Here is a 56,685-nt window from a genome sequence, read left to right as displayed (position 1 = left end):
GTGGACCGAGTACGCAACTGTTCCTTCAGAACGCCGAAGATCCTGAATCGGCACTGCTCGATGCCAAGGCCGTGCTGGTTCTGGCGGCCGGGGCAGCGATGTTTTCGAGTCTGATAGCGGTCGAGGACGATACAGATGCGCTACGCGAAAGAATCCTCGAGCTCTTACTCCCGGCGGCATCGCCGCGCTGACCGTCGACGTCAGCCGATGTTCTTGACCGACAACGTATTCGGATTCCCGTCGCTGCAGTTGATGCCGACAGTCAGTGCAGTGATCTGACGCGGCTGCGATCCCGTGAAGAGTAGGACTATCGCCGGCGCCCCGTCGATGCGAATCTCGCCGGAACCGAGCAAAGGCCGGCCCTCGTCGATGCCGTTGGCGCGTAGGCATCCGGCAAGTTTGGATGGATCATCCAGTGGTCCAAGGTTTTTGGATCCGACGAGTGAGAGCAGAGACGCCGAATCCGGATCGTCGACAGCAGACGTCGCCGGTGTGCTCGGTTGAGCGACAACACTTTCGGCGGGTTCGGAATCTCGGGTTCCGATAACAACGATCACGAAGGCCGCCAACACGGCTGCTGCGGCACCGAGAACCCACGCTTGTGGGCGCCGCCGGAACGGCACGACAGCTGCCTCAGCTGGCGGCTCCAGCTGTTCTGACTGTCGATCCAGTGCCGAATTGATTCGCTCGGCAAGCGAATTCGGAATCCGTTCGTGAGTGGCCTTGCTCGAGTTCAGTGTCGCGAGTGATGCCGTGACGCCGTCAAGGGCGGTGACAAATGCATGGGCGTCAGGATCTGCGCGTACCACCGGCCACAGAGCCGCACTGGTTTCGGAATCGAGAACCCCGGCGTGAAGATCTGCGAGTAGGTCTTCTGAAAACGGAGGCGACGGAACGCGAACAGACGGATCTGTCATGAACCCTCCCTCGGCAGTCGATGCGGACCCTTACAAGATAGGACGCGGCCGGTTCACGAATGGTTCCCGCCTTCGCGAAAGTCCTCCAACTGGGCGGCAAGACGCTTGCGCGCGCGGGCGCAGCGACTCTTCACGGTCCCTACGGGCACTCCCAACCTCTCGGCGGCCTCGGCTACCGGATACCCCTCGACATCGACGGCGACGACGGCAGCACGCTGCTCAGGCGGCAGCGATGCCAGTGCCTGTTCGACGGTCAGGCTCATGTCCACTGTCGCCGCATAGTCGCGGTGATCGCGGGGTTCCTCCGCGTTCTCCGAAGACAGAGAGAACGCCGCCCGTGATTTGTTGCGTCGGATCCGGTCGAGGCAGGCATTGACCACGATGGTGTGGAGCCAACTACGCACCGCCGCGTCGCCGCGGAACTTCGCCGCCTTGCGATGCGCGGACAGCAGACCCTCCTGGAGAGCGTCTGCCGCATCCTCGTCCGAGTAGCTCGTACGCCGGGCAACGTGCCATAGATGATCCTGATGCCTGGTCAGTAGTTCACGGAACGCATGCCGATCGCCCTCGACATGAGCAGTCAACAATTCGAAATCTGTCGCCTCGAGATTCTTGTTCTCGAAACTTCTGGATTCGAATTTTCCGGCTCCGCCCCCGGTGCCCCCCCGATAACTGTGCACGGGCGGATATTAGCCCAGTCGGTAGGTTTCAGAAGGGCCAAGGGCGATCACTTTGCAGCAGTGAATGCAATCTCCGAGATGGATGTCTGGTTTTGTCCGGATTCGGTGCTGAGCTGCGTAATCCAAACCAGGACATACTGACCCGAGCCGTCCGACGTGACTGGAATGTCGGTCACGCCGTTCTTCAGGACACCCGATCCGATTTCCTTGGTCTGATCCAGCGAAGTATTCGCAGAAGGGGCAGAACGGATTTCAACGACGGTTCCCGGCGAATCAGACGTGATCGCAACGTTCTTCAGGTTGGCGGCATCGGCAAGCGTCACCATCAGGCCGACGCCGTTCTTCAGGGACGGGAAGGGCTGGAAGTACGAGTCCGACGACCATGCGGTGGCCGGATTGCCGTCGATGGCGTTCTTCGCTGTTGCCGGCTGATCCGGCGTTCCCTGGGGTGAGAACACCGTTACGGCCGAGGAAGCTACCGGAACGGTTGCTGCCGCCGGTGCGGGCGCCGGTGAATTGTTCTCGGGCGCAGTGGCTTCGGTGGTCAGTCCGAAACTCTGCTCGCTGAGCGGGGTGTCGTTACTGCCACCCGAGAGGAAGCTCGCTACCCACACCACAAGGAGAATCAGGACGATCACGGTGAAGACACCGAGCGCCGTCAGTGCCGCGAGCATCCGCGTCGACTTCTTCTTCTCGGCCTCGATGGCTTCGGGGTCGTTCAGTGCATGACCCGACGCACCCTGTTCGCGGTGGCCGAGACGAAGTGCCGGAATCATTTCCGTCTTGTCGTTGACGACGGACGCCTGATCGAGGATGTGCTGCACGGTGGCAGCAGTGCGGATTCCACTCTCCGACTGCAACGCTCGAACCGCAACGGCCGAGATGTCGAACGGAACCTCCGGACGGACGACCCGAGGCTCGACGATGTTCCCGTCGGCGCCGCGACCGGCGGGAAGCAAACCACCGACGGGACCGGCGGACGGATCGGCGAGCGGCCAGCGCGCCGTGATGAGCGAGTACAGCATGGCGCCGAGACCGCGGACGTCGCTGGTGGAATCGGCGTCGGCAAGCGTCGCCGGGAACGCCAGTACGGCGTCACCGTTGATGCTGATGCGAACGCGGTCCGGGTGATCGATGGACAGCGCACCGCCGGTGCGGTGAGCAGCTTCGGCAGCCGCCGCGAGGGCGCGGATGGCGCGGGCTGCACCGATCGGCGACGGCGTCGTCTCGGCCATCTCACGCAGCGAGCGGCCGGGAGTCCATTCGGCGACGACGATGCCGCCCGAGCTTCCGCGGACGACGTCGAGGACGCGAGCCAGACCGGGCGAGTTGATTCGTCCCAGGCGCAGAGTGCGTGAGAGAACTGCCTGCGGTCCGGACTGGCTGTCGTCGTCACCGCGCTGATCGGCGTCGACGAACGTCAGGGCTACTTCACGGTCGAGCTTGACGTCGAGAGCTTCCCAGAACTGCAGTCCGCGGGTTCCGCCGTGCGGCGCGAGCAGACGGTAGCGTCCGCCGGCGACAGATGCGCCCGGGATGAGCTTCGGTCCACGTGGCATCGGTCGCTGGGCCGGTCGTGATGCGGATCCGGCGGAAGGTGTGCGAGGTGCAGCGGGCGGTGGTGTCTGAGCGGCAGCCGTCTTCTGAGATTCGGGTGCCTTCTTGTCCGGAGCAGGCGTCTTCGGCGCGGGTGTCTTCGAGACAGGCACTGAAGGTGTCTTCGACACGGGCGCCGAAGGTGTCTTGGACACACTGACCGGAGGTACCGGCGGAGCGGCCTTCTGCACCGGCGGCTGCGGCTTCTGACCCTGCGGGCTTTGGCCCTGCTGCGGTCGCTGTGCGGGCTGCTGTGGCTTCTGACCCTGCTGTGGCTTCTGGCCGGCAGATGCGGAGGAACTCGTGGATGCAGGTGTGCCCGACGATGCCGTTGACTTCTGTTCGGACGCTTTCACGGCAGAAGTCCCGGCACTCTTGTTGCCGGAAACGTTGTCGTCGCTCACCCTCGCTCCTTCTCCATCGATAGCCCGTCCCCGAATACGCGCGGGTTGCGATCCTGTACGCCCACGACCAGGGTACGGGAGCGCACCCGGTCGTTCTTGCTCGTTTGATTCCGTTCTGATTGCAGGAATTAGCTCGGTGACGTCGTCGTCGGTGTTGTTACGTGTGTCCGGTTCGGCGCGACCTGTCAGTGAACGAATCTTGCGGGAGACCGCAACCGTTACCGACAGGACTTCCGGAACCTTCTTGAAGTAGAGAATCGTGAAGGTGATCGCGAGCATCAGGATGCCGCCGACGGCGACGCGAACCATCGAGCCAGGTCCGCCGAAACGCTCGGTGAGTTGATCGAATCCGAGGACCCGGTCGACCGCGAGCATGGTCAACGACCCGGCCAGCGAGGCGAGTACGACGGACCAGACTGTCTTGCCCACGTTGGCCATCTGCAGGTTTCCGAGGCTGCGGTGCAGGAGGTACCCGCCGATGACGGCGCCGGTGATGTATCCGAGACCGTTGGCCGCACCGAGCAGGATCACGACCTGATCGCTGTTGGATGCGAAGACCGGAGCGAGCGCCGAGAAAGCGATTTTCACTGCAGTGATGCCGAGAACGATCCACGTCGGCGTCCAGGCTTGTTCGCGGGCGTAGAACACACGAAGTTGGATCAGGACCAGCGCGTACGGAATCAACGTGAATGCCGACCAGCTCACGGCGGTGCCGAGTCGTTCGGCCTGTTCGGGTCCGAAGCGGCCGTAACCGTAGAGCGCTTCACCGACCTGCGGACCCATGAAGGTCAGGAACATGATGATCGGAACCAGCGTGATCATGGTCAGACGCGTTGCGACCGAAAGATCGTCCACGACGGCCGGGGTGTCGTCGGCAGCAGCGTTGCGGCTCAGGCGCGGCATGATCGCCGTCAGAACCGTCACTCCGAGCACGCCGTACGGGAGCTGCAGGAGCAACCAGGCCTGGCTGTAGATGGCAGGGCCGGCTTCGTCGGCGTGGGAGGAGATCTTGGTCGCGAAGATCATGCCCATCTGGCTGATCAGGACGTACAAGACGATGGCGACGGCCATGCCGCCGAACTGGCGCAGGCGGTCGTCGAGACCCCACAGCGGCTTGAGCGAGATCTTCTCGCGGCGAAGCGCGGGGATCAGGCTGGCTGCCTGCACGATGACGCCGATGGTGATGCCGATGCCGAGGGTGAGCAGCTTTGCATCGCCAATCGAGACCGGATCAAGCGAGATCTCACCCGGAGTCAGGCGATAGACCACGAGCACCACGAGGACGACGACATTGTTGAGTACGGGAGCCCAGGCTCCGGGCTTGAAGATCTGTCTGGTGTTCAGAAACGCTGTGAACAGCGCCGACAGCCCGTAGAACAGGATTGCCGGCAGAAGCAGATAAGACAGCGCCGTGGTCAGGTCGGTGCTGACCTTGCCGTCTTCGGACAGGAAGACGTATTTGGTGAGTACGGGTGCTGCCAGGGTCGCGAGCAGCGCGGCCATGCCGAGTAGAACGAGCGACGCCGTGAAGAGGCGTCGGACAAACGCTTCGCCGTGATCGGCGTCCTCCCGCTCGGCGCGAACCAACACGGGGACGACGATGGCGGTCAGCACGGCGCCCAGAACCAGTTCCGCGATCATGTTCGGAATCTGGCTGGCCACGGTGAATGAACTGGCGATGGCCGGGCCGAGGACCATCAGGATCATCAACTGCTTGGCGAATCCCGTGATACGGCTCGTCAGCGTCGCGATCGCGATGGAACCCGTTGCCGCGAGGAGTCGAGAGTTCGTCTCCTTGCGTTCCCCGACCTGGACATGGGCGTCGGTGTCGAACTCGTCCGACGTGGTCGTCGCCCGGTCGGCAAACTCCATCTCGGCTTCGCGGTACCGGGGGTAGTCGCGGATCACCGGGATGGTCATGGTGGGTGCGTCGTCGAAACGTGCGTCCGGGTTGACCGGCTGGATCGGGTAACCGCGCTCCCACGGTGGCATCCGAGGATGCGAGCGGGTCGTGGCACTCTTGCGGGTGATCGCCGAGCGGCGACCCTCCTCGGGTGGATTCCCGGTCATGAGCGTTCGTACCCTTCATCTGCTGGGTCCGGCTGACCCTTGAATCGATGCCACAGCCGTCGCCCTGCCAGGAACAGCAGCAACCCTCCCGCTGTCGCCGTCACGGCGGCCAGGGGACGACCGTACGCATTCGACCGTACGGTCACGCTGGTCGGCGTACCCAATTGGCGGCCATCTGTCGTGGTCAGCGAGAAGTTGACTTCCAGCTTGCGAGAATCGTTCATTTCCGCGGGCACAGTCAACTGTCGGCTACCTCGCGGCGGAAGCTGTTTGGGACCGATGTCACTGATCTGCATCTCGGGTGGGGCTTCCACACGCAGGTCGACGTTGATGGCGATGGGCAGCTCGTTGCGCGCCACCAGCAGGAGCGGACTCTGCCCCGACGCGAGGGTGTAGACGCCGCCCGGAGACACCACACTGACGGCCCGGTACATCCCGTCGACGGCTTCGGTGACGTTGTCGGCGCGGATGGTCGCAGCGCGCTCCGCCCGATTGACCGAAGCGGAGTCGACGTTGCGGCGATCGGCCAAGGTCATCGAGCGGAGCAGATCTTCGCGGAGCGGCGCCGTGAATCCCCGGGGGGTGAGCGAAGCCGCCGGATCGTCCACGAGCGAAGCTTCGAGCCCGTCGATACGCGGAAGTTGGGTGGTTGCGGTCTCGACGACGGACGTTTGCGGACCGTCCTGGGTAGCCCGGTCCGGGTAGTCGAGCGTGGCGGCGTCCGTCGCGCCCGGTTGCCTGCCGAGCAGTGCCGGCAGGGCCTGAGGTGAGGCGAGCCCGGACCGGATGAGGGTCGCGAGCATCGAGAGCACCGCCGTGGCGTCGTTGCTGTCGGCGGTCCACAGTTGCGGCGGCGCGAAGATCTGATTGCGCGGCAGCGACGTCGGCGTCAGCGCGGCCCAGGCCATCGCCCCCAGCGCGTCCTGACGTCGGGCGCTGCGCGATTCGATGTCGATGGTCGGCGCGGTGTCGTCGGGGATGTACGACGGGACCTGCGGCTCCGAGCCGGTGGCGGCCAGCGCCGCTGCCGCCGAGGTGTCGAAGGCAAGCGCGTCGAGTGAGCCGGTTATCCGCGACGACAGCTGCGGAGCTGCCGAGTCGACGGAAGTGTCAGCCACCATCGCTGTGGTGGGATTCACGCTCAGCACCTCTGCGGTGGCCGAGTCGAGGACACCCGAATCCGGCCAGACGAAATCTCGCAGTGAGGTCACGCCGAGGATGTTGTCGACGATGTCCGCCGGCCGTGTGAGCGCGGTAGCCGTCAACTCCGGATTGGCCACCGAGGTGACCGCGGCGAGATCGGACTGCGCGAACGGAACCGCCGTCGTGCACATCGAGGACGCGAGCGTCTTCACCCGGCCGAGCCACTGGTTGGCGGCGTCGCTGCCGCGGCCTTCGTGCGACGGCCCGGTGGGGTCGGACGAGTTGTCGGCCACGAGGTATCCGCGAGTCATGTTCTCGACGGTGATCAGAAGGTCGGGGTCGATTGCCAGGCAGAGCGCATCCGTGACGCGGCGATCGGTATCGCTCTCGGGCTTGGTGGCGTTCTCCACCGCATCGACCAACGCGTCCAGACGGCCGCCGTCGGAAAGTTCGGTGGCAAGTTCGTCGTCGATCAGGCGTACGGGCTCGTTGACCGCGCCGGGGATTCCGCCGACGAGTCGTGGCGCGTCGGCCAGCGGCCACATGAGCGTGACGCCGATCGGGGCGGACGTGTCGGGGGGAACGACCGCCGTGGCGGACGAACTGGGGGTTCCGGCTGTGGCGTTCGATTCGGCTGCGGCCGGCACACCGAGGACGGGGAGCAGGAAGCGTGCGTCGTCGAGTCGGGCGGCACCGCCGTACTCCGGGGTGCCGTTCACGTTGACGAGCATCGGGTAGACGCCCGGTTCGGTGATGTCGAGAGACAACCCGGTAGTGCTCCGCAACGGCAAGGTGAGCGTGAACTGCTTGGACTGGCCGGTGTCGAGGGTGGTGGCAACGGTGTCGAATTCGCCGACCGTGTCGAAAACGGCCTGGTCGAAGTCGAGTGCTGCGCGCACGTCCGAACTGGAGTCGATCGCGGGAGCGCGTTGCAGCCTCACTCCGACGTCCTCGACGGGACGGTCACCGACGTTCTTCACCGTCCCCTTGACCACGACGTTGCGGTCGCTGGTGGTCGTCACCGTGGTCGGTGCGGTGGAGTCGATGGTCAGCTGCAGAAATTTGGCATCGTTGGTGTTTCGCGCCGGGGCGCGCTCACTGGGCTGGCTGGACGGCGCTGCCCATGCGACGGCCGTCGTTGCAGGCCCGAAACCGACAGCGGCCATCACCAGAGCGGCCACACCGGCCCGCCGCAGTGCCATTCTCATCCGGCGTCCGGTTCCTTCGGGCGCTGTTCTTGCCGTATTTCCGTTCGCGGCATCTCGGCGATCATCTGGGACGCGAGTTCTGCGAGTTTGCGCTCGTCGGCGTATGCGAGGCGCGAGTGCAATTCCGTCAGCGGCACCCAAGCGACTTCGGTGACCTCGATGTCCTCGTCGGAGAGTTCACCGCCGAGAAAGCGGAGGAGATAGTGGTGCACGGTCTTGTGGACGCGTCGACCTTCGGTCACGAACCAGTAGTCGATGCTGCCCAGCGGTGCCAGGACGGTTCCCTGGATACCGGTTTCTTCTTCGACCTCACGCATCGCGGTCTGCTCAGCGGTCTCACCTTGTTCGATATGGCCCTTCGGTAGCGACCAGAGCAGGCGTCCGCGGCGGTCGGTTCGGCCGATCAGTGCAGCGCAGAGGCGTTCCGGGGGTCCTCCCCAGCCGTCGACGACCAAGCCGCCCGCAGAAGTTTCACGGACGGTTCGCATCAAAGGTTTATCGGGGTTGCCGACGGCAGGTCGACGCCGCGGGTTGCGGCGACTCCTGTTTGTTCGTTCGGCACCAGACACCTCATCGATACTAGTTGGCGTTGCAGCGTTGCCCGGTAACCCGCGCAAAGCGGTCTATCGCGTTCGTATGCGCGTTCTGCTATTTGCGCACCTTAAGTAAGCTCCTTTCACGTGACTGTCCCTACCTCCGACGCTGATCGCCGCCTACGACTGCTTGCCGACGCCACTGCAACGCTCGGCACGTTGTCCGACGTGTTGAACCCGCTCGGTGAGCGTTTTGCTGCGGCCGGTCACGAGCTGTTCCTGGTGGGTGGCAGTGTTCGCGACGCGATCCTCGGCCGCTTCAGTGGCGATCTGGACTTCACGACGGACGCCAGGCCGGAGAAGGTTCAGGCTCTGCTCAAGGGCTGGGTGGACAAGCAGTGGGACACGGGCATCGAGTTCGGGACCATCAGCGCCATCAAGCACGGCCAGGAGATCGAGATCACGACCTTCCGGGCCGACGCTTACGATCGCGTCTCTCGTAATCCGATAGTCGAGTACGGCACGACGTTGGCCGACGATCTGGTGCGCCGCGATTTCACCGTCAACGCGATGGCGATGAAGATCGGCGCGGACGGTTCCTACACGTTTGTCGATCCGCTGAACGGCATGGACGCGCTGTTGGCCGGAGAGCTCGATACGCCGTCGGCGCCGGAAAACTCGTTCAACGACGATCCGCTGCGGATGCTGCGTGCTGCCCGGTTCGTCTCGCAGCTTGGTTTCACGTTGAACAATCGTGTTTTCGAGGCCATCAAGGAGATGGCGTCGCAGATCGAGCGAATCACCGCCGAGCGTGTGCAGGTGGAGCTGAACAAACTGATGCTGGGCATGTACCCGGTGGACGGCATCAACATGATGGTCGACTCCGGACTGGCTGCATACGTGCTGCCCGAGGTTCCGCAGATGAAGCTCGAGATCGACGAGCATCACCAGCACAAGGACGTCTACCAGCACTCCCTCACGGTGCTCCAGCAGGCGATCGATCTCGAAGAAGGCGATCCGGACCTTGTATTGCGTTGGGCAGCACTGCTTCACGACATCGGAAAGCCGGATACCAAGCGTAACGAGCCTGGCGGTGGGGTCAGCTTCCACCACCACGAGGTGGTCGGCGCCAAGCTGGTGCGCAAGCGCATGCGGGCACTGAAGTTCTCGAAGCAGATGGTCGACGACGTCTCACAGCTCGTGTTCCTGCACTTGCGTTTTCACGGCTACGGCAAGGGACAGTGGACCGACTCGGCGGTGCGGCGGTACGTCACCGACGCGGGCGAGCTGCTCCCCCGCTTGCACAAGCTCGTGCGGGCCGACTGCACCACACGCAACAAGCGTCGCGCCGCGCAGCTGCAGGCCACGTACGACGACATCGAAGAGCGGATCGCGCGTATCGCGGAGCAGGAAGACCTCGCTCGGGTGCGTCCGGACCTCGACGGCAACGCCATCATGGAGCTGCTGAACATCCCGGCCGGCCCGCAGGTGGGCAAGGCATGGACGTTCCTCAAGGAACTACGTCTGGATCGCGGCCCGCTCGAGCGTGACGAGGCCGAGGCCGAACTGCTGAAGTGGTGGGCTACCCAGCAGGGCTAGTTTCTCGTTTCTTGCGGTTGATCAGCACCGCTGACAATCCGGCGGCATAGACACCCGCACCGGCAACGGCCAGGCCGACGCTCTTGCCGTCGGGTGCGATCACCGTCGACGCTGCCGCGATCGCACCGATGAACGCGACGTTGAACACGGTGTCCTGCAGGGCGAATACCTGACCACGACGGTCGTCGTCGATGTCGATCTGCATGGCCGCGTCGCCGCTGAGTTTCACGGACTGGCCGGCGATGCCGAGCAGGAAAGCGGCGATCAGCAGCGACCCCTGAGTCAGCGTGGTCACGAAGACGAGCTGGACGAGAACCGCGCACACCAGGGCGTAGGTGATCGTCCGTGAGCGACCGATCCGCGGGATGAGGAACGGTGTGATCAATGCCGCGATCAGCATTCCGATTGCCGTGGCGCCGACGGCGACGCCGAATCCGGCCATCCCTCCAGGTAATTGGGAGCCGTTCGAGGTGTCGCGCAGGACCAGCACCATGATGAGGGTGTTGATGCCGAAGCAGATGCGGTGCGCTCCGATTCCGATCATCGCCGTGGTGACGCCGGGCGCCTCCCAGACAGCGGTTGCCCCGGTGCGCAGTCCGGCCGTCACCGAACGGACGGCACTGGCGCGGACCACTTCGTCGGCGACCGGACCAAGTGAGCGGGCGGTGAACCTGGCCGCGGCGAGGGCCGCGATCACCGATCCCAGTGCTGCGATGGCCACGGCGGCGCCTGACGCTCGATCCCCCGCGCCGATCATGCCGATGATCGCCACCGCTGCCGAAGCACCAAGAGCGGCTACCACCGAACCAGCCGTTGTGAGAACGGAATTGGTTGCCACCAGCCACGATTGTCGGACGACCTTCGGCAGGGCTGCGGATACGCCTGCCCCGACGAAGCGACTGACTCCGATTGCAGCAAGCGCACAGGTCAACAACAGAGTGTCACCGCCGCCGGCGACCAGCAGCACCGCAGTGGTCAGGATGAAGAGCCCGCGGAGCACGCTCGCCCACAGGAGCACCAGGCGGCGGTCCCAACGATCCAGCAGAGCGCCGGCAAAGGGGCCGATCACCGAATAAGGAAGGAGCAGTACGGCAAAGCCGGCCGCTATCGCCACCGGATCGGTTTCGCGTTCCGGGTTGAAGAGGATTGCGCCGCCGAGCGCGGCCTGGAACATTCCGTCACCGAACTGGCTGGAAAAGCGGACGAGCGCCAGCCTTCCGAGGCCGGGTGATTCACGCAGGGTGTGCAGTACGCGCTGCCAGGCCTCGCGGCGGTTCGAGGCTCGGTTCATAAGCGGAAACTGTAGTGGGTGGGTCAGGCGCCGATCTTGACGGTGGCCCGCTCGAGGATCGGCGCGACGTCCACGCCCCTCGGCAGCGTTCCGAACACACTCCCCCAGCTGTTTCCGAGCCGACTCGCGCAGAACGCGTCGGCCACCGCGGGGTGCCCGTAGCGGAGCAACAGCGAGGCCTGCAGTGCGAGCGCCATGTCGCCGACGATCTTTCGTGCCCGGTATTCGATGTCGTCGAAATCGCCGAAAGCCGCCTGGAGATCCCGCACGGCCTGATCGAAGTGGCCGTCCACTCCACTGGCTCGTTTCAGCTCGTCGAAGAACACCTGCAGTGTTTCGGGTTGCTTGGCCATCGCCCGCAGTGTGTCGAGCGCCGCGACGTTGCCGGAACCCTCCCACACCGAAAGGAGCGGAGCCTCGCGATAGAGGCGCGGCATCCGGGATTCCTCCACGTATCCGTTTCCGCCCAGACACTCGAGTGCCTCGGCAGCGTGGATCGGTCCGCGCTTGCAGACGAAGTACTTACTCACGGCCAACGAAATGCGTCGTAGTGCGCTGGCGTGGGCATCGCCTGCGGTTGCGCGGTCGGTCAGAGCGGCCAGCCACATCGCGACCGTGGTCGACGCTTCCGATTCCACCGCCAGATCTGCCAGAACGTTTCGCATCAAGGGTTGGTCGATCAGGTTGGCGCCGAAAGCACTTCGATGCGTCGCGTGGTGAACTGCCTGCATGGTGCCGACGCGCATGCCGGTGGCCGTGCCGATCGTGCAGTCCAACCGGGTCATGTTGACCATCTCGATGATGGTGCGCACGCCCCGGCCTTCTTCGCCGACCATCCACGCGAGAGCGTCGCGGTACTCGACCTCACTACTCGCGTTGGAATGATTGCCCAACTTGTCCTTCAGACGCTGCAGGTACATGTTGTTGAGCGTGCCGTCCGGCAGGACCCGAGGCAGGAAGAAGCACGACAGACCACCCGGTGCCTGGGCGAGGACGAGGAACACGTCCGACATCGGCGCGGAGGTGAACCACTTGTGGCCCGTCAGCAGGTAGCTGCCGTCGGATTGTGGCACTGCCCTTGTGGTTCCGGCACGAACATCCGAACCGCCCTGTTTTTCCGTCATCGACATACCGGCGATCAATCCGGGTTTGGTGAGGGGAGCTTTCAGCGCCGAATCGTAGTGCCGCGTGGTCAGGAGGGGTTCGTACTGCGCGGCCAGATCCGCGTTGTGCCGCAGCGCGGGGATCACGGCGTACGTCATGGAGATGGGACAGCCGTGGCCGGCATCGGTTTGACCCCACACGGCCATCTTCGCGGCGCGGACGAGGTGTGCGTGTGGATTCGGGTCAACCCACGGAGCGCCGTGCAGTCCCAATTCCACTGCGGTGCTCATGAGTTGGTGATAGGCGGGGTCGTAGCGGACCTCGTCGATACGGTTGCCGTAGCGGTCGTGGGTTCTCAGGACAGGTGGGTGCTCCTCGGCCAGATCGCCCCACTCCTGGGCCTGCGCGCTTCCGGCGCGGATTCCAACCTGATGAACCTCCTCGAGTGCGTCCGAAGCTCCTTCACGTTGCAGTGCCTCGAGAAGCGGCGCGTATTCGGCTGCGTCGTAATCGATCAGGGGCGGAACCTGATTGGTGACTTCATGCGTGGGTGTCATCGAAGCTCCCTAACGATCGAAGGGTGAAGGCGAGAATGGCGTCGATCGCAGCGGGATCGGTGGTGCCGCCGCGCAGTGGAAGGATCAGGGCCTCGCCGATTGCCCCGACGATGCACGCTGCCGTCAGAGTGGCGTCCTGTGGCGGTATCTCACCGGATTCGACTGCTGAGCGAATTGCGGTGGCCAGGCAATCGCGGAACGATTCGCGAAACATCAACCGCTGTTCGTCGACGAGAGGATCTACCGGTTCCACCAGCAGGGTATAGGCGAGAACCGGTGCACGCATGGCACGTTCGGCGAAGGTCCGAACCGACGCTGATACAGCGGAGCGGTGGTTGCCTTCCAGATGTCGGGCGCTGTCTCCGGCGTCCCGGGCCGCGGATACCTCACGGCTGCAGACTGATTGGAACACTTCGGCGAACAATTCGCCCTTGCCGTCGAAATGTCGATACAGCGTCCCGGTGCCGACGCCGGCGTGTTTGGCCACCGCGGCGATGGAACATCCCGCATAGCCGTGAGTTGCCACTGCCGTCGTGGCGGCCTCGAGCAGTCGGGCGCGTTGGGCGTCCAATCTTTCCTGTACTGCCGGAGTGCGGCGATAGGCCATGTGAAGAAGTGAACACCCGTTCCGTTCTTGCGTCAAGGCTGACTGCTGGAGAATGACGACATGGCTACCACGGCGAAAGTCGATTTCGAAGTTCCGGTTCTGGTTCTCGGTCCGCGACCTCGTGAACCGTATGTCCACACTTACGGCAAGGTCATCGGGTTGAGTCCCGTTGTCGCTCGCTTGGCGTTGAGTTCGACCGCCGGCCCGGTCCGGATCACCGTCGACACGCTGGATGTGGACCCGGGAATTCCCGCTCTCGATGATTGGGAGACCATCGAAGAAGGCACGCTCGAGAGCGTTGTCGCTGGTCTACCACCACTTCGATTGACAGGCGAACGGGTCCACGAGTTCGGATTCCTCGAGCGCCTACCGATTGGCCTCTACCGCATCCGAGCCTCGGTGCGCGGCAGGGACTTTGATCAAGCCGACCCTGAAGCTTTCATCCAGATCTGGCCCGTCGCGGAATTCGAGCCGATTCATCTCTTCAAGTCAGGCGACAAGGTCGAAGTACGGGACGTCTACGGCGATGACAGGCACCTCACGATCCCCCCACGGCCAGGAGGCGTGCAAAAGAAAGCGACTGAGGGTATCCACGCTCACAGCGTGACCGAACCAACATCAGTGCGCCGGCAATGGGAACGGATCGCCGCCTGGTTTTCCGAAAACGGATTTCCGCAAGCACTGGATGCGTTCGCGCCCGGAGCCGCGCAATCGGAAATCGACCGGGTCGAGGCACTGAGCGGAATCGCATGGCCAACCGAATTGAAAGACCTCTACTCGGTCCAGAACGGCTTCGCCCCCGGCGCCTGGATGCAGTTCCTTCCCCAACACGACATGCTCAATCTGGACGAGCTGTTGGCCAATCACCGCAGAGCCCCGGCAGCGTACGAGCTGCGAGATGTCCCGGAGAGTGTTCCCTCATTGTCGGACCGTGCTCAACCGGCAGGAACCCCGATCGGAAAGTTTCTTCCGGACTACACGACCTTCGCCTGCCGCGACGGATACGAATTATTCTGCGACACAAGGCAAGGGGAGCTGTCAGGCTGTGTGACCGAGTATGCCCGTGAGAACGCGGACGCCGCCGGACCTCAGTGGACTTCGATCAGCGCGATGCTCGCCGATCTCGTAGATTCCCTGGAAACGGGTCGGCCTTTCGGTGGTGGCTGGGTAGCGGGACTCGGTGACGGCGGACTTTCCTGGCGGTACGCACCTGCGTAGCGTGTGCAGCCACTTCACGCGGCAGCGGTGCGAGCCTGTTCCTCGCGCCACCACGCGACGGTCGCTTCGGCGGCCTGATCGAGCGGCGTCGGCGAGAGTCCGAGCAGCACTTCGCTGGCACTCGAGTCCATGACAAACGGCTTGGTGAACTGGTAGTTCATCTCCGCGAGTTCGCGGCTGTCGGTGTTGATCTTGCCGACGGCGTCGAGCACCCAGGCGGGGAGTACACCCACCTTGGCGGGGGATGCCCCGGCGGCGCGGGCGAAGGCCTCGGCGATCTTGCGCTGAGTGAGCGCGGGGCCGGTGGGTGCGTGGAGGACGGAGTTCCAAAGTTCGGGGTTGTGTGCCGCCGCGATCATCGCTGCTGCGAGATCGGGGATGTAGGTGAAGGAGTGCGGCTGATCTGCGGAACCGATGACACGAATCTTCTTACCTGCCATGACTTTCGGAACCATGCGCTCGCCGGCGTGGGCAGTGCGGACGCGGGGACCGAAGAAGTCCGAGGCCACGACGCTGACGGTGGGTGTTGCAGAGGCCTCGCGAGCACGCAGCAGCGCGGTGCGCACTCCGCGCTTGCCGCCGGTGGCGTTACGTGGATCGGATTCGGTCATCAGGGTGTCGGAGTTGTAGGCGTAGAGGCTTTCGGGGAAGACCACGACGGCACCGATGGATGCGGCCGCGTCGAGCACAACCTTCTCGGCCGCCGGGAGTTCCCGCTCCCAATCGGCTGCGTTGTAAGCAGCGTGGATGCAGTGGTAGATGGCCGTGGCGCCCTCGCTGACCGAGCGCAGGGCCTCGGCATCCGAGACGTCGACGCGTCGGCGGTCGATCAGCGGGTGCTCGGGCCCGCTGCCGGACCTGGTCAGGAGCCGGACGTTGATTCCCTGCTCGGCGAGCTGTAATGCGACGGCGGATCCGACGGGTCCTGCTCCGGTGACGATTTCGAGGTTCGACATGGTGTGCTCCTTCTTGTTTCGAGTGAACTGAGAGCACTGCTCTCGTTTTCAAGAATGCACCCGCGCCTCAGTGCTGTCAAGAGCAGTGCTCTCTTTTGTTGATAGTGCTCTCGGTCATGGGGCAAGATGGACTCATGGTTGGGACTCCCCGAGAGCGGGCGCGCGAACAGACGCTGCAGGACATCACCCGGATCGGGCGCGAGCATCTTGCTGCCGTCGGCGCCGCCGCGTTGTCCTTGAGGGCCGTCGCGCGTGATCTGGGAGTCGTGTCCTCAGCGGTGTACCGCTACGTCGCCAGTCGCGACGAACTGCTGACCTTGCTGGTGGTGGACGGGTACACGGAACTGGGCGCGGAAGTGGACTCCGCCGTGAATGCCGTTGCAGCAGAAGATTTTCGCGGACAGTTCATTGCTCTCGGACGTGCCGTCCGGAGTTGGGCGATCCGGGAGCCGGCTCGATACGGATTACTGTTCGGCAGCCCCGTCCCCGGTTACGACGCTCCGGGCGAGCAGACCACCGGCCCTGGCACCCTCGTCGTGACCCGGCTGATCGGGATCATCGACGCCGCCCATCGCGCGGGTGCACTCACGGTGCGAGAGGGCCCGGACCTGAGTGACACGCTGGCAACGGACCTCGAGGGAGTGCGGAAAGAACTGGGCACCGACCTGCCGCCGGATGCCGCGGTGCGCGCAACTCTCGTCTGGGTATCGCTGTTCGGTTCGGTGAACTTCGAGGTGTTCGGGCAGTACGGAAGCGATACGTTCACCGACGCGAGCGAGATTTTCGAGCGGCATTTGGCACTACTTGCCGATGTGGCGGGTCTGACCTGAACACGCTTGTGTCTCGTTCCTCCGCGCGCAGTTGTCGGTGAGATGATGTCCTTGTGGCGCACGCAGAAGAACCCGAGGATCGAATGGCTTGGATAGAACCGGAGGTTCGTCCGGGCAGTTTGTTGGTGTCGTCGACCGATCTCACGGAACCCGCATTTCGCCGCACCGTCATCTACATGATCGAGCACAACGACGCCGGGAGCCTGGGCGTCGTCGTCAATCGGCCGAGTGAGACGGCCGTGCAGAACGTGTTGCCGCAGTGGTCACCGCTGACCGCGCATCCTTCGGCCCTGTACATCGGTGGACCAGTCAAGCGTGACTCGGCGCTTTGCCTGGGCATCGCTCGCAACGGTGCGCGGATCGACGGCGTCGCCGGTCTGCGGCGGGTGGACGGCAAGGTAGTCATGGTGGATCTGGACTCGGACCCGGAGGTCATTGCTCCTCTGGTCGAAGGGATCCGAATTTTTGCCGGGTACTCGGGTTGGACTCTGGGCCAGCTGGATTCGGAGCTCGAGCGTGAAGACTGGATGGTGATCAGCTCGCTGCCGTCGGATGTGCTGACGCCGCCCCGAGTCGATGTCTGGGCACGGGTGCTACGACGCCAGCCGCTACCCGTGGCGATGCTGGCCAGCCACCCCATCGAGGTGGAACGAAACTGACTTGTCGGAGGTCGATGATATTCCTGTGTCATCGTTTTCGAGAGAGGTGGCAGTAATGCTCGCTGAGCGTCAGATCCAGTGCGCGTATTGTGTTTCGGATGTCGATCACTGCCACGATTCTTTGCTGCGGCATGCCGACGGATCACTCGAATGCACCGGCGCGAACTGCCTCGACTTGGCATCGGTCCGCCATGCGCTGTCCATCGATTGTGCTGAACTGCAGGGCGGTTGCGGCTGCGTCGACGCGACCCGAGGCGAGTTGCTCGCTAGCTGACGCTGACCGGATCCCGATTCGCGAAGCGTTGCGCCATCGCAGCACAGACGATCAGTTGGATCTGATGGAAGATCATCAGCGGCAACACGATCAGGCCGACGGGCTGGCCCGCGAACAGTACAGCCGCCATCGGTAGGCCCGTTGCCAAGGACTTCTTCGACCCGCAGAAGATGATGACGATCTGATCGGGAAGATCGAACCCGAGCTTGCGCCCCGCGAGAGTGGTCACGCCGAGAACCAGTGCGAGAATCAGGCAGCACACGATTGTGAGGATCACGATCTGCCAGATCGTGATGGTGCTCCAGATCCCCTCTTTCATGCTTTCGCTGAAGGCGGCGAAGACAACGAGGAGGATCGATCCGCGATCGACGTACTTGGTGGGTTCGGCGTACTTCTGCAGCCATCCGATCACCAGCGGGCGGATCAGCTGACCGACGATGAACGGGATCAGCAACTGCACGACGATGTCGAGGATCGACGAGAAGTCGACCGTCGCCTGGCCGGTGGTGTTCATCAGCAGAACCACCAGCAGCGGTGTGACGAAGACGCCGATCAGGTTGGAGAACGACGCACTGACGATCGCGCCCGCGACATTCCCCTTGGCGATCGAGGTGAACGCGATCGAAGACTGAACCGTCGACGGAACCAGGCACATGTAGAGGATGCCGGTGTAGAGCTCGTCGCTGATCAGCGTCGGCGACAGGAATCGCAGTGCTAGGCCGATCAGTGGGAACAGCACGAACGTCGCGGCGAGGACGACGGTGTGCAGTCGCCAGTGCTTGACGCCCTTCCAGGCTTCCTGCGGCGAGAGTCGTGCGCCGTAGAGCAGGAACAAGAAGCCGATGGCGATCTTGGTGGCCCAGTTCAGAATGCTCTCCGCGGTACCCGATACCGGGAACACACTTCCGAGCACGCCGGCGATGATGATGCCGAGGATGAACCCGTCGATGTAGAACCTGCTGAGAAACTTCACCTGGCTAAGGATAACGGCGAGCTTCAGCGGGCTCTCGAGCCCCACGAAGGTTGAAGCCCATCACCGCCAGGCACAGCAGCGTCCCGATGATCGACAGCTCGATGATGGCCGTCTGCATTCCCTGGAGGGTGATGGCGATACCCGCGATGATCGACGGGATCGCCAGTCCCGCGTAGCTGACGGTGAAGAACGCGGCCAGAACTCCGCCGTGGCTCTCGCGGGCGTGGGTCCGGGCGGCGGCGTTGACGCGCTTCATGCCGCCGGCAAACGCCAGACCGTGCCCGGCGCCGACCACGACGGTGATGACGCCCAGCAGTGCCAGGCTCGGGACGAGGTCGACCACGAGGAGGCCGATCATTCCCAGAGCGAGGATTCCCAGGCCGGCGGTGACGGACGTGCGCGGGTCCATGCGGCTTCCGCCGAGTTGCGCGACCACCGAGCAGATCATCACCAGTGCGGCCGCCCCGCCGCCGAGTAGAAGGTTGTCGATGTTCAGCAGGCTGGTCATCCACGACGGGACCACCGACTGGAAGAGCCCGACCGCGCCCCACGACAGCGCGACGGCGAGCGAGCTGAGCCAGAAAGTCTCGCGAATGGCGGCGGGAACATGTGGCATCTGGAAGAACCGCTTCGGGCGTGTGACGTCCCCGATCCGCGGAAGTAGCAGCAACACGATCAGTGCCGGGATGAACGCGACGAGGAAGATCAGATACGGCAACCGCAGCGGTTGTGGAAGGTACTGGGCGATTGCACCGGACACGAGTGGTCCGAGCGCACCGCCCAACGCGCCCGTCACCGTCGATACGAGCGCTGCTCGTCGGTGATCGAACTTCGGTTCCTGCTCCACCAATGCGGCGCTGCCCGCCGCACTGGCCGCGCCCACCGCGATTCCCTGGGCAATCCGGCCGACGAACAACCACACCGTCGCGTCGGCAAATGCCAGAACGAGCGTGCCGACGACGCTCAGAGCGAGTGCAGTAAGGAGCACGGTGCGTCGGCCGAGGGCGTCGGACAGCGGTCCGAAGAACAGCAATGCCGGAACGAGGCCGGCGACGTAGACGCCGTAGATCAGCGTCTGGATGGTGGGCGTGAATCCGAACTCGGTCCGGTAGAGCCCGTAGACGGAGGTGGGCATGTTCGCGCCCAAGAGGATCACGGTGAGGACGTAGCCCACGCCGTAGAAGTGTCGATTGGTGCGGCGTGTGCGTTCTTCGGTGGCGACAGCTGTGGCGGACGTGGGAAGCCCCTCCTGAAGACAGAGTGCGAAAATACATGGGTCGTCCTACGTATCGTAGGTGAGTGGAATGATCGCCGCTAATGCTGTGAGGATGAGCTGATGACCGTTGTTCGCAAAGAGTCCGCGTACGAGCAATCCCTCGACTGGATGCGCGCGCAGATCTCCGACGGCGTCTGGACAGTGGGCAATCGTGTTCCGACCGAGCCGGAGCTGATGAGTGTTCTCGGCGTCGGCCGGAACACCGTGCGCGAAGCGATCAAGACATTGACCTCGACGGGAGTCCTGGAGATCCGTCGCGGATCAGGGACCTTCGTGCGCGCTCGGACCGACATCGGCGGACTGCTCGGCAGACACGCGTCCGTCGACGAGATGAAATACGTCTTCGAAGTGCGTCGTGCGCTCGAGATGGAAGCGGTCCGGTTGGCGTGTGAGCGTCGCAGCGACGACGACGTCCGGATACTTCGTGAGCTGGCCACCAAGCGTGACGTCCCGGCCGAGAACTTCGTCGACGTCGATCTCGCGTTTCACATTGCCGTTGTCGATGCCGCCCACAATCCCGTGCTGAAAGATCTGTTTGCCGGAATCCTCGAAACAGTTCGAGCCACCTACGAGGTGACCGAAGGGGTGCATCCGCCGTCGCTGACGTCTTCGCATCATCAGGGAGTTGCCGAAGCCATCGCCGAACGCGATGTCACCAAAGCCAGGGCTGCGGCGTGTGGGTATCTCGAGAAGACTCAGGAAGCGATCGGTTCAGGCTCGGCGGTTACCGAGTCCGGGCGTCGGCCAATCGATTGAGTGACCCGGCGATGTCTTCGGCTCCGGGTGTCGTGATCGTGAGTCGGTCGCCACAAGCGAACGTGATGACCACCGCTGGCCCGGTGCGGGTGACGACGCCGTAGTTACGACGACCCTTGGTCTTGAGTCCCCAGCCGCCGAAGTCCGCGAACGGTTTGATCTCCGCGACGTCGGCTCCGACAACTTCCTCGATGCCGTAGGTCATCGCAGCCATCCCCATGTTGATCACCCGGATTTCCCGTTCGTCGACGATCACCCGGAAGCGAACCAGGCTGACGACGAGCAGTCCGAGTGCCCCGAAGATGAACAGCGGCCAGAGTGACCGCATCGCCAACGCCATGATGACTCCGGGCGCCAGAGTGATCGCAGTGAGGATCACCGACCCCTTGGTGCTGAATCCGACGTCGTCGGAGATGGGGAGAGCGCAGCGGCTTCGCGGCAACCCGGCCGAGGGTTCGATCGTGGCAAGAGTGCGGACGCGGTAGTCACGCAGGAACGAGGCGCCGATCCACCCCAGCACCCCGCCGATGACAAAGCCGACACCGATAGACCACAGCGGGAGTGACGTCGTGGATGGATCGGTGACATCGAGTTGGGTGTAGAGCAAAGCGAAGTTCACTGTCGTGATGAGCCCGACCACGCTCAGCCCGACAACCAACATGAATCGGCGCATCATCAGCATCGCGGGAGCAAGAGCAGCAATCGCACTCAGGCCGCCACCGAAGAGCAGCGTCAGAAGTGCAATGGTCCAGGCGTTGGCCGACGGGGTGGAGAATCCGTCCGGCGAGGTGGTGGTCCAGTGAGTCGCGATCTGTTCCGGGAGGCGGGGCTCCCAAATTTTTGTCAGGACGAAGCCGAAGACCGCACACAACAGCGGAACGACTAGCCCGAATACGACCCCGGCCGGGTCGACCACGCGATGTTTCACGTGAATCAATGAGCCGGCTGGCAAGCATCCTTGAGCGCGCAGGCACCGCAGGAAGCGGTACCGCAAGCGGCAGCGTTCGCCTTGGCCTCGGAGGTCTCCGCCACCGGCTCGTCTGCGGCAGGCTCGGAGTGTCCGCCGCAGTTGCAGTCGTTACCGCATCCGCTCTGCTGCGGGAGTGCGGCGGCAGCACGGGCACCGATGCCTCCACCGAAACCGGCGGTGAGGACGGCGACGACGACGGCGATGATCGCGACTGCGACGCCGAAGACTCCGCCGATGGTCAGTGCTGCGACTCCGCCGATGACCAACATTCCGGCGGCCGCGAGCATGGTCGGACCGGCCACCTTGTTGGCGAGGGCGAACGACTCCTCGCTCCGCAGGGAATCCTCGGTGCGGACACCGGCCCAGCGGTTGCGCGGGAGTTTGCCGATCAGTCCGGCGACAGCAACTCCACCGACGGCGACAGCGAGCACGAATAGCACCACAGCGACAACGATCACCCATACAGGATAGGCGCGAGTGGAGTTGATGGTATGCCCGGGTCGTGCAGGCTCTACCCTGGTTATCGGTATTTCCGTCAGCCAAGTAGATAGCGACCACAGTGACCGAGTCTCCGCAGTCCCCCGATTCACCAGCCGACGCAACTCCGCAGCACCGCTACACCGCGGAGCTCGCCGGCCAGATCGAGCAGCACTGGCAGGACCGCTGGAGTGAGGAAGGCACGTTCAACGCGCCCAATCCGGTCGGTCCGCTCTCCTCGCCCGACGGTGTTCCCGCCGACAAGCTCTTCGTGCAGGACATGTTCCCGTACCCCTCGGGTTCGGGCCTGCACGTCGGTCACCCGCTCGGATACATCGCTACGGACGTCTTCGCGCGCTTCCATCGCATGCAGGGGCGCAATGTCCTGCACACCCTCGGCTACGACGCGTTCGGTCTCCCGGCCGAGCAGTACGCCGTGCAGACGGGTACCCACCCGCGGACGACCACCGAGTCCAACATCGCCAACATGAAGCGCCAGCTGCGACGCCTGGGTCTGGGGCACGACGAGCGTCGTAGCCTCGCGACGACGGACGTCGACTTCTACCACTGGACGCAGTGGATCTTCCTGCAGATCCACGGCGCCTGGTACGACAAGGCTGCAGGCAAGGCCCGTCGTATCTCCGAGCTGGAAGCCGAGTTCGATTCCGGTGAGCGCGCTCTGGAAGACGGACGCGAGTGGGCGTCGCTGACAGTCGCCGAGAAGGCAAAGGTCGTCGACTCGTACCGCCTTGTCTACCAGTCGGATTCGATGGTCAACTGGTGCCCCGGTTTGGGTACCGTCCTGGCCAACGAGGAAGTCACCGCCGACGGTCGTAGTGACCGCGGAAACTTCCCAGTCTTCCGTAAGCATCTCCAGCAGTGGATGATGCGCATCACCGCGTACTCCGATCGCCTGGTCGACGACCTCGAGTACTTGGATTGGCCGGACAAGGTCAAGGCCATGCAGCGCAACTGGATCGGACGCTCGTACGGTGCCGAAGTTACCTTTGCTGCAGGCGAGTACGGCGTCGATGTGTTCACCACCCGTCCGGACACGCTGTTCGGCGCCACCTATGTGACGCTGGCTCCTGAGCATGACTTGGTGGACAAGCTCGTCGCGGACGAGTGGCCCGAAGGTGTCGACGCACGCTGGACTGGCGGTGCCACGACGCCGGCGGAAGCTGTTGCTGCATACCGTAAGTCGATTGCCGCCAAGACCGACCTGGAGCGTCAGGAAAACAAGGAGAAGACGGGCGTCTTCCTCGGTTCCTACGCCGTCAATCCGGTCAACGGCCACAAGGTCCCGATCTTCATCGCCGACTACGTTCTGACGGGTTACGGCACCGGTGCGATCATGGCAGTTCCGGGACACGATCACCGTGACTGGGAGTTCGCGAACGCGTTCGGTCTGGATATTCTCGAAGTTATTGCCGGTGGCAATGTTTCGGAGGCTGCGTACTCCGGTGACGGCCCGCTGGTGAACTCCGACTACCTCGACGGGCTGGACGTTGCGGAGGCCAAGGCGACCGTCATCAGTCGCCTCGAGGAGAGCGGCCAGGGCAAGGGCACCATCCAGTACAAGCTGCGCGACTGGCTTTTCGCGCGTCAGCGTTACTGGGGCGAGCCCTTCCCGATCGTCTACGACGCGGACGGCAACGCACACGCTCTGCCGGATTCGGCTCTGCCCGTGGTGCTTCCGGAGGTCGAGGACTACGCACCCGTGTCCTTCGATCCGGACGACGCCAACTCCGAGCCCTCTCCCCCGCTGAACAAGGCGACCGACTGGGTCAACGTCGAGCTCGATCTCGGTGACGGTCTGCAGACCTACCACCGCGACACCAACGTCATGCCGCAGTGGGCAGGTAGCTCGTGGTACCAGCTGCGCTACATCGACCCCACCAACCAGGACGCCTTCTGCGACCCGCAGAACGAGGCGTACTGGACGGGCCCGCGTCCGGAACTGCACGGCCCCAACGATCCCGGTGGAGTCGACCTGTACGTCGGCGGCGTCGAGCACGCAGTGCTGCACCTGCTGTACTCGCGCTTCTGGCACAAGGTTCTGTTCGACCTGGGCTACGTGTCCTCGAGCGAGCCGTACCGCCGCCTGTACAACCAGGGCTACATCCAGGCATTCGCGTACACCGATGCCCGCGGCGTCTACGTGCCGGCGGAAGAGGTCGTCGAGCGTGACGGCAAGTTCTTCTACGAAGGCGCCGAGGTCAACCGCGAGTACGGCAAGATGGGCAAGAGCCTGAAGAATGCCGTTGCGCCGGACGAGATCTGCGCCGAGTTCGGTGCAGACACTCTGCGTGTGTACGAGATGTCGATGGGTCCGCTGGACACCTCGCGTCCGTGGGCTACCAAGGACGTCGTCGGTGCTGCGCGATTCCTGCAGCGAGTGTGGCGCGTCGTCATCGACGAGGAGACCGGCAAGCCCCGTGTCACCGACGAAGCGCCCGGTGAGGAGACTTTGCGTGCGCTCAACAAGGCGATTTCCGGTGTCATCGAGGATTACACGGCGCTGCGCGACAACACGGCCGCCGCGAAGCTGATCGAGTACAACAACCACCTCACCAAGGCGTTCCCGGGCGGTGCGCCGCGTGCTGCTGTCGAGCCGCTGGTGCTGATGCTCGCTCCCCTGGCGCCGCACCTCGCGGAAGAGCTGTGGTCGCGTCTGGGTCACACGGAATCCCTTGCGCACGGACCCTTCCCGGCAGTCGAGGAGAAGTGGCTCGTCGAGGATACCGTCGAGTACCCGATCCAGGTCAACGGCAAGGTTCGTAGCCGCATCAGCGTCCCGGCGGATGCCGATCGCAAGGCTGTCGAGGAGATTGCGCTGGCCGACGAGAAGATCGTCGCTCTGCTCGAGGGCAACGCACCCCGCAAGGTGATCGTTGTGCCGGGCAAGATGGTGAACATAGTTCTGTAGGGCCTTCGGCCCCTGTGCGCCGTTTTGGTAGTTACCGCTACCGAAACGGCGCACAGTCGTTTCTGGGGATGATTCCCGACGTTGACACCGAGGGGGAACCTCAAAGGCGGGATCGTCAAGTACGGGGTGGTCGGTATTTCGAAGATGGGAATGGCTCCACGTTCAAGTTCGAACCGAAAATCGTTGCCGTTGCTCATAATCCAAAGCCAGGTTCGAGTTTGTGACGCCAATCAGTCGTTGTCCTGAATGTCCCGCTCCACGGAACATTTGGTAGCGCGTGTTCGATGTGAGGGCTGTGATGCACGTAACACGTTGCCGAGAGCGGTAGCTGTCGTTCCACTGCACTTCCCCGCAAGGCCCCCGTCGGCGGTATTCGACAGGGGGTCAATCGAATTTGTAGGTGTCCCGAAAGGATCTTCCAGCCATGGCGTCTCACGTCCACAGCTCCGGTTCGTCTCCTAGTGCGCCCGAACCGACATCGATACCGGAGCGTTGGACTCCGCGACTGGTGTTCTCTCTGGCGTCGATCGTTCTACTTCTCGAGATGCTCGCGGTGAGCTACATGATGATTTCCACTGCGCTGCCGGCCATCTCGGCGCATTATCAAACGACGCAGGGAGCTTGGCTGCTCACGTCGTTCTTGCTGCTGGGGGCGGTCGCGTCTCCTCTGCTCGGAAAGCTCGCCGACATGTACGGCAAGCGAAAAGTCCTGCTCTTGGCGGTCGCCGGCGCAGCGGTCGGATCCTTCATTTCGGCGGTTGCGCCGAGCTATGCCGTCCTGATTCTGGGCCGGTCATTGACGGGTCTTCTCGTTCCCTGCCTCTTCCTGAGCTACTCCCTCATTCGAGATGTCTTCCCGCCGAAAACTGTTGCGCTGGCAGTCAGTATCGCGACTTCCGGTATGGGTCTGATCGCGATTCCGGCGCCGTTCGTCTCCGGTTGGTTGATCGACAACCACGGGTTCCGGAGCATCTTCTGGTTCTTTGTCGTCGGGCTGGTTCTCCTCGGCGGCATGATCTTCGCTTCGACGGCGGAATCGACTGTCCGACTTCGCTCTTCGCTGGACCTGATCGGCGCGGTACTGCTCGGATCGGGCATCGCCGGAATTCTGATCGGCGTCAGCTTCGGCCCGACCTGGGGCTGGAAGAACGGTTCGACACTGGCCTACCTGATCGGCGGCGTCGCACTGTTGGTGGCTTGGGTTGCCTCTGCCCGAGCCATCCGCGAGCCCTTGATCGACCTGCGCTACTTCGGCAAGCGTTCGGTGATGCTCACCGCCGTCGGTGCCGGTTTCTGCTACGGCGCATCGGGAGTCTTCACGATTTTGCTGCCGATGATGGTGATGACCCCCGCAGTTCTCGGCCTGGGATACGGATTCGGCGTGACGGCAGAGGGATTCGCGATCTTCCAGGCGCCCCTTGGCGGCATGGTGGTGGTCGGTGGTTTGATCGTGGGCTTCCTCGTGGGGCGCAACATCCGGCCCCGTCTGCTGATGATCATCGGAATGATCCTCATGGCAGTCGGATTCACGTTGACGGCAACCATTCACGACAACAAGCCTCTGCTCATCATCTTTGCCGGAATCTTCGGTGTCGGTATGGGTATGGGCTACGCCTCCATCCCGAACCTGCTCATCGAGGCAGTGCCGCCGCAGTTGCAGGCAACCACGGCGAGCATGGTTGCGGTCTTCCAGAGCATCTTCCCTGCAGTGCTTCCCGTCATCGCCTTCACGGTCTTGAACTCGCACATCGCGATGGCGATGGAGGGCGCTGTCTTCTACACCGACGAGGGCATGCGTATCGCGTTCCTGATCGGTGCTGCTGCAGCAGTTCTCGGCGCGATCGCAGCCGTGTTCCTGCCGCGAAACATCGTCCAGATCGGCGCAGAAGACGGTGTGCAGCAGGAGACGTCCCTTCTCCCTGCTCACTGATCACACGATGATGTGCGGCTACTGGCCAACGTCCGTAGCCGCACATCGCCGTGGTGGCACTTCGACGTCATGCAAGATGAATCTCCTGCAGCGAGATCTCACCCCGCAGCGGACGCTCTGCGACCTGTGCCAGATCAGATACGAATGTGTCCGCGATCGATCGGGTGGTGGTGAGTTGTACCGACAGAACATTGTTCGCCTGACTGCACACAGTTGCGCCGTGCCGGTACGCCACCAGCGCCACCGGATCGACGCGTTGGAAAGTCGCGGTGACGTGTAGGCCGACCTGCGGTGTCACCGGAACGAACGGGCCGTGGTCCGTCTTGATGCGAACTATCCCGATGATCTTGTTGAGACGCTTGATCAACATGGCGTCGGAGATCGTTGCCGGGCAACGGTACGCGATCGACATTCCGGTGACTCCCGGCGATGTCACGGACACCCACGTAGACAGGCTGACGACCTCGACGCCGAGCTTCCACCCCAGCGACGAAATACGTGCGAGAACCGCCGCGGTATCGTGGCATTCGACCACCATGGTGCCCACCCGACTCGTATCGGTGCCCACCCGAGCCGCTTCACCCATTTCCTCGACCTCCTCCGCCTAGAGAGGAAGTCCGGGCGCATCGACCCCGATGATTCTCGATCCCCGGAAGAAGTCGAGAAGCTCTGCGTCGCCGTGTGCGCCGATACCGCTTCCGCCCCAGAAACTCTGGGTCGAGTGGTCGTCTAGGTCCAGGAGGCTGGTGCTGTTGATCTTGTTCTCACCGCAATCGATTCGGGTCGCAAGTTCACGAGCGGCGTCGACGTCGGCGCCGAACACGTATCCGGCCAGGCCGGTATCGAGAGCGTTGGCCTCGAGCAGAGCTTCCTCGTCGGTTGATGCTCGGTGCACCGTCAGGATCGGCCCGAAGGTCTCCGATTTGGTCTGCTCCGACGAGATTCCGTGCACCACTGTCGGTGGGAAGAACCATCCGGAATCGTCAGGCACGGGGGTGCTCGAGACGGCCGTGCCGCCCACGCCACGGAGGAACTCGACGGTATCCCGCATCCGTTGGAGTTGAGGCTCGTTCGCCTGCGGACCCATCGTGGTGTTGGCGTCATCGGTTCGGCCGAGTGCGATTTCGGCCGTGCGGTCGAGTATTGCGTCGACAAGCCGGTCGTGAAGGTGCGGCGGCACGAAGACGCTTCCCGGACTCTCACACCATTGCCCGTTAAGTTTGGTGAACCCGTCGACGAGTGCGGTGGCAGTCAGATCGATGTCGGCGTCGGCGCGGATGATCACGGGGTTGTTGCTGCCGAGCTCGAGTTGAAGAGCCTTGAAATCGGTAGAAGCTGCAGTGGCGATGGAACTACCGGCCGCTCGGCCGCCGGTGAACGCCAGTGCTCGGATTCGTCGATCGGAGGCCAGTAGATGCCCGACGTCCCCGCCTCCGTGAACGAGTTGAAACAGAGCTTTCGGCGCGTCGACTTCGGCGATGGCACGTGAGATCGCCTCGGCAAGCACGTTGGGTCCTGACGGAGCCCAGTTGGAGGGCTTGGCGATGACCGGAGCACCTGCGGCCAAAGCGAATGCGGTCTTCTTGGCGGTGATGAAGCTCGGTGCGTTCCACGGTGCGATCACAGCGGTCGGGCCCCACGCCAGCCGATGTAATTGTGCACCTGACGCCAGCTGCTCGAACCCGGAGGAGTTCTTCAGATGCGTTGCAGCACTGCGGAACAGATCGGGAAGTCCGCCGGCGAAAAGTGTGCTGATCGAAAGCGGAAGGCCGTTGTTCTTGGAGTCCTCACGAGCGATCGCCGCAGTCCGTTCTTCGACAAGTTCAGCCGTTCTCTCGAGTAGGCGCACCCGGTCGGCGACCGATCGACGGGTCCAGACACCCGATCGGTGAAGTTCTGTCGCGGCGGTGATCGCCCTCTCCACCTGTTCGGTGGAGGACGAGAGTTGGGCTTGCAGTTTCTCTCCGGTGTCGGGATCGGTGAGAAATTCGCCGAGGTCGATAGCCGGTGTTTCGACGTTTCCGTCGATCGTGTTGTTCTGGGGCACGAGTGAGCATGAAGTGGTCATGACTGTCCTTCGTGGCGAAATCGTTTGTAGGTCAGATGTTGTCGAGGTAGCGTTCGCGTTCCCAGTCGGTGACCGCGGACATGAAGGAATCCCATTCGTCCTTGGCGACCGCCGCATAGTGCGATACGACCTCGGCGCCGAACGCCGCGAGTGCGAACTCACTGGCCTCGAGCGCACGCGCCGCTTCGTCCAGTGTGCCGGGCAGCGGTTGTTGCTTCACCTTCTCGAGTGTGTCTGTGTCGCTGTACCCGTCGCGTCGTACCGGTGCGCCGGGATCGAGCTTTCGTGTCAGACCGTCGTTCATCGACGCCAGAACGGCGGCGAGTGCGAGATACGGATTTGCGTCCGCCCCTGGCAGTCTCATTTCGAGACGGTTGGCGGACGGTGCACCGGTGATGAGTCGGCAGGTGGTAGTCCTGTTGTCGAAACCCCAGGTCAAGCCGTTCCCCGAGAAATCGTGGCTGGCTCTGGTGCGGCGCATCGAGTTGATGGTCGGCGTGTAGAACAGCATGAGTTCCGGGCAGTGCTCGAGAACTCCGCCGACGGCGTGCAGCAGTTCGGCGCTCGCGGTGTTTTCTGCGCTTTCGTCGTGGAATGGGAAGGTGTCGTCGCTCCGCATGGACGCGTGAATATGACACGACGAGCCCATGCCGTCGGTGCTCGGACGTGCCATGAAGGTAGCAGTGAGCCCTTCTGCCGCAGCGACGTCGTGGACGACCTGCTTGAATAGCACATGGCGGTCGGCCATCTCGAGGGCGGTTCCGTATTCGAGGTTGATCTCCCACTGGCCCAGGCCGTATTCGACCTGAGAGACCTCCACGGGAATCGCGCTCTCCTCCAACGCGGTTCGTACCTTGCGGAAGAAAGGTTCCATCGCGTTGCCGGCGGTGATGGTGTAATCCGAGGGCACCAGGGTGGTGGGTTCGAGATCCCGATAGCCGCTGCGCCGCAATGCGTCGGGGGTACCTCGGTAGAGGTGGAACTCGAGTTCCGTTGCCGCGTAGACGGTGTGGCCGTCAGCTTCGAGCTTGTCGATCTGTTTGCGCAGGATCGTGCGCGGTGCGATCGGGACCATCTCGCCGGTATGTTCGTCGACCGAGTCAGCGATGACGATGGCAGTGGACTCGAGCCACGACGCGCGTCGCAGTGTTCCCAGGTCAGGTTGCAGGCGGAAGTCATGCCAGCCGGTGTGTCCGCCGGCGTAGTCGACAACGAGTTTGTCCATGCGTTGGCTGGCATCCCAGGCATACACACAGGTGCACACATGCAGACCCTCGTCGATGTTCGCGAGGAAAATTCGCGTCGGGACTCGTTTGCCGATCAACCGTCCGTAGAGGTCGATACCGGCGATGAGGACGGTGTCGATGTCGGACTCGGCGAGCTCGGCCGTGGTGAGCCGGCCTTTCATCGGGCAAGCCATCCGCCGTCGACGGGCAGCTGGACTCCACTGATGTAGGAGGCGTCGTCGGAGAGCAGGAAGGAGACTGCAGCACCCATGTCCTCGGGGCGGCCGACGCGCGGCACCAGGAGCCTGGACTTCATGAAGTCGAGAACTTCGCCGGAGGAGACGTCGATGCCAGGCAGGAAGGCGGTGGGGACCGGCCCGGGGGCGATCGCGTTGACTCGTACGTTGTACCGCGAGAGTTCGACGGCCAGAGCCTTCGTCAGCATCTTCACTCCACCCTTCGACGCGTTGTAGTGGACCTGTGCGAAGCCCTGGGAGGACACGACCACGTCCGCTTCCACCGTCGACAAGTTCACCACAGCGCCGCTGTTGCCGTCGCGGAAGTACGGGGTGGCGATCTGCGTGACGATGAACATGCCCTTGAGATTGACGTCGAGGACGAGGTCCCACTCTTCGTCGGTGAGGTTCTCGAGAGAACTCATCGTGATCAGGCCGGCGTTGTTGACGAGGTAGTCGAAGCGTCCCCATTCGGCGACGGTGGCTTCGAAAGCGGCGCTCACGGCGGCGCGGTCGCGCACATCGGCCTCAAGGGCGAGCGCGGGTGTGCCGTACTGCGATTCGATAAGTGCGACGGTCTCCTTTGCACTTTCGATGTGAAGGTCCACGACCGCGACGCGGGCACCGTCGGAGGCGAGGCGCAGCGCGATGCCGCGGCCGATTCCGGAGCCTGCACCGGTGATCAGGGCAACCTTGTTCTCATGCGTACGTGACATTGTTGTCTTCCATTCTGTGATGATCGATCTGGTGAGAAGAATTGGTCCGACGGGAGGTTGCAGCGTCGACGAGCCACGAGAAGAGCGGGTCGATTTCGACGAAGAATTCGGGGTGCCACTGCACGCCCACCACGGGGCGATCGTCGGCCTGGATGGCTTCGGCGACGCCGTCGAGCGCGCGTCCGACGATCCGGAGTCCGTTCCCCGGGGCATCCACTGCTTGGTGGTGAAGGCTGTTCACGTGAATGCTGTTGCCGTACAGACTGTATGGGATGGAGCCGGATTCAAGGGCGACCTGTTGTGGTCGGTAGGAACGCGGATAGCCGAAGAAGCTGTGCGCCTCACCGGCGTCGGTCGGAAGGTCGGCAATCAGAGTGCCCCCGCGGGCGACGTTGACGACCTGGTGTCCTCGACATACACCCAGGATCGGCAGTCCGATTTCCCAGGCTGCATCGACCAGGGCGAACTCGAATTCGTCCCGAGCGGGGTCGATCATCGAGGAGTTTGGTCCGGGGGTGCGGCCGTATCGCCTGGGGTCCACGTCGGAACCACCGCTGAGGACGAGGGCGTCGAGATGCTCGACGATTCGGCGCGGATCACTGTGGATGCTCAGCAGGATCGGTTGACCACCGGCGGCGCGGATCTTCGACGGAAAATCGGTGAAGAACATTTCCATCAATGCGTCGCCGACGACGTTCGGTAGTGACGGCCCGCCTCGGTCGACGCGGCCGGTGACTCCGATCAGGGGCATGGCGGGGAGTGCCTCCGCCGTCATCGTGAATTGGGTCATAGGAGCGAGCATAGAACCATTGAATGGCTTTTCGCTAGGGTTTGGCTTGTAAAGTTGGAGTAACGGGTTCGAAGTGCCGCGCGCTGCTGTATCTATTCAAGGACAGTTGCGAATGGCGCGTTCGATTTTGCAGCCCGTGACGAAGCGTACGAGGACGAAGCTGAAGAGTCGGTCCAGGCACCGAGTAGGGGGTACGAGACGTGCAGATCGACAAGCTGCCGGCCATCGAATTCATGGTCAGTGCACCGACGTTGGGGGAGGATATCGCTCGACGCTTGCGACTGCTCATTCACAGCGGCGCGCTCAGCCCCGGTGATCGCCTGCCGTCCGAGCGTGAACTGTCTCAGCAACTCGAAGTCGGTCGAGTCAGTGTGCGAGAAGCGGTCCGAATCCTTCAGGCGATGGGATACATCGAGGTGCGGCGAGGAGCCACGGGCGGATCGTTCGTTTCGGAGTTGACCAGGCCTTATGAAGACTGGGTTGGCCAGTTGAAAGCGCGAGAAGCAGACATCGACGAGATCGTCGACCTCCGTATCGGGTTGGAAATGCGCACGGCAAGCCTCGCGGCGGTCCGGCGAACCGATCGTCATCTTCTCGAGTTGCTCGAATCCATTGAGCAATTGGGGGTTTCCGGAAGTCGGGGATCGTTCCGGGCTTGTGACGCCAGGTTCCACGGCGGTATCGCCAGAGCGGCGGGAAACAGCAGGTTGGAGGCCGCTGTGGTCGAGGCTCGCGGCGAAATGTTCGTCCCCGTCGATCATCTCGTGTTCGAAGACCAGGTCGAGGCTTCGAGGGTGGAGCACAAGGAAATCTTCGAGGCGATCAAGCGGGGCGACAGCGCTCGCGCGGCGGAGGCAATGGAACGTCACATTCTGCACGCAAAAGACGAGCTCAAACGCTTGGCGCTGCAGGAAGAAGGCTGACGGGAGCGCGACGAACAGACGGTTCGTCCCGTTTTTCGCAAGTAAAAGTTTTGTGAATTGGGTCCCGAATCGACTTCAATGGTTCTAACATCGCCCGTATGACCCATACTTCCGTCAATGCTTCACGTGATGCATCCGGCGATGACCGAACTCTTCGAGGCTCGCTGGGTACCGGCTCGATAGTCCTCATGGTCGTTGCCGCAGCTGCTCCCCTGACTGTGATCAGTGGTCTTGTGCCGCTGGGTATTTCCGGTGGCAACGGTGCGGGCTTCCCCATGACCTTCGCCGTGACAACCGGTGTACTTCTGCTCTTCGCCGTCGGGTTCACCGCGATGTCGCGTTACATCCCGGGAACCGGAGCGTTCTATCTCTACATCGGACATGGTCTCGGCCGTGGTGCCGGCGTCGGCAGTGCGATGTTGGCCCTCGTCAGTTACAGCACAGTGCAATTGGCCGTATACGGCTACCTCGGCCCGGCAATGAGTTCGTTGATCACCTCCTACGGTGGTCCGGAGGTGCCGTGGTGGATCTTCTCGCTCGCCTCGTTGGCTCTGGTAGCCGTCCTCGGATTTCGTCATATCGAATTGTCGGGCAAGGTGCTCGGCATCCTGTTGATCGCAGAGGTCGGGATCGTAGTCGTACTCGACGCTTTCATCGTCGCCGACGGTGGTCCGGAAGGCCCGTCGACAGCAATGTTCTCTCCGTCGGAAATATTCTCCGGATCCCCCGGCGTCGCATTGGTATTCGCGCTTGCCGGTTACATCGGGTTCGAGTCGACGGCGATCTTCCGTGACGAAGCGAAGGATCCCGCGCGGACTATCCCGCGAGCGACATACGCCGCCTTGATCCTCATCGGCGGCTTCTACGCTCTCTCCAGTTGGGCGGTTGTGACAGCCTGGGGCGACAAGGGTGCAGTGGACATTGCGGGTACTGACCCCGACGGCATGCTGATCACCACTGCCACCGACTTTGCCGGAACGGTGACAGCCCACCTGATTCAAATTCTGTTGGTGTCCAGTCTCTTTGCCGCAGTTCTGTCTCTCCACAATGTCTTGGCCAGATACATCTTCGTTCTGTCGAACACCGGCGTTCTGCCGGGCGCAGGTGGGCGGACGCACCGCGTGCATGGTTCGCCGCACATCGCGTCAGTGGTGCAATCCTGCTGTGCTCTGGTACTTCTCGGAGCTTGCATCGTCATCGGTCTGGATCCGGTGACACAGATCTTCGCGTGGTTCGCCGGCGTTGCAACGGTGGGGATTGTGGCTCTCATGTTGCTCACGTGCCTTGCGGTGCTCGTCTTCTTTCATCGTACGAAGGTCGATCAGCGATTCTGGCACACCAAACTTGCCCCGAGCTTGGGCCTTGTCGGGCTGATCGGATTCGCGATCGCCATTGCCGGAAACCTTCCGCTCCTACTGGGCGGCAACATTCTGGCCGTGGTGATGACCGGGGTGCTGGTGCTCGCGTTTGTCGGTGGATTCCTCTATGCGCGACGACGGAAGCAAGTGAGCTTCGAACTTCCGTCGTGAGAGGGCTTTCGGTGAAATGATGGGTGCACCCGCACTCGAGAAAGCAGGACTCCCATGACGTTCGCGGATCTGGACGGTGACGAACTGTGGAGTTACCTGACGGAGCGGTCAGGATTGCCCGGCCCGCGCGCGAACCTTGGGCTCATGCTCGAGTTCGCGCGCGGCGCCGATGACGACGACATCCTGCTGGCGGCGGAGTCCGAGGACGAATACATCCGCTGCTGTGGGATCGTCGGGCTCGGATTCATCTTCGTTCGCTCGCACGAGCGATCCGTTCTCCGCAGCTTGACGGAGGCGACCACCAGTGCGTCGTGGCGCGCACGTGAAGCTGCCGCGATGGCCGTTCAGGCGATAGGTGACACGGATCCGCAATTATTGCGGGCGATCATCGAGCAGTGGTCACGGTCCGCCCATCCATTGACGCTGCGCGCAGCGGCTGCGGGGATCTGCGAGCCACGGTTGCTGAAGGACAAGACCAACGCTGCGCTGGCCGTTCAGGTGTGCCGAGACGCTACCGAGTGGATCGTCTCGCAACCAGCTGATTCTCGTCGCGAGGCCGACACACGGACTCTCCGGCAGGCGCTTGGATACTGCTGGAGTGTCGCGGTTGCGGCGGATCCGGAGAATGCCCTGCCGGCATTCGTCTCCCTGGGGGCGTCGGACGACACCGATGTCGTCTGGATCGTGCGGGAGAACCGGAAGAAGGCTCGCCTGCGCAAGGTGCTCGAAAGCTGACCCGTGGAACAGAGTCGTAGGTTATCCTCAGAATTAGAACCTGTTCTAACTACGAGGGGTAGACCATGGCACCGTCCGCAGAGGTAATCCGCAAGACCGTCGACGCCTACATCGAGACCGTTGCGACGGGCACTGCTGCCCAGGTTGTGGCCCTGTACGCCGAGGGTGCAACGGTTGAAGACCCGGTTGGTACCGACGTGCGCACCACCCGCGAGTCCATTCTCGCGTTCTACTCCGTGATCGAGAATTTCGACCAGGAAGCTCACCTTCAGACCCTCCGCATCGCCGGAAACGAGGCGGCATTCCACTTCTCGCTGATCACCAAGCTCGGCGAGCAGACCCTGACCATCGCACCCATCGACGTCATGACCTTCGACGACGACGGAAAGATCCTGTCGATGCGCGCATTCTGGAACCAGGAAGACATGATCACCGCCTGACATGACGGTCAAGACGATCGACGTCGACGGATTCTGTTGGCAGATCGACGATTCCGGTTCCGGGACAGCTGTGGTCATGTGCCACGGCTTTCCCGGCCTCGGATACAGCTTTCGCCATCAGTCGGCAGCGTTGGCGGAAGCGGGTTTTCGGTCGATTGCACTCGACATGCCCGGTTACGGCGGCACTACCCGCCCCGACGCGATCGAGGACTACACCAACGATGCCGTCGCGAACCGGCTGATCGACCTACTCGACGCTCTCGGAATCGACAAAGCGGTGTTCGTCGGACACGATTTCGGCGCTCCGGTCGCGTGGACGACAGCGCTTCGTCACCCCGATCGCGTTGCGGGACTGGTCTCCTTGGCGGTTCCCTATGCGCCGGACAGATTCCCGGCCAAGCCCTCGACGATCTACGCCGCCTTGGCGCGAAAGCACTTTCTGCACATTCACTATTTTCAGGAACCGGGTGTTGCGGAGCGCGAACTCGACGCCCGTCCACGTGAATTCCTTCAGCGGCTCTTCCACGCCTTGTCCGGGGCTTACCGGTACCTCGATGTGTGGAAGAACCCCTCCGAAGGAAACGGCTATCTCGACGTACTTCCCGAGGCGCCGGCGTTGCCGTGGTCGTGGCTCACCGAGGATGATTTGGATGTCTATGTAAAGGCCTTTACTGCAACAGGTTTCACCGGTGGCTTGAACTGGTACCGAGCGTATGACGCCAATTGGGAACGCAGCGCGGATCTGGACGGAGCGCACATCGAGGTCCCGACGCTCTTCGTTGCGGGCGCGGAAGACCCGGTCATCGCGATGAGCGGTCCCAAGGCATTGGACCGAATGAAGGACACTGTCCCCGACCTGCGGGGTGTACATCTCCTCGGCGGTGCGGGGCACTTCGTACAACAAGAACGCGCTGTCGAGGTCAATGAACTTTTGATCTCTTTCCTTCGGAGTCTCTAGGCGAAATCGGACAGAGGGTCTAGCGTTGCGCAGATGCGCACCAGGATCTTCGATCGCGGTATTCGTGTTGGTATCACCGGTGCTCTTGTTGCCGGTTCGCTTCTGGCTCTGGGCGTGTCCGGTGCCGCCGCCGCGCCGCCTTGCCCTGGATCGTCACCCGCCATACTCAGCGCCCAGATTCCGGGTGCGGCCCTCGAGGGTGTCACGGTGGACGGGCAAGGGCGCCTGTATACGACCGACCTGGTGAGTGGGCGGATCTTCCGCGTCGACGGGCCTGGTCAGGCCGCAGTTCCGATCGCTACGGTTCCCGGCGGTGCGGGCGCACTCGCGTGGAGCCCGGACGGTTCACTGCTGGTGGGAACCGGAGCAAACGCCGGCGTGCTGATCGGCGATCTGACGCGTGCTGCGTCGGTCGCGCGGGTGGACGTGAACTCGGGCGCCGTGACGCCGATAGCCGGTGGTCTGAGCGCTGCAAACGGCCTTGCCGTCGCGCACGACGGGACGATCTACGCCACCAACGATTTCGGTTCGCTGATCGGAAAGGTCAGCCCGAATGGTTCCGTCGACCCGGCGTGGGCAACCTTCCCGAGTGCAAACGGCGCTGCCCTGAGCGCCGATAATCGCTGGCTCTACGTCTCGCGCACGTTCGCAAACCCGGGTGTCAGCCGCATCTCCGTCGACAATCCAGAGTATTCGGAATCGTTGGTCGATCTCGGCGGTCTCGAAACCTTCTCTGCCCCAGATGGTTTGACCTTGGACTCGCGAGATCGCGCAATTGTTCCCACGGACATCAGTGGTGAGGTGTGGCGGATCGACGGACCTGGCCAGTACTGCTCGCTCACCAGCGGACTGCAGGCGTCGAGTGTGTTGACCTACGGGCGTGGCAATTCCGGATTCGCGGCCGGGCATCTCTACCGCGCTGGGTTCGACGGAAAGATCTTCGAGATTCCGGCTGGCTTCGACGCGGGCGCCCAGGCCGCAACCCCCTGACGCGACACCCTGACGCGACTTACCCACTACTGATGCCGGGACTGCCGGAATCGTCCATACTGGTCTGCATGGCGGAAACGAGTGAGATCGACGAGGCCGAAGTGGCCCTTCCCGCGATACCGCAGCCGTTGCTGACCCCGCTCACGGAAGCTGCGATCTTCCTGGTTTTCACCATCGACGAGGGTGGTGAGCAGGCAGTTCACGACGTTCTGGCGGATATTTCCGGGCTGCAACGCTCGATCGGATTCCGGGTTCCCGCCGGTGGCTTGGCTGCCGTCGTCGGCATCGGTTCGGATGCGTGGGACCGACTTTTCGACGGTCCACGGCCGGCGGAATTGCATCCGTTCGTCGAGTTGACCGGTGACAAACACCACGCCCCGCGCACGCCGGGCGATCTGTTGTTTCACATCCGGGCCCGTCAGATGGACCTGTGCTTCGAGTTCGCCACGGTCGTGACCAACAGGTTGGCCGGGGCCGCGTCGGTGATCGACGAGGTTCACGGGTTCAAGTATTTCGAGCAACGCGACCTCATGGGTTTTGTCGACGGTACCGAGAACCCGTCCGGGCGGGCCGCTTACGTCGCGGTCACCGTCGGTGACGAGGATCCGGATTTCGCAGGCAGCAGTTACGTCATCGTCCAGAAGTACCTCCACGACATGTCGGAGTGGAACTCCCTGCCCGTCGAGGAGCAGGAGAACGTCATCGGACGCTCCAAGCTCGAAGATCTCGAGATGGACGACGACACCAAGCCGGCCAACTCCCACACCGCACTCACCGTCATCGAAGACGAATCCGGTGAGCAGATCCAGATTCTGCGCGACAACATGCCGTTCGGCCACGTCGGCTCCGCTGAGATGGGTACCTATTTCATCGGTTACTCGGCGTCGCCGACGGTCACCGAGCAGATGCTCACCAACATGTTCATCGGGAATCCCGTCGGCAATTACGACCGCATTCTTGATTTCTCCACCGCCGTCACCGGAATCAATTTCTTCGTTCCGACGGCGGACTTTCTCGACGATCCCCCGGACTTGCCGACCAGGCTCGTTCCCGAAGCGACGTTCACAGCGCCCATCTCTGACGGTTCTCTCGGAATCGGCAGCCTCAAAAGGAGTGCCCAGCAATGACAAACCTGCACCGCGACCTAGCACCCATTTCGGCAGCAGCCTGGGCCGAGATCGAAGAAGAGGCGAGCCGTACCTTCAAGCGTCACGTCGCCGGTCGTCGTGTCGTGGATGTGGAGGGACCGTCGGGTGACGATCTCGCGGCCATCCCACTCGGGCATCAGGTGCCGATCAATCCCTTGGCCGACGGCGTCATCGCACATGCTCGTCAGTCCCAGCCGATCATCGAACTGCGGGTCCCTTTCACCGTCAGCCGTCAGGCCATCGACGACGTCGAACGCGGCGCCAAGGACTCCGACTGGCAGCCCGTCAAGGACGCGGCCAAGCAGATCGCGTTCGCCGAGGACCGCGCCATCTTCGAGGGATACCCCGCAGCCAGCATCACCGGCGTGCGGGCCAGCGGTTCCAACCCGGAACTGAAGCTACCCATCGACGCCAAGGACTACCCGGAAGCCATCAGCCAGGCGATCACGTCGCTGCGCTTGGCCGGTGTCAACGGACCGTACTCACTGCTCTTGAATGCAGATGCGTTCACCGCGATCAACGAGACCTCCGATCACGGCTACCCCATCCGCGAGCACCTGCGACGCGTCCTCGACGGCGAGATCATCTGGGCCCCGGCCATCGACGGCGCTTTCCTGCTGTCGACGCGTGGCGGTGACTACGAACTGCATCTGGGCCAGGACCTGTCCATCGGCTATCTCTCGCACGATGCGAACTCCGTCGAGCTGTACTTCCAGGAATCGATGACGTTCCTCATGTACACCAGCGAAGCTGTTGTCTCACTTGCGTGAGAGCTTTCGAAACCTCTGATACCAGGGCGGGCGAGGCAGTTCGCCGATGTCCTGGAGATGGGCGACAAAGGCCTGGGCATCCGAACGCGAAGACGTCTTCGGCCGTCCGTCCGCCCACGCTGTGAACAACTGAAGATAACGATCGCCGAGAGTGTGGCGCACGACCGGAAGGTGTTGCGCCACTTCTCCTGCGCGCTTTCGGAGCAGTGCCGCCGAGACAACGGCGGCTTCGTCTTTGTCGAAGCCTTCGGGCAGTTCGCCACCCGCCACCAGTGCGCGAATCAGCGCCTCTTGACGCTCACCGAGCGTGCTCATGTGCGTGACCAATCGGTGCCCGCGGTGATGCGATTCAGACCAGCTGCGTCGGCGATGGCATCGAGCTCGTCGAGCAATTCCAGTGCCGGCGGATAGTTTCCGTCGCGCTCGAGCATGATGGCGGGATGGTGACCGGCGGCGGTGAACTGCGCAAGGAGTTCCAGCACGGCTTCGGGTACCGGATCGGTGTGCGTGTCGTGGTATTTGCCGTCGCTGATGCTGCCACCGGCGATGTGGCAGTATGCGATTCGCTCGAGTGGTAGCCGGCTCAGCTCGGCCCAGGGATCACGCCCTCGGTTGAGGGCATTGGCATAGACGTTCGCGATGTCGAGAACCAGCAGGGCTCCGGTGCGCTCGACGATCTCCGCGAGAAACTCCCCTTCGGTCAACTCGTCGTCCGGCCAGTCGAACAGGGCGGCAACGTTTTCGACGGCGAACGGCACCGGTAGACCGTCCTGAGTCCGGGTGATGTTGCGTACCAGGGCGTCGACGGCTTCGTAGGTGCGCGGAAGTGGGAGCAGGTGGCCGGCCTCGATGCCGCCTGCACGCACGAATGCGATGTGCTCGCTCGCCAAGGGAGCGCCCAGTAGCTGGGATGCACCCGCAAGGTGATCGATCCGTGCCTGATCTACCGCCTCGGCCCCGCCAAGTGAGAGCGAGATTCCGTGCGGGATCACCGGAACTCCGAGCGAGCCGAGGTGCGGCGGTATCTCGTTTCCGACGGATTCGGCAATGACTTCGCAGAATGCCAGGCCGTCGAGTTGCGCGATGATTCCGGAGACCTCGGGGCGCCAACCGATTCCCAGGCCGTGCAGGGTCATTCGAGTCACCTCCCGTGTGCAACTGCTAACGGCGACTATAGACGGATCAGCCGGGCAACCAGTTGGGTCCCGGACCGTTGCCTTCTTCGAAGATCAGCCACGTTTTGGTCGAGAGAACCCCGTCGAGTCCCTGGAGTTCTTCGAGAACGGTGTGGCGTAGTTCCTGGTTGTCCGGGGCTCGAACCAGCACCAGAACGTCGAAGTCGCCGCCGAGGAGGGAGAAGTGCTCGACAAACGGCAGGGCCTTCAAGGACGCCGCCAGACCTCGCCACGAGTGCTGCCTGATCGAGAGTGCCACGTATGCCGAGGAGCCGAGTCCGGCCTTCTCGTGGGCGATCCGCGTCGTGAATCCGGTGATGATTCCGGCGTCCTCGAGCCTTTCGATGCGGACGTAGGCGTGAGCGCGGGATATGTGCGCCTTCTCGGCCAGTGCACGCATGGAGATGCGACTGTCTGCGACCAGTTCGGCGATGATGCGACGGTCGATCGCATCGAGAGCGTGCGGTTCGGTGGCCATCTGTCCATTCCTGGTTCGGTAGTCGAGTCGGTTGATGGACATATTGCTGCCCGAATCCTCATGATAGGCCGTTTGTCTTGAATCCTCGACGCTTGCTGCCATTACGTCGCCGAAGTGCGAATACTGATGGACACAACGTCTTCTGGAGGTAGAAGTGACACTTGTCGAGCCCTTGGGGGAACTGCGGTATCAGAAGTTCCTGCCGGCCGATTCTGCGGTGCAGTACCTCGACCCTGCCGGAGAACTGACGCGCAGCGAGGCCCGCTACGCAAAACCGAGCGACGATCGCCTGATCGCGATGTATCGAAAGATGTTCCTGGGCAGGCGTTTCGACCAGCAGGCTACGGCACTGACCAAACAGGGGCGCCTGGCCGTGTATCCGTCCTCGCGAGGGCAGGAGGCATGTCAGATCGCGGCAGCGATGAGTCTGGAGCCGAGTGACTGGCTCTTCCCCACCTACCGGGATTCGATGGCGTTGGCCGCCAGGGGTGTCGATCCGGTGCAGATTCTGAGCATGCTCGCCGGCGACTGGCACTGCGGATACGACCCGGTCGCACTGCGCAGTGCGCCGCAGTGCACCCCGCTGGCAACGCAATTGCTGCATGCAGCGGGGGTGGCCTACGGGGAGTCTCGACGGGGCTTGAACACCGTCGCCTTGGCGCTCTGTGGTGACGGCGCCACCAGTGAGGGCGATTTCCACGAGGCGCTGAACTTCGCCGCCGTCTTCAAAGCGCCGGTGATCTTTCTGGTGCAGAACAACGGATTTGCGATCAGCGTGCCACTGTCGCGCCAAAGCGCAGCACCGACGTTGGCGCACAAGGGCGTCGGCTACGGGATCGGCAGCGAGCAGGTAGACGGCAACGATCCCGTCGCGATGATGGCCGTCATGGACGAGGCAGCGCGCTTCGTTCGCAGCGGAAACGGACCGGTGATCGTCGAGGCACACACTTATCGCATCGACGCACATACCAATGCCGACGACGCCACCCGCTACCGCGACAGCGCCGAGGTGGAAGCCTGGCTCGGGCGAGATCCGTTGCCGCGTCTCGAAAAGTATCTGCGCGCACACGATCTGATCGACGACGCGTTCGTGGAATCACTGACCGCAGAGGCAGAAGCAGAGGCCGCCACACTACGCGCCGGCATGAACGTCGACCGCCCGCACGATCCGCTCGATCTGTTCCGGTACGTCTTCGCCGAGCAGACACCGCAATTGCGTGAGCAACAAGCCCAACTCGAAACCGAACTTGCTGCCGAAGCCGCTGACACAGGGGGACACTGACCATGCCCATGCTCACGATGGCTCAGGCCCTCAACACCGCGCTACGCGACTCTCTGGCTGCGGACGACAACGTTGTCGTCTTCGGTGAGGACGTCGGCACCCTGGGCGGCGTTTTCCGCGTCACCGACGGCCTCACCCGCGACTTCGGCGACGACCGATGCTTCGACACTCCCCTCGCCGAGTCCGGCATCATCGGATTCGCAATCGGCATGGCCATGGCCGGTTTTCGTCCGGTCGTGGAAATGCAGTTCGACGCGTTTGCCTATCCGGCGTTCGAGCAGATCGCCTCCCATGTGGCGAAGATCCGCAACCGCACCAAGGGCGCGCTGTCGATTCCGATAGCCATTCGTGTTCCTTTTGCCGGCGGTATCGGCGGGGTGGAGCATCACTGTGATTCCAGTGAGGGCTACTACGCGCACACACCCGGACTGAAGGTTGTGGCGCCGTCCACGGTGGAAGATGCGTACTCGCTGCTACGTTCGGCAATCGAGGACCCCGACCCCGTGATCTTCCTCGAGCCCAAGAAGCTGTACTTCGCGCGAGCAGATGTCGAACTGACCGCACGTGAGCCGATCGGTCGCGCCGTCGTCCGTCGCCCCGGTCGTGACGCGACGCTCATCGCCTACGGTCCGTCCGTGGATGTTGCACTGGGGTCCGCCGAGGCCGCTGCAGCCGAGGGCCGGGACATCGAGGTGATCGACATCCGCTCGATAGTGCCGTTCGACGACGAGACGGTCACCGCATCGGTGCGAAAGACCGGACGCTGCATCGTCATCCAGGAAGCGCAGGGTTTTGCCGGTGTGGGTGCAGAAATTGCTGCCCGCGTGCAGGAACGGTGTTTCCACCATCTCCATGCCCCGGTGCTCCGGGTCAACGGCTTCGACATCCCCTACCCCGCTCCCAAGCTCGAGCGTCACCACCTGCCCAGCATCGACCGGGTCCTGGACGCCGTCGACCGTCTGCAGTGGAACGACGCCCCGGACACCCGTTGGGCGGTGACGGCATGAGCAATCAGGTTTTCATGCTCCCCGACCTCGGCGAAGGACTGGCGGAGGCCGACATCGCGGAGTGGCACGTCAAGGTAGGCGACGTGGTCATCATCGATCAGATCGTCGTCGAGGTGGAAACTGCGAAAGCTGCTGTGGATGTGCCCATCCCGTTCGCCGGGACCGTGATCGAACTACACGGCAAAGACGGAGACACCCTGAAGGTGGGCACACCGCTGATCACTGTGAGTGGTGGCGAGAGTGTCGACGCGGTCGTTTCGGCCAACCACGAGCGCTACCGCGAAGAGGAACGCGCCGGTTCGGGCAACGTCCTGATCGGCTACGGCACCAGCGAGGATGCACCGAGACGCCGTCGCAGAGCGGCTCCGTCGGTACGTGTGATCTCGCCGATTGTTCGTAAACTGGCCTCTGACAACAGTATCGACCTAGCCACGATTTCCGGATCGGGCGCTGGGGGAGTCATCACGCGCGCCGACGTCGAGGCCGGGGCAAACTTCGGCCCGGAAACGGAAAGGTCACACGCGACCGACCAAAGAATTCCGATCAAGGGGCTACGCAAGGTAGTTGCCGACAAGCTGTCCACCAGCCGCCGCGAGATCCCTGACGCGACAACCTGGGTCGACGTCGACGCCACCGAACTGTTGGCGGCGCGAGCCGAGATCAACAAGTCACTGCCCGATTCCGACAAGATCAGCCTGATGGCGCTCCTGGCTCGGCTGACCATCGCGGCGTTGGCGCAGTACCCCGAACTGAACTCGTCGGTCGATACTGCTCGAGGCGAGATCGTTCGACACGCCCGCACCCACCTGGGGATCGCCGCGCAGACACCGAAAGGATTGATGGTACCGGTCATTCGTAATGCCGATTCGCTTAGCACTGCCGAACTCGCACAGGCACTTCGGGTGACCACCGACCTTGCCCGCGACGGCAAGCTCGAACCCGCCCGCCTGACCGGCGGCACGTTCACGCTCAACAACTACGGGGTATTCGGGGTCGACGGATCGACTCCGATCATCAATCACCCCGAGGCGGCAATTCTGGGGATCGGACGCATCATCGACAAGCCGTGGGTCGTGAACGGCGAGTTAACCGTTCGTAAGGTCACTCAGATCTCGTTGAGCTTCGACCACCGCGTCTGTGACGGAGGCGAAGCCGGCGGATTCCTCAGGCTGTTCGGTGACTACATCGAGAACCCGATCCGCGTCCTGGGAAGGCTCTGATGACCAAGGCTCCGATGACAACTGCAGAACCCCACAGCGACGTCGTGATCCTCGGTGGAGGATCGGGCGGCTATGCCTGCGCCATCCGCGCCGCCCAACTCGGATTGTCGGTCACGCTGATCGAAGCGGACAAGGTCGGCGGAACGTGCCTGCACCGCGGATGCATCCCGACCAAGGCACTGCTGCATTCCGCCGAGGTGGCCGATTCGGCACGCACCAGTGAGCAATTCGGTGTCCGGGCATCTTTTGCCGGCATCGACGTCGCGCAGGTGCACGACTACAAGAACGGGACAGTCGAGCGGCTGTACAGCGGTCTGCAAGGCTTGTTGGCGCAACACAAGATCACCATCGTCAACGGATACGGGACGTATGTCGGTGGGCGAAGCATCGACGTCGACGGAACCCGCTACACCGGAACATCACTCGTTCTGGCCACCGGCTCGTATCCGCGGGAACTCCCCGGCATCGAACTCGGCCGACGGATCGTCACCAGCGACCAGGCACTCGAACTCGACCGGGTGCCCACCAGCGCAACGGTACTCGGTGGCGGTGTCATCGGCGTCGAGTTCGCAAGCCTCTGGCGCTCGTTCGGCGCCGAAGTAACGATCGTCGAGGCACTCCCCCGACTGATCGCCGCCGAGGATCCGTGGTCGTCGAAGCAGCTGGAGCGGGCATACCGGAAACGTGGAATCGTCTGTAAGACAGACACAAAGGTCGATTCCGCGAAAGAAGCAGCCGATTCCGTCCGCATCGAACTAAGCGACGGAACGAAACTCGACACCGACCTACTGTTGGTCGCCGTCGGCCGCGGACCTCGCACGGACGGTGACGGTTTCGAAGAAAACGGAATCAGCCTCGACAAGGGATTTGTCGTCACCGACGAACGCCTCCGTACGTCCGTGGACGGTGTGTACGCGGTCGGCGACATCGTGCCCGGTCTTGCGTTGGCGCACCGAGGTTTCCAACAAGGAATCTTTGTGGCCGAACAGATTGCCGGCAAGGATCCGATACCGGTCGCCGAACACCTGATTCCTCGCGTGACGTACTCACATCCCGAAGTTGCATCGATCGGACTCGACGAAGAGGCGGCGCGCACGCAGTACGCCGACGTCTCCACCGTCATCTACGACCTGGCAGGTAACGGCAAGAGTCAGATCCTGCGAACTACCGGCGGAATCAAAGTGATTCGAAGCGGAACGAAAGGCCCTGTTGTCGGAGTTCACCTGGTGGGAGACCGCGTCGGCGAACTGATCGGTGAGGCGCAGTTGGCCGTTGCCTGGGAAGCACTTCCCGATGAAGTGGGGCGTTTCATCCACGCGCACCCCAGTCAGAACGAAGCGTTGGGCGAGGCCATGCTCGCACTCGCGGGAACACCACTGCACGCCCACAACTGACCCGGAGACAGAAAAGGAGATTCAATGAGTATCGACGACGAACTGCGCTGGGACGGTGAACTGACCGTCACACGCCATGATCGGGAGACCGGCACGACTTTCGTGATTCGAATCGACTCCACCCGTCTGGGACCGGCGTCGGGTGGCACGCGGGCCGCTCACTATCCCTCGATCGGCCACGCTCTGGCGGACGCCGGGAAGCTCGCCGGTGCAATGACTTTGAAGATGGCTGTCTCCGACCTGCCGATGGGTGGCGGGAAGTCGGTGATCGCACTGCCAGCACCGCGCAATCAGATCGACGCCGCAACCTGGTCTCGTATCCTCGGCATCCACGCCGAGAACATCGACAAGCTCGAAGGAAACTACTGGACTGGTCCTGACGTCAACACCAACTCTTCCGACATGGATCAGCTCAGCCGCACCACCAAATACGTCTTCGGGCGTTCGGTCGGCAACGGTGGCGCCGGTTCCAGCGCGCACGCCACCGCTCTGGGTGTGTTCGAAGCGATGAAGGCCACGGCGCGTCGCCGAGGACTCGGAACACTCGACGGCCGAACGGTACTGGTACAGGGGCTCGGCGCCGTCGGCGGCGACGTCGTCCGTCTCGCAGCGCAGGCTGGCGCACGTCTGCTGGTTGCCGATACGGACCCGCAGCGCCTCAAGGCGGCTTCTCTCGCGGGGCACACGGTCGTTCCTGCCGGCGAGGTCCTCCGAACACCGTGTGACCTCTTTGCCCCCTGCGCGATGGGAGGCATCATTGATTCCGCTGCGGCTGCGTCGATTCCGACTCTGGCCGTGGCGGGCGCAGCAAACAACATCTTGACCGATGCCGCTGCCGGTGAGGTTCTGCGAGACCGCGGGGTTCTCTGTGCCCCTGATTTCGTCGCGAACGCAGGCGGAGCCTTTCACCTCGTGGGGCGAGAAGTCTTGGGGTGGAACGAAGACGACGTCGTCGAACGAACCCGCGGGATCGGTCGAACCTTGGACGAGGTGTACTCGTTGAGCGAGGAACGTGGCATCACTACCGAGGCCGCAGCGCTTATGCTCGCCCGGGCGCGGCTATCCCCCGCATCCACCGCCGCCGCCACATCCGCCACCCCCGCTGCAGCTGCCGCCTCCCCCGTCTGAACCGCCACCGTCCGAACCCCCGCTACTTCCGCTGCCGTCGGCACCGATTCCGGCGGCGGAGGCCAAGGCGGGATTGATCATCAGCATCGCCGAACCGGCGAAGAGAGCAGCGGACATTCCCGCCAAACGCGGTCCGTAGGCGGAGAAGGCAGGCTTGTTGCGCGGGGACAGGTAGGCGTGTGCCGTGGTCAGTTCCGAACGTGCCGCCTTGCCAGAGGTGGTTCGATCGAAGTTGAGCCCGAGCAGCGGGATGCTGAACCCGGTGACGAGTACGGCGAGAATCAGAAACTCGACGGGCTTGTCGTTGTGCAGTCCGAAAGCAATGCGGACGATACCCACGGCCACCAGGATCTTCAGCGGAACTGTGGAGAGAAAGATTGAACGCCTGGTGCTGTCGGAGGTCAGGTATCCCCGGTCCGCCAAAGAGTTTCGTAGGCGAGCTGTTTCCACCGTCATACGCTCGGCGAGTTGGCGCCGACGATGGGGTAGAGCCTGCTGGGCCAGGCGCTGGTACACGGTGAGGGTGTACCAGTCCAGGGTCTCGTCGCCAGGGCCCAACGGGCGCAGGACAGCGCCGTCGGTGGTGATCAGGTCAGCGCTACGCAGGATTGCCAATGATGCTGCGATGGCGCGTGACTCGCCGGTGAGCATTCCGACTTCCGGAGGCGTCAGTTGCTCGGCGGAATACCCGTGCTCGGTTGAGTACCCGTGCCGGCGTGCCCGGATCATCAGACGCCACCCCAGAGTGAGAACCATGAGCGTGGCCGAAACGGCTATGTAGCCGTAGAGGAAATCCTCGCTGGGGATCCCCCAGGTGTCGGCTGCATGCGAGCTCATCCCCCACACCCCCCGCCGCCGCAACTGCTCCCACTGCCGCCACCGCCGTCCGAGCCGGATGATCCGGATGAGGAGCCACAACTGTAGTAGCTCGAACTTCCGCCAGCCGGGCTGTACGCGGCGCCCGCAGCTACCGCTCCCGCCAGCGCCGGATCGATCAGAACCAGAGCGCCCGCACCGAAGAGCGCCGCCGACAGCCCGGCGAGCGAGGGACCGTAGCTCGTGTACGCGGGCCGCAGTTTCGGTGAGAGGTACGAGTTTTCGTGCTTGAGGCGTCGAAGCTCGCTGTCTCCCAAAGCTGTCCGACGACGCTTGATGCGAAGAAGTGGAATCATCAGAGCGAGAACGATGATGGTGAGGAGCAGGAACCCGACCGGCTTACCGCCGGCGATTCCGGCGACGAGACGGACTACGCCGAGAGCAATGACCGCCACGATCGGAACGGTCCGAAGGGCAGCGGTCAGACCGTCCTGCTGGCGTTGCAAATATCCCTCGTCGATCAACGTCGTACGTAGTTGTGCGAGTGCGACGTTCAGCCGTCCCATCAGACGCACCTGCCGCAGCGGGACCTTTCCGTTGCCGAGCCGCTTGTGCACCGTACGGGTGAACCAGTCGAGACGATTCTTGTCCTCCGCAGTGAGTGGCAGCTTGGTCTTGCCTTCGGTGCTGATCAGCTCGGCGCTGCGCAGAATAGCCATCGACGCCAGCACCGCTTGGTAGTCACTGGTCAAGGCACCGATCTCGGGAGGAGTGAGCGGCCGACGGACAGCGTCGACGACCACCGGTGACCGGCGCGCAGTCATTCGGCTGTACAGCGAGAGTCCGATCGCGACGGCAGCCGCCACCAGGTACCACTGAAGGAAAGTCTGGCTGGGGATCCCCCATGTATCCGTATGATCATGCATCGCACACCACCTCTCGATGAACTCCTGAGACTAGTCCAGTCTCTTTGTCCGACAACTGATGTCAGTATCGGGCCAGTGCCCGGAAAAGCGATATCCGGATGGCCATCGTCACCATTCCGTTACCGCCGAACTGGGGATTTACCGGCCGGTAGGTCGAAGCACGATCTCCGTGGGGTGTGCGTCGGACGGTGTTTCGACGGCAGTGAGTACGGCACGCGCCACAGTGGAGGCTTTCAGGAAGCGCTCCGGGTCGTACTCGTCGCCCTCACCCGCGACGATGTCGCGCTGCATGTCGGTGTCGATCCGTCCGGGGTGAATGGAGGTGACCCGCAGTGCCGGCTCTTCCAGGCGCAACGCATCTCCGAAAGCGCGCAGGGCGAACTTGCTGGCCGCATACGAGCCCCAACCGGCGTTGGCGCGCAGTCCGGCACCCGAATTGATCAGCACGACGTGACCTCCAGCCGCACGAAGCGCGGGCAGGAGAACCCGCGTGAGTTCGGCGACGGCGATGACGTTTGCCTCGAGGGTGCGTCGCCACTGATCGACCGAGGATTCCTCGATGGTTCCGATGTCGGCCACGCCGGCGTTGTGTACCAGCACGTCGAGCGTCGTGATGGACGAGGCGGCGGCGGCGACGGCGTCGTAGTCCGTGAGGTCGAGGGGTAGGGGCGTCGATCCGGGCAGTTCGGCGCAGATCGGCTCGAGGGCCTGTGCGGATCGTGCACCGAGCAGCAGGTCGTGTGTCGGCGCCAGTTCGCGTGCGATGGCAGCTCCGAGGCCGCGACTGGAACCGGTGATCAAGGCAGTAGGACGCATGGTGCGAGCCTATCGAGTGAGGATTGTTCGGCTAGACGAACTTGTGTATTTGCTTACCCACATATTAGAGTTCGACCATGACGACACGCGACGCGAAGAACTTCCGCCGCCTGGGAATTGCCGCCCTCGCCGCCCTGCTTCTGTCCAGCTGTTCTGCGGTGAGTTCTGGCTCCGACGACGACCGCCCGGTGGTGCTCACCACGTTCACCGTGCTGTCGGACATCGCCCAGAACGTTGCCGGCGATCATCTTCGCGTCGAGTCGATCACCAAGGCGGGGGCCGAAATTCACGGCTACGAGCCGACGCCCGGAGACATTCGGCGGGCGAGCGAAGCCGATCTGATCCTCGACAACGGCATGAACCTCGAGGCGTGGTTCGCGAAATTCGTCAACGGACTGGACGTGCCACACGTCGTGGTCAGCGACGGCGTCGAAGGCATTCCGATCGCCGGCGACGCGTATGCGGGCAAGCCCAATCCGCATGCATGGATGTCTCCGTTGAATACGCAGATCTACGTCGACAACATGGTGACTGCTTTCAGCGACCTCGACCCGGACAACGCCTCGGCATTTGCGGAGAACGGCGCGAAGTACAAGGCGGAACTGCAAGCAGTGCAGGACGGCCTGGTCAGTGGCCTGGCGGCATTGCCCGCAGGTCAGCGCGCACTTGTCAGTTGCGAGGGTGCGTTCTCCTATCTGGCCAGGGACGCGGGACTCAGCGAGGCGTACATCTGGCCGGTCAATGCCGAGCAGCAGGCGACGCCGCAGCAGATCATCGCCGCGATCGACTTCGTCCGAGCCAATTCCGTTCCCGCCGTCTTCTGCGAGTCGACGGTCTCGGATGCCCCCATGCAGCAGGTTGTCGGGGCGACCGGCGCGAAGTTCGGCGGAACGCTGTACGTCGATTCGCTGTCCGAAGCCGACGGTCCCGTGCCCACCTACCTGGACATGATTCGCCACGACACCGACGTCATCCTCGGCGGTCTGACCGGCGGTAAATCATGAACGAAGCCATTCGCGTCGAAAACGTCAGCGTTCACTACGGCGAGGTCCACGCACTGGACCACGTCGATCTGACGTTGAACTCGGGTAGCGTCTGCGGACTGATCGGCATGAACGGTTCAGGAAAGTCGACTCTGTTCAAAGTGATCATGGGGATGATCAAGCCGGACAACGGTTCTGTCAGAATCGCCGGTCTCGACGCAGCCACTGCGCGCAAGAGCGGCCGCGTCGGATACGTGCCGCAGAGTGAAGACGTCGACTGGACCTTCCCGATCAGCGTCCGTGACGTCGTGATGATGGGCAGGTACGGCCACCTCGGATTCTTGCGACGTCCGCGGCGTGCAGATCGCGAGGCGGTGGCAGAGGCCCTCGAGCGGGTGGAACTCACCGAATTTGCGGATCGTCAGATCGGTCAGCTCTCGGGTGGTCAGAAGAAGCGCGCGTTCGTCGCACGCGGCATCGCTCAGGACGCGTCGATACTGTTGCTGGACGAGCCGTTTGCGGGCGTCGACAAGCGTTCCGAGGCAACGATTTCTACGCTGCTACGAGAGTTGGCTTCCGACGGCCGGTCGATCTTGGTCTCGACCCACGATCTCCACGCTGTGCCGAAACTCTGCGACGAGGCGGTACTGCTCATGCGCAAGGTCCTGGTGCATTCCGACCCGGACACCGTGCTGCAACCGGAAAACCTCGCCCTGGCTTTCGGTCTCGACGTGATGGACAGGACCTGATCGATGAACCTCGTAGAACTGCTACTTGATCCTCTCCAGTACGGATTCATGGTGCGCGCGTTGGCCGTTGCGGTTGTGGCAGCGGTTGTCTGCGCGGTGCTCAGTTGTTGGTTGGTGCTCATCGGGTGGTCGTTGATGGGCGACGCCGTCTCGCACGCCGTGCTGCCGGGTGTTGTCCTCGCTTACGTCGTCGGCGCTCCATTTGCTATCGGGGCCTTGATCTTCGGGTTGATCGCTGTAGCCCTGATCGGACTGATCCGTAACACCAGCCGCGTCAAGGAAGACGCCGCGATCGGTATCGTCTTCACGACTCTCTTTGCGTTCGGTTTGGTTCTCATCTCGGTGACCCCCAGCCAGACCGATCTCAACCACATCATTTTCGGCAACCTGCTGGGGGTGAGCTCGTCTGATCTTCTGCAGGTCGCGATACTCGGCGCGTTGGCGTTGAGCATTCTGTTGATCAAGCGTCGTGATCTGACGTTGTTCGCCTTCGACCCGATCCATGCGAACGCGATAGGTCTTTCGCCCAAGCGCCTGGGTGCGCTGCTACTCGGCGTCCTCGCGCTCACGTCCGTTGTGGCGTTGCAAGCCGTCGGCGTCGTGCTGGTGGTGGCGATGCTGATCATCCCCGGCGCGACGGCCTACCTCCTCACCGACAAGTTTTCGCGGATGCTGGTGATAGCTCCCGTCGTTTCCGCAGTCTGCGCGATTGCCGGTATCTACGTCAGCTACTACCTCGACACGGCTTCCGGTGGCATGGTCGTCATGACGCAGGGCATCGTGTTCGCTCTGGTGTACCTGTTCAGCCCGTCGCAAGGGGTGATCGCGAAATGGACTTCGCAGCGGCGTAGGACCCGAGCGGAGTACAGCGCCGCGGCGTACGAGCCTTCCTGATCGTTCGTCCAGTTAACAATCCGCTACCAAATCGGGTAGGTTCGTACGGGCATTCGTCACCACGAACATTCCGGCCGCAACGATGCCGGCTGCAAGACGATCGGTGGTGACGCCTTGAACACCGATGGGTTCTTCGATGACGCAGTTCCGAGCGCGACGCACGTGGCTGGTTCTCGGCGTCGTTGTCGCGGTCATCGCTCTCGCCGGATCCGGGCTGCTCAGCCCACGAACTTCGGTTCTGGTGGACGATGTCGCCCAGCTCGTCGGCGGAGCCACCGCAACTGCGGTCTGTTGGTGGACATCGCGGCGCTATCACGGCGTCGAGCGTCGTTGGCGAACTCTGATGGCTCTGGGTATGGCCGGCTGGACTCTCGGGATGTTCTTCTGGGCGTTCTACCGCTCGGTTCTCCACGTTCCACTTCCGTCGCCGTCGATCGCGGATATCGGTTTCTTCATGTTCCCGGTGTTCGCCGTGCCGGCGCTTCTGTCGTTGGTGCGTCAGTCGCCCCGGCGTGAGGCGATCGGTCCGATCCATCTCTGGCTCGTGCTGACGCTCGACGGTCTTGTCGTTGTCGGTGGATTGTTCATCCTCACGTGGACGACGGCCCTGGGCGCCGTCGTTCATACCGGTCCGACGGGATCTCTCGGGTTTCTTGTCGCGGTGATGTATCCGATCACCGACTTCGTTCTGATCGCCATGGTCTTGCTGATGGTCATCGGACCGAAGGCCGTAGCAGAGATCCGTGAACCGCTGACGTTCCTCGGGTGCGGGTTGGTGATGCTCTCCCTTTCGGACAGCCTGTACGCGTACTTGGTGGCGATCGGCGCCGAGAGTATGCCGACGATCGCCGATGCCGGGTTCATCGCGGGGCCGCCGTTGATCGCCTTGGCGGCGCTGACGAAGCGAACCGAGCCTCGGAACCGCAACGCGCCGCAGCAGTGGCGAAGCGATCGGACTCAGTTGCTGCTGCCGTATCTGTTGATCGCGGTGATCGCGACGATCGTGACTGTTCAGGCGCTGATCGTCGGCAACCTCGATGCCGTGGTCGTGATACTCGGCGTCGGCGTGTTGGTTCTCGCGCTGGTGCGCCAAATACTCACGCTCCTCGAGAACGACGCGCTCCTTCAACAGATCTCCGCTGCCCAGGACGAGCTGAGGTACCGAGCACATCACGACCCACTCACCGAGCTTGCAAACCGGGCCGCGTTCGACGAACACTTTGCGAGCGCCATCGACGACTATCGCCAGACGAACTCCGATTGGGTGCTGATGCTTGTCGATCTGGACGACTTCAAACAGATCAACGATCGATACGGGCACCCGGCCGGCGACCGGTTACTGGTTGCTCTCACAGCACGTCTGCGCGAAGCGGTTCCCGAGGGTGCGTTTGTCGCCCGATTCGGTGGCGACGAGTTCACAGTGCTCCTGCAGGGCACGATCGACGACGCCGTCGTCGTGGCTCGCCGGATCGTCGACGCGCTCAGGTCCGATCAGACTGCAGACACATCGGTGTCGGTGGGTGCGAGCGTTGGTGTCGCGCATTTCGAGTCCGCGCAGTTCGAGTTCGGGGACGAACCGCTCAGCGCGCACACTCTTCTTCGCCAGGCCGATGCGGCGATGTACGAGGCGAAGAGAAGTGGGAAGGGCGCGGTCGTTGTCTACGGCGACCGTCGCAAATGGTTATCGCCGTAGTAGTGCGAAAATCGTTGCCGGTGAACCCGATCCGGCCTTGTTGATCGCACCACCGACAAGGATGCTAGCCCCGGTGGTTGGCAGGGCGGCAAGATTGTTCAAGTTCTCCAGGCTGATTCGATGCTTGTCGTACAGGATTGTCGAGACGGGGTAGGTTTCGTCGTTTCCGAGGTCGGGACCGAACGTGTCGGTTCCCAATGCTCCGCGGGTGCCCAAACGGCCGGTGTCTATCAGCCACCGCGCCGCGTCCACCGAGAAGCCGGGCTGGTGGGTGACGCCCTCGGCATCGGAGTTGGCATATTCTTCGCTACCCCAGCGCGATTCCCATCCGGTCCAGAGAACTACGGCCGCTCCATCGGGGATCTTGCCGTTGCGCGTTTCCCATTCCTGCAGGTCCGCGACCGTGAGCGCATAGTCCGAATCGGCGGCAGCCTTGTCCCGGATGTCGATCTTCACTGCGGGGAGGAAGAGGTCCGCCGGATCGAGTTGGTCGGCTGTGAGGCCGCCTTCCTGGAAGTGTGCGGGTGCGCCCCAATGCGTGCCCGTGTGCTCACCTTCCTTGACGTACTGGAGGTAGTAGCCGTCGTCTGCGATGGTGGCCGCTGTGTCGAGAGTGAACTCGGGGTCGCCTGGAAAAACCGGTGTCGTCGCCGGGTCGTTCACGTGTGAGAGCGAAACAACCGACAACTGTTCGTTCAACGGGCTTGTTGCGTCTTGACTGCTTTCGGAACTGCTACCCATGTCGATCACCTGAGGTCCCGCTACCAGCGCCAGACCTGTGGCTGCGCGCTGAAGTAACTGCCGTCGTTTCATCGATCCCCCACCAATTTGTCCGAATTGAGAGTGTTGCAATCACTTTCGCTCCTTGAACACTAGGACAGAACCTTAGGCTGCTGCGGACCACGACGACCACTCCACATCGCGGACAGCTATGACCTGTCCGTGCGGTCGGTGATCGACGTACTGCGGATACTTTGCGGCCAAAGCATCGATCGCGCTCTCGGACTCCTTGGTGCCGGGGTCGAGAACCTCCGCATGTCCGTCGACGCGGACCCACCAGAGCGCGGACCAGTCGTCGTCGTAATGATCGACCAGCAGGCTTGCGCGCCCCGTCTCGGTGATGTTCCGGAGCCTGCGAAGAGCGGTCGTGGTTTTCGGTTTGTGGTCGACACAGGAATAGACGGTGCCGCCGACCAAGACGAATACCAGCGGCACGATGTGCGGAACGCCGGCCGCATCTGCCGTTGCCAGGTGAGCCACCCGCGCGGCTTCAAATCGTGCTCTCGGGTCGTCCATATTCACAGCGTAAGGGGATCAAGGGTTGCCGCGAGCCGCTGCTGACGGAACAGTGGTCTCATGGAACCGGATGAAGCGCTTCGGGAGATCGCCTACTGGCTCGAACGATCACGCGCTGAAACGCACCGCGTCAAGGCCTATCGCCGAGCTGCGGAGGTCTTTTCAGGATTGTCCGACGAGCAGAAGGAGTCTCGCCGGAAAGCCGACAGTTGGAAGGCCCTCACCGGCATCGGGCCGAAGACTGCCACGATTATCGCTCAGTCGTACGACGGCATCCCCGAGTATCTCGAGGAACTGCGGGGGCAGGCTGAGCCCATCGGCGACAGCCCATTGCGACAAGCGCTGCGCGGCGACCTCCACACCCACTCCGACTGGTCCGATGGTGGAAGCCCCATCGAAGAAATGATGCGACGCGCAGCAGCACTCGGCCATGACTACTGCGCCCTCACCGACCATTCGCCTCGCCTCACAGTTGCCAACGGGCTGTCCGCGGAGCGCCTACGGTCTCAACTCGACGTGATAGCCGGGTTGAATGCCGAACTGGCTCCCTTCCGCATCCTCACGGGAATCGAGGTGGACATCCTCGAGGACGGTTCACTCGACCAGGATCCCGATCTGCTCGACGAACTCGACATCGTGGTGGCGAGCGTCCACTCCAAGCTGCGGTCCGAACGCGAGGCGATGACCCGCAGAATGCTTGCTGCAGTGCGAAATCCGCGTGTCGATATTCTCGGGCACTGCACCGGGCGTCTTGTCGAGGGTGCTCGCGGAACCCGGCCCGAGTCGCAGTTCGACGCGGAGAAAGTGTTCGAGGCCTGCCGCGAATCAGGCACAGCCGTTGAGATCAATTCCCGACCGGAGCGTCGTGACCCGCCTTCGCGTTTGATCGAGTTGGCCCGCGATCTCGATTGTCTTTTCTCCATCGATACCGACGCCCATGCCCCCGGTCAGTTGGCTTGGCAGGGCTACGGCTGTGACCGGGCCGAAAAGTGCGGCGTCGAAGCGGATCGGGTGATCAATACTTGGACCGCCGAAGATCTTTTGGAGTGGGCAGGCAATTGAGAGCACGCCGGAATGGGTCACCGAGGCGTTTGCTCGGTGACCTCCGGGTTCAGAGTCGTGTGGTGGAGCGGAGGGGTTTCCGGTCGGGGTCGATGCCCGGTGGTGGGATGAACCAGGGCAGGTGATCGGTGCCCATTCGGATTTCCCATTGTCCGGTGAATCCGGGTTTTCGGTGCATCAGGGTGTGGTGGGTTCGGCAGAGTAGGACCAGGTTGTCCATGACGGTTGGTCCTCCTTTGGCCCAGTGTTTGATGTGGTGGGCGTCGGTCCAGGCGGGGAC

Annotated in this window: 53 protein-coding genes (1 of these 53 only partly in view); 26 read left to right on the top strand and 27 right to left on the bottom strand. The window is 63.0% G+C overall.

Going from position 1 to position 56,685, the window contains the following annotated elements:
• Positions 1–191: the 3' end of a helix-turn-helix domain-containing protein gene (locus PCS43_RS27610; protein ID WP_003942539.1), read on the top strand. 376 nt of this gene lie to the left of the window's left edge; only the last 191 of its 567 coding nucleotides appear in the window; its start codon lies beyond the left edge, outside the window; the stop codon is at positions 189–191.
• Positions 192–200: 9 nt separating this feature from the next.
• On the opposite strand, the gene PCS43_RS27605 is transcribed toward PCS43_RS27610, so the two are convergent.
• Genes PCS43_RS27605 through PCS43_RS27585 form a run of 5 tightly spaced genes read right to left on the bottom strand, consistent with a single transcriptional unit; the run spans position 201 to position 8,587 of the window.
• The gene (locus PCS43_RS27605) at positions 201–917 is read right to left on the bottom strand and encodes a hypothetical protein (protein WP_042451788.1); all 717 of its coding nucleotides are present in this window, start codon (positions 915–917) and stop codon (positions 201–203) included.
• 53 nt (positions 918–970) lie between these two features.
• On the bottom strand, positions 971–1,597 hold the full coding sequence (gene sigM, locus PCS43_RS27600) for an RNA polymerase sigma factor SigM (RefSeq protein ID WP_007729129.1): 627 nt from the start codon (positions 1,595–1,597) through the stop codon (positions 971–973).
• Positions 1,598–1,644: 47 nt separating this feature from the next.
• Complete coding sequence (locus PCS43_RS27595; protein WP_209910660.1) at positions 1,645–5,667, bottom strand: lipid II flippase MurJ; 4,023 nt, start codon at positions 5,665–5,667, stop codon at positions 1,645–1,647.
• Positions 5,664–8,018, bottom strand: a complete 2,355-nt coding sequence (locus tag PCS43_RS27590) for a DUF6049 family protein (protein WP_058037556.1) — start codon at positions 8,016–8,018, stop codon at positions 5,664–5,666. The genes PCS43_RS27595 and PCS43_RS27590 overlap by 4 nt, the downstream gene beginning before the upstream one ends.
• Positions 8,015–8,587: an NUDIX hydrolase gene (locus PCS43_RS27585; RefSeq protein WP_030537486.1), complete on the bottom strand. Its 573-nt coding sequence runs from the start codon at positions 8,585–8,587 to the stop codon at positions 8,015–8,017. The genes PCS43_RS27590 and PCS43_RS27585 overlap by 4 nt, the downstream gene beginning before the upstream one ends.
• 111 nt (positions 8,588–8,698) lie before the next feature.
• Here PCS43_RS27585 and PCS43_RS27580 point away from each other — a divergent pair, with 111 nt between their 5' ends.
• Positions 8,699–10,150, top strand: coding sequence for a CCA tRNA nucleotidyltransferase (locus PCS43_RS27580; RefSeq protein WP_003942535.1), 1,452 nt, complete (start codon positions 8,699–8,701; stop codon positions 10,148–10,150).
• Here the strand turns inward: PCS43_RS27580 and PCS43_RS27575 are convergent.
• Genes PCS43_RS27575 through PCS43_RS27565 form a run of 3 tightly spaced genes read right to left on the bottom strand, consistent with a single transcriptional unit; the run spans position 10,134 to position 13,709 of the window.
• Positions 10,134–11,441, bottom strand: coding sequence for an MFS transporter (locus PCS43_RS27575; RefSeq protein WP_007729119.1), 1,308 nt, complete (start codon positions 11,439–11,441; stop codon positions 10,134–10,136). The genes PCS43_RS27580 and PCS43_RS27575 overlap by 17 nt on opposite strands.
• A gap of 23 nt (positions 11,442–11,464) precedes the next feature.
• Positions 11,465–13,102 carry an acyl-CoA dehydrogenase family protein gene (locus PCS43_RS27570; protein ID WP_209910655.1) on the bottom strand — a complete coding sequence of 546 codons (1,638 nt, stop codon included), beginning with the start codon at positions 13,100–13,102 and terminating at the stop codon, positions 11,465–11,467.
• A complete protein-coding gene (locus PCS43_RS27565; RefSeq protein ID WP_209910652.1) occupies positions 13,086–13,709 on the bottom strand; it encodes a TetR/AcrR family transcriptional regulator in 624 nt (207 codons plus the stop codon). Before PCS43_RS27565 ends, PCS43_RS27570 begins: the two co-directional genes overlap by 17 nt.
• A 60-nt stretch (positions 13,710–13,769) precedes the next feature.
• On the opposite strand from PCS43_RS27565, the gene PCS43_RS27560 reads away from it, so the two are divergent.
• Entirely contained in the window at positions 13,770–14,927 is a 1,158-nt protein-coding gene (locus PCS43_RS27560) for a hypothetical protein (protein WP_209910649.1), read from the top strand.
• Positions 14,928–14,941: 14 nt separating this feature from the next.
• Here the strand turns inward: PCS43_RS27560 and PCS43_RS27555 are convergent, their stop codons facing one another.
• Positions 14,942–15,883, bottom strand: coding sequence for an NAD-dependent epimerase/dehydratase family protein (locus PCS43_RS27555; RefSeq protein WP_158170526.1), 942 nt, complete (start codon positions 15,881–15,883; stop codon positions 14,942–14,944).
• 134 nt (positions 15,884–16,017) lie between these two features.
• On the opposite strand from PCS43_RS27555, the gene PCS43_RS27550 reads away from it, so the two are divergent.
• Both PCS43_RS27550 and PCS43_RS27545 read left to right on the top strand, forming a co-directional pair.
• Positions 16,018–16,713 carry a TetR/AcrR family transcriptional regulator gene (locus tag PCS43_RS27550; protein WP_020971476.1) on the top strand — a complete coding sequence of 232 codons (696 nt, stop codon included), beginning with the start codon at positions 16,018–16,020 and terminating at the stop codon, positions 16,711–16,713.
• 53 nt (positions 16,714–16,766) lie between these two features.
• Positions 16,767–17,372 carry a YqgE/AlgH family protein gene (locus PCS43_RS27545; protein ID WP_003942572.1) on the top strand — a complete coding sequence of 202 codons (606 nt, stop codon included), beginning with the start codon at positions 16,767–16,769 and terminating at the stop codon, positions 17,370–17,372.
• 266 nt (positions 17,373–17,638) lie between these two features.
• Here the strand turns inward: PCS43_RS27545 and PCS43_RS27540 are convergent, their stop codons facing one another.
• Both PCS43_RS27540 and PCS43_RS27535 read right to left on the bottom strand, forming a co-directional pair.
• A complete protein-coding gene (locus PCS43_RS27540) occupies positions 17,639–18,619 on the bottom strand; it encodes a bile acid:sodium symporter family protein (protein ID WP_003942582.1) in 981 nt (326 codons plus the stop codon).
• A gap of 4 nt (positions 18,620–18,623) precedes the next feature.
• Positions 18,624–19,793 carry an MFS transporter gene (locus PCS43_RS27535; RefSeq protein ID WP_003942549.1) on the bottom strand — a complete coding sequence of 390 codons (1,170 nt, stop codon included), beginning with the start codon at positions 19,791–19,793 and terminating at the stop codon, positions 18,624–18,626.
• Positions 19,794–19,955: 162 nt separating this feature from the next.
• Here PCS43_RS27535 and PCS43_RS27530 point away from each other — a divergent pair, with 162 nt between their 5' ends.
• Entirely contained in the window at positions 19,956–20,651 is a 696-nt protein-coding gene (locus PCS43_RS27530; protein ID WP_047272655.1) for a FadR/GntR family transcriptional regulator, read from the top strand.
• On the opposite strand, the gene PCS43_RS27525 is transcribed toward PCS43_RS27530, so the two are convergent.
• Positions 20,620–21,579 carry a DUF1648 domain-containing protein gene (locus PCS43_RS27525; RefSeq protein WP_235808464.1) on the bottom strand — a complete coding sequence of 320 codons (960 nt, stop codon included), beginning with the start codon at positions 21,577–21,579 and terminating at the stop codon, positions 20,620–20,622. The two genes, PCS43_RS27530 and PCS43_RS27525, sit on opposite strands and share 32 nt — an antisense overlap.
• 5 nt (positions 21,580–21,584) lie before the next feature.
• Positions 21,585–22,079 (bottom strand): SdpI family protein, encoded by a 495-nt coding sequence (locus tag PCS43_RS27520; RefSeq protein WP_058227433.1) that lies wholly within the window; start codon positions 22,077–22,079, stop codon positions 21,585–21,587.
• Between the two features lie 101 nt (positions 22,080–22,180).
• Between PCS43_RS27520 and leuS the strand changes: the two genes are divergently transcribed.
• Both leuS and PCS43_RS27510 read left to right on the top strand, forming a co-directional pair.
• Positions 22,181–25,027, top strand: a complete 2,847-nt coding sequence (gene leuS / locus PCS43_RS27515) for a leucine--tRNA ligase (protein ID WP_058227434.1) — start codon at positions 22,181–22,183, stop codon at positions 25,025–25,027.
• 424 nt (positions 25,028–25,451) lie between these two features.
• Positions 25,452–26,957: an MFS transporter gene (locus tag PCS43_RS27510; RefSeq protein ID WP_030537475.1), complete on the top strand. Its 1,506-nt coding sequence runs from the start codon at positions 25,452–25,454 to the stop codon at positions 26,955–26,957.
• 67 nt (positions 26,958–27,024) lie between these two features.
• On the opposite strand, the gene PCS43_RS27505 is transcribed toward PCS43_RS27510, so the two are convergent.
• The 5 genes from PCS43_RS27505 to PCS43_RS27485 are packed head-to-tail and all read right to left on the bottom strand — an operon-like array spanning position 27,025 to position 31,993.
• A complete protein-coding gene (locus PCS43_RS27505) occupies positions 27,025–27,543 on the bottom strand; it encodes a hypothetical protein (protein WP_007729094.1) in 519 nt (172 codons plus the stop codon).
• Positions 27,544–27,561: 18 nt separating this feature from the next.
• Positions 27,562–29,025 (bottom strand): aldehyde dehydrogenase family protein, encoded by a 1,464-nt coding sequence (locus PCS43_RS27500; protein WP_058227435.1) that lies wholly within the window; start codon positions 29,023–29,025, stop codon positions 27,562–27,564.
• Positions 29,026–29,056: 31 nt separating this feature from the next.
• Entirely contained in the window at positions 29,057–30,433 is a 1,377-nt protein-coding gene (locus PCS43_RS27495) for a glutamine synthetase family protein (protein WP_054781549.1), read from the bottom strand.
• Positions 30,430–31,203: an SDR family NAD(P)-dependent oxidoreductase gene (locus PCS43_RS27490; protein WP_021332597.1), complete on the bottom strand. Its 774-nt coding sequence runs from the start codon at positions 31,201–31,203 to the stop codon at positions 30,430–30,432. Before PCS43_RS27490 ends, PCS43_RS27495 begins: the two co-directional genes overlap by 4 nt.
• The gene (locus PCS43_RS27485; protein ID WP_158656627.1) at positions 31,187–31,993 is read right to left on the bottom strand and encodes a gamma-glutamyl-gamma-aminobutyrate hydrolase family protein; all 807 of its coding nucleotides are present in this window, start codon (positions 31,991–31,993) and stop codon (positions 31,187–31,189) included. Before PCS43_RS27485 ends, PCS43_RS27490 begins: the two co-directional genes overlap by 17 nt.
• A 200-nt stretch (positions 31,994–32,193) precedes the next feature.
• On the opposite strand from PCS43_RS27485, the gene PCS43_RS27480 reads away from it, so the two are divergent.
• From PCS43_RS27480 to PCS43_RS27445, 8 genes are all read left to right on the top strand, one after another.
• A complete protein-coding gene (locus PCS43_RS27480) occupies positions 32,194–32,916 on the top strand; it encodes a FadR/GntR family transcriptional regulator (protein ID WP_021332595.1) in 723 nt (240 codons plus the stop codon).
• Between the two features lie 98 nt (positions 32,917–33,014).
• The gene (locus PCS43_RS27475) at positions 33,015–34,445 is read left to right on the top strand and encodes an APC family permease (RefSeq protein ID WP_051720950.1); all 1,431 of its coding nucleotides are present in this window, start codon (positions 33,015–33,017) and stop codon (positions 34,443–34,445) included.
• 54 nt (positions 34,446–34,499) lie between these two features.
• Positions 34,500–35,180, top strand: a complete 681-nt coding sequence (locus PCS43_RS27470; RefSeq protein WP_007729081.1) for a hypothetical protein — start codon at positions 34,500–34,502, stop codon at positions 35,178–35,180.
• A gap of 65 nt (positions 35,181–35,245) precedes the next feature.
• Entirely contained in the window at positions 35,246–35,620 is a 375-nt protein-coding gene (locus tag PCS43_RS27465) for a nuclear transport factor 2 family protein (RefSeq protein WP_209910642.1), read from the top strand.
• A gap of 1 nt (position 35,621) precedes the next feature.
• On the top strand, positions 35,622–36,578 hold the full coding sequence (locus PCS43_RS27460; RefSeq protein WP_058227436.1) for an alpha/beta fold hydrolase: 957 nt from the start codon (positions 35,622–35,624) through the stop codon (positions 36,576–36,578).
• A 33-nt stretch (positions 36,579–36,611) separates the two neighbouring features.
• Positions 36,612–37,568, top strand: coding sequence for an SMP-30/gluconolactonase/LRE family protein (locus PCS43_RS27455; RefSeq protein ID WP_047272648.1), 957 nt, complete (start codon positions 36,612–36,614; stop codon positions 37,566–37,568).
• A 68-nt stretch (positions 37,569–37,636) separates the two neighbouring features.
• Positions 37,637–38,695: a Dyp-type peroxidase gene (locus PCS43_RS27450; protein WP_058227450.1), complete on the top strand. Its 1,059-nt coding sequence runs from the start codon at positions 37,637–37,639 to the stop codon at positions 38,693–38,695.
• Positions 38,692–39,486, top strand: a complete 795-nt coding sequence (locus tag PCS43_RS27445; protein ID WP_003942478.1) for a family 1 encapsulin nanocompartment shell protein — start codon at positions 38,692–38,694, stop codon at positions 39,484–39,486. Before PCS43_RS27450 ends, PCS43_RS27445 begins: the two co-directional genes overlap by 4 nt.
• On the opposite strand, the gene PCS43_RS27440 is transcribed toward PCS43_RS27445, so the two are convergent.
• Genes PCS43_RS27440 through PCS43_RS27430 form a run of 3 tightly spaced genes read right to left on the bottom strand, consistent with a single transcriptional unit; the run spans position 39,475 to position 41,139 of the window.
• A complete protein-coding gene (locus PCS43_RS27440) occupies positions 39,475–39,801 on the bottom strand; it encodes a hypothetical protein (RefSeq protein WP_058227439.1) in 327 nt (108 codons plus the stop codon). The genes PCS43_RS27445 and PCS43_RS27440 overlap by 12 nt on opposite strands.
• Positions 39,798–40,622: a DUF692 domain-containing protein gene (locus PCS43_RS27435; RefSeq protein ID WP_058227440.1), complete on the bottom strand. Its 825-nt coding sequence runs from the start codon at positions 40,620–40,622 to the stop codon at positions 39,798–39,800. Before PCS43_RS27435 ends, PCS43_RS27440 begins: the two co-directional genes overlap by 4 nt.
• A gap of 46 nt (positions 40,623–40,668) precedes the next feature.
• On the bottom strand, positions 40,669–41,139 hold the full coding sequence (locus PCS43_RS27430; RefSeq protein ID WP_020971454.1) for an Lrp/AsnC family transcriptional regulator: 471 nt from the start codon (positions 41,137–41,139) through the stop codon (positions 40,669–40,671).
• A gap of 154 nt (positions 41,140–41,293) precedes the next feature.
• On the opposite strand from PCS43_RS27430, the gene pdhA reads away from it, so the two are divergent.
• From pdhA to PCS43_RS27405, 5 genes are read left to right on the top strand one after another with little or no spacing between them, the layout of a single operon-like run.
• Entirely contained in the window at positions 41,294–42,421 is a 1,128-nt protein-coding gene (gene pdhA, locus PCS43_RS27425; RefSeq protein ID WP_007729066.1) for a pyruvate dehydrogenase (acetyl-transferring) E1 component subunit alpha, read from the top strand.
• Positions 42,422–42,423: 2 nt separating this feature from the next.
• On the top strand, positions 42,424–43,428 hold the full coding sequence (locus PCS43_RS27420) for an alpha-ketoacid dehydrogenase subunit beta (protein ID WP_209910639.1): 1,005 nt from the start codon (positions 42,424–42,426) through the stop codon (positions 43,426–43,428).
• Positions 43,425–44,648, top strand: coding sequence for a dihydrolipoamide acetyltransferase family protein (locus PCS43_RS27415; protein ID WP_209910635.1), 1,224 nt, complete (start codon positions 43,425–43,427; stop codon positions 44,646–44,648). Before PCS43_RS27420 ends, PCS43_RS27415 begins: the two co-directional genes overlap by 4 nt.
• Positions 44,648–46,042 carry a dihydrolipoyl dehydrogenase gene (lpdA, locus tag PCS43_RS27410; protein WP_230793349.1) on the top strand — a complete coding sequence of 465 codons (1,395 nt, stop codon included), beginning with the start codon at positions 44,648–44,650 and terminating at the stop codon, positions 46,040–46,042. Before PCS43_RS27415 ends, lpdA begins: the two co-directional genes overlap by 1 nt.
• A gap of 24 nt (positions 46,043–46,066) precedes the next feature.
• Positions 46,067–47,170: a Glu/Leu/Phe/Val dehydrogenase family protein gene (locus tag PCS43_RS27405; RefSeq protein ID WP_209910631.1), complete on the top strand. Its 1,104-nt coding sequence runs from the start codon at positions 46,067–46,069 to the stop codon at positions 47,168–47,170.
• Here the strand turns inward: PCS43_RS27405 and PCS43_RS27400 are convergent.
• From PCS43_RS27400 to PCS43_RS27390, 3 genes are all read right to left on the bottom strand, one after another.
• Complete coding sequence (locus PCS43_RS27400; protein ID WP_209910628.1) at positions 47,102–48,007, bottom strand: TIGR04222 domain-containing membrane protein; 906 nt, start codon at positions 48,005–48,007, stop codon at positions 47,102–47,104. The genes PCS43_RS27405 and PCS43_RS27400 overlap by 69 nt on opposite strands.
• Entirely contained in the window at positions 48,004–48,912 is a 909-nt protein-coding gene (locus PCS43_RS27395) for a TIGR04222 domain-containing membrane protein (RefSeq protein ID WP_209910625.1), read from the bottom strand. Before PCS43_RS27395 ends, PCS43_RS27400 begins: the two co-directional genes overlap by 4 nt.
• A gap of 138 nt (positions 48,913–49,050) precedes the next feature.
• Positions 49,051–49,728 (bottom strand): SDR family oxidoreductase, encoded by a 678-nt coding sequence (locus PCS43_RS27390; protein ID WP_007729052.1) that lies wholly within the window; start codon positions 49,726–49,728, stop codon positions 49,051–49,053.
• A 77-nt stretch (positions 49,729–49,805) separates the two neighbouring features.
• Between PCS43_RS27390 and PCS43_RS27385 the strand changes: the two genes are divergently transcribed.
• The 4 genes from PCS43_RS27385 to PCS43_RS27370 all read left to right on the top strand — a co-directional run bounded on the left by PCS43_RS27385 (position 49,806) and on the right by PCS43_RS27370 (position 54,047).
• Positions 49,806–50,732: a metal ABC transporter substrate-binding protein gene (locus tag PCS43_RS27385; protein ID WP_047272640.1), complete on the top strand. Its 927-nt coding sequence runs from the start codon at positions 49,806–49,808 to the stop codon at positions 50,730–50,732.
• Entirely contained in the window at positions 50,729–51,460 is a 732-nt protein-coding gene (locus tag PCS43_RS27380; RefSeq protein WP_003942501.1) for a metal ABC transporter ATP-binding protein, read from the top strand. The genes PCS43_RS27385 and PCS43_RS27380 overlap by 4 nt, the downstream gene beginning before the upstream one ends.
• Positions 51,461–51,463: 3 nt before the next feature.
• Complete coding sequence (locus PCS43_RS27375; RefSeq protein WP_003942568.1) at positions 51,464–52,354, top strand: metal ABC transporter permease; 891 nt, start codon at positions 51,464–51,466, stop codon at positions 52,352–52,354.
• Positions 52,355–52,490: 136 nt separating this feature from the next.
• Positions 52,491–54,047, top strand: coding sequence for a GGDEF domain-containing protein (locus PCS43_RS27370; RefSeq protein ID WP_209910622.1), 1,557 nt, complete (start codon positions 52,491–52,493; stop codon positions 54,045–54,047).
• Here PCS43_RS27370 and PCS43_RS27365 read toward each other — a convergent pair.
• Positions 54,036–54,788 carry a cyclase family protein gene (locus tag PCS43_RS27365; RefSeq protein WP_209911752.1) on the bottom strand — a complete coding sequence of 251 codons (753 nt, stop codon included), beginning with the start codon at positions 54,786–54,788 and terminating at the stop codon, positions 54,036–54,038. The genes PCS43_RS27370 and PCS43_RS27365 overlap by 12 nt on opposite strands.
• Before the next feature lie 144 nt (positions 54,789–54,932).
• Positions 54,933–55,343, bottom strand: a complete 411-nt coding sequence (locus PCS43_RS27360; RefSeq protein ID WP_030537452.1) for a TIGR03668 family PPOX class F420-dependent oxidoreductase — start codon at positions 55,341–55,343, stop codon at positions 54,933–54,935.
• A gap of 60 nt (positions 55,344–55,403) precedes the next feature.
• On the opposite strand from PCS43_RS27360, the gene PCS43_RS27355 reads away from it, so the two are divergent.
• Complete coding sequence (locus PCS43_RS27355) at positions 55,404–56,405, top strand: PHP domain-containing protein (RefSeq protein ID WP_003942580.1); 1,002 nt, start codon at positions 55,404–55,406, stop codon at positions 56,403–56,405.
• A gap of 49 nt (positions 56,406–56,454) precedes the next feature.
• Here PCS43_RS27355 and PCS43_RS27350 read toward each other — a convergent pair.
• Positions 56,455–56,685: HNH endonuclease signature motif containing protein (locus tag PCS43_RS27350; protein WP_270923140.1), on the bottom strand; the 231-nt coding region annotated here is incomplete at its 5' end.

The organism is Rhodococcus sp. C-2 (assembly GCF_027854095.1).
In the GTDB taxonomy this organism is placed as follows: domain Bacteria; phylum Actinomycetota; class Actinomycetes; order Mycobacteriales; family Mycobacteriaceae; genus Rhodococcus_F; species Rhodococcus_F qingshengii.
The sequence above is the reverse complement of the archived record's forward strand: the minus strand, read 5'-3'. Positions and strand labels throughout refer to the sequence as shown.

What these genes read in the sequence shown, in the direction of transcription:
- PCS43_RS27605 (WP_042451788.1), bottom strand. Translation starts at nt 917, where the DNA reads ATGACAGATCCGTCTGTTCGCGTTCCGTCGCCTCCGTTTTCAGAAGAC.
- PCS43_RS27595 (WP_209910660.1), bottom strand. Translation starts at nt 5,667, where the DNA reads ATGACCGGGAATCCACCCGAGGAGGGTCGCCGCTCGGCGATCACCCGC.
- PCS43_RS27590 (WP_058037556.1), bottom strand. Translation starts at nt 8,018, where the DNA reads ATGAGAATGGCACTGCGGCGGGCCGGTGTGGCCGCTCTGGTGATGGCC.
- PCS43_RS27575 (WP_007729119.1), bottom strand. Translation starts at nt 11,441, where the DNA reads ATGAACCGAGCCTCGAACCGCCGCGAGGCCTGGCAGCGCGTACTGCAC.
- PCS43_RS27570 (WP_209910655.1), bottom strand. Translation starts at nt 13,102, where the DNA reads ATGACACCCACGCATGAAGTCACCAATCAGGTTCCGCCCCTGATCGAT.
- PCS43_RS27565 (WP_209910652.1), bottom strand. Translation starts at nt 13,709, where the DNA reads ATGGCCTATCGCCGCACTCCGGCAGTACAGGAAAGATTGGACGCCCAA.
- PCS43_RS27560 (WP_209910649.1), top strand. Translation starts at nt 13,770, where the DNA reads ATGGCTACCACGGCGAAAGTCGATTTCGAAGTTCCGGTTCTGGTTCTC.
- PCS43_RS27555 (WP_158170526.1), bottom strand. Translation starts at nt 15,883, where the DNA reads ATGTCGAACCTCGAAATCGTCACCGGAGCAGGACCCGTCGGATCCGCC.
- PCS43_RS27550 (WP_020971476.1), top strand. Translation starts at nt 16,018, where the DNA reads ATGGTTGGGACTCCCCGAGAGCGGGCGCGCGAACAGACGCTGCAGGAC.
- PCS43_RS27530 (WP_047272655.1), top strand. Translation starts at nt 19,956, where the DNA reads ATGACCGTTGTTCGCAAAGAGTCCGCGTACGAGCAATCCCTCGACTGG.
- PCS43_RS27510 (WP_030537475.1), top strand. Translation starts at nt 25,452, where the DNA reads ATGGCGTCTCACGTCCACAGCTCCGGTTCGTCTCCTAGTGCGCCCGAA.
- PCS43_RS27505 (WP_007729094.1), bottom strand. Translation starts at nt 27,543, where the DNA reads ATGGGTGAAGCGGCTCGGGTGGGCACCGATACGAGTCGGGTGGGCACC.
- PCS43_RS27500 (WP_058227435.1), bottom strand. Translation starts at nt 29,025, where the DNA reads ATGACCACTTCATGCTCACTCGTGCCCCAGAACAACACGATCGACGGA.
- PCS43_RS27495 (WP_054781549.1), bottom strand. Translation starts at nt 30,433, where the DNA reads ATGAAAGGCCGGCTCACCACGGCCGAGCTCGCCGAGTCCGACATCGAC.
- PCS43_RS27490 (WP_021332597.1), bottom strand. Translation starts at nt 31,203, where the DNA reads ATGTCACGTACGCATGAGAACAAGGTTGCCCTGATCACCGGTGCAGGC.
- PCS43_RS27485 (WP_158656627.1), bottom strand. Translation starts at nt 31,993, where the DNA reads ATGACCCAATTCACGATGACGGCGGAGGCACTCCCCGCCATGCCCCTG.
- PCS43_RS27475 (WP_051720950.1), top strand. Translation starts at nt 33,015, where the DNA reads ATGACCCATACTTCCGTCAATGCTTCACGTGATGCATCCGGCGATGAC.
- PCS43_RS27470 (WP_007729081.1), top strand. Translation starts at nt 34,500, where the DNA reads ATGACGTTCGCGGATCTGGACGGTGACGAACTGTGGAGTTACCTGACG.
- PCS43_RS27465 (WP_209910642.1), top strand. Translation starts at nt 35,246, where the DNA reads ATGGCACCGTCCGCAGAGGTAATCCGCAAGACCGTCGACGCCTACATC.
- PCS43_RS27460 (WP_058227436.1), top strand. Translation starts at nt 35,622, where the DNA reads ATGACGGTCAAGACGATCGACGTCGACGGATTCTGTTGGCAGATCGAC.
- PCS43_RS27455 (WP_047272648.1), top strand. Translation starts at nt 36,612, where the DNA reads ATGCGCACCAGGATCTTCGATCGCGGTATTCGTGTTGGTATCACCGGT.
- PCS43_RS27450 (WP_058227450.1), top strand. Translation starts at nt 37,637, where the DNA reads ATGGCGGAAACGAGTGAGATCGACGAGGCCGAAGTGGCCCTTCCCGCG.
- PCS43_RS27445 (WP_003942478.1), top strand. Translation starts at nt 38,692, where the DNA reads ATGACAAACCTGCACCGCGACCTAGCACCCATTTCGGCAGCAGCCTGG.
- PCS43_RS27440 (WP_058227439.1), bottom strand. Translation starts at nt 39,801, where the DNA reads ATGAGCACGCTCGGTGAGCGTCAAGAGGCGCTGATTCGCGCACTGGTG.
- PCS43_RS27435 (WP_058227440.1), bottom strand. Translation starts at nt 40,622, where the DNA reads ATGACCCTGCACGGCCTGGGAATCGGTTGGCGCCCCGAGGTCTCCGGA.
- PCS43_RS27430 (WP_020971454.1), bottom strand. Translation starts at nt 41,139, where the DNA reads ATGGCCACCGAACCGCACGCTCTCGATGCGATCGACCGTCGCATCATC.
- PCS43_RS27420 (WP_209910639.1), top strand. Translation starts at nt 42,424, where the DNA reads ATGCCCATGCTCACGATGGCTCAGGCCCTCAACACCGCGCTACGCGAC.
- PCS43_RS27415 (WP_209910635.1), top strand. Translation starts at nt 43,425, where the DNA reads ATGAGCAATCAGGTTTTCATGCTCCCCGACCTCGGCGAAGGACTGGCG.
- lpdA (WP_230793349.1), top strand. Translation starts at nt 44,648, where the DNA reads ATGACCAAGGCTCCGATGACAACTGCAGAACCCCACAGCGACGTCGTG.
- PCS43_RS27405 (WP_209910631.1), top strand. Translation starts at nt 46,067, where the DNA reads ATGAGTATCGACGACGAACTGCGCTGGGACGGTGAACTGACCGTCACA.
- PCS43_RS27400 (WP_209910628.1), bottom strand. Translation starts at nt 48,007, where the DNA reads ATGAGCTCGCATGCAGCCGACACCTGGGGGATCCCCAGCGAGGATTTC.
- PCS43_RS27395 (WP_209910625.1), bottom strand. Translation starts at nt 48,912, where the DNA reads ATGCATGATCATACGGATACATGGGGGATCCCCAGCCAGACTTTCCTT.
- PCS43_RS27390 (WP_007729052.1), bottom strand. Translation starts at nt 49,728, where the DNA reads ATGCGTCCTACTGCCTTGATCACCGGTTCCAGTCGCGGCCTCGGAGCT.
- PCS43_RS27385 (WP_047272640.1), top strand. Translation starts at nt 49,806, where the DNA reads ATGACGACACGCGACGCGAAGAACTTCCGCCGCCTGGGAATTGCCGCC.
- PCS43_RS27380 (WP_003942501.1), top strand. Translation starts at nt 50,729, where the DNA reads ATGAACGAAGCCATTCGCGTCGAAAACGTCAGCGTTCACTACGGCGAG.
- PCS43_RS27375 (WP_003942568.1), top strand. Translation starts at nt 51,464, where the DNA reads ATGAACCTCGTAGAACTGCTACTTGATCCTCTCCAGTACGGATTCATG.
- PCS43_RS27370 (WP_209910622.1), top strand. Translation starts at nt 52,491, where the DNA reads ATGACGCAGTTCCGAGCGCGACGCACGTGGCTGGTTCTCGGCGTCGTT.
- PCS43_RS27365 (WP_209911752.1), bottom strand. Translation starts at nt 54,788, where the DNA reads ATGGGTAGCAGTTCCGAAAGCAGTCAAGACGCAACAAGCCCGTTGAAC.
- PCS43_RS27360 (WP_030537452.1), bottom strand. Translation starts at nt 55,343, where the DNA reads ATGGACGACCCGAGAGCACGATTTGAAGCCGCGCGGGTGGCTCACCTG.
- PCS43_RS27355 (WP_003942580.1), top strand. Translation starts at nt 55,404, where the DNA reads ATGGAACCGGATGAAGCGCTTCGGGAGATCGCCTACTGGCTCGAACGA.